This is a genomic window from Enterococcus sp. AZ077 (assembly GCF_051714965.1).
Lineage (GTDB): Bacteria > Bacillota > Bacilli > Lactobacillales > Enterococcaceae > Enterococcus_B > Enterococcus_B hirae.
Genome location: NZ_JBIOSX010000001.1, coordinates 2,667,501 through 2,725,171, shown reverse-complemented (window position 1 = coordinate 2,725,171; position 57,671 = coordinate 2,667,501). Strand labels below are relative to the sequence as shown.

Annotated in this window: 48 protein-coding genes, 1 tRNA gene, 2 rRNA genes and 1 riboswitch (2 of these 52 cut by a window edge); of the genes, 45 read left to right on the top strand and 6 right to left on the bottom strand. The window is 38.7% G+C overall.

Annotated elements, in window-relative coordinates:
- Together lanM and IGL28_RS12640 are read left to right on the top strand one after the other, a co-directional pair.
- Positions 1 to 534, top strand: partial view of a type 2 lanthipeptide synthetase LanM gene (lanM, locus tag IGL28_RS12645; protein WP_179133715.1) — the final stretch only. 2,370 nt of this gene lie to the left of the window's left edge; 534 of the gene's 2,904 nt are visible here — the last part of the coding sequence; the start codon falls outside the window, past its left edge; it ends in the stop codon at positions 532 to 534.
- 124 nt (positions 535 to 658) lie between these two features.
- A complete protein-coding gene (locus IGL28_RS12640) occupies positions 659 to 820 on the top strand; it encodes a hypothetical protein (protein ID WP_010720618.1) in 162 nt (53 codons plus the stop codon).
- A 153-nt stretch (positions 821 to 973) separates the two neighbouring features.
- On the opposite strand, the gene proC is transcribed toward IGL28_RS12640, so the two are convergent.
- Entirely contained in the window at positions 974 to 1,780 is an 807-nt protein-coding gene (gene proC / locus IGL28_RS12635; RefSeq protein WP_010720617.1) for a pyrroline-5-carboxylate reductase, read from the bottom strand.
- Positions 1,781 to 2,014: 234 nt separating this feature from the next.
- Here proC and mprF point away from each other — a divergent pair, with 234 nt between their 5' ends.
- From mprF to thiT, 9 genes are all read left to right on the top strand, one after another.
- Entirely contained in the window at positions 2,015 to 4,528 is a 2,514-nt protein-coding gene (mprF, locus tag IGL28_RS12630; RefSeq protein ID WP_232088608.1) for a bifunctional lysylphosphatidylglycerol flippase/synthetase MprF, read from the top strand.
- A gap of 241 nt (positions 4,529 to 4,769) precedes the next feature.
- Complete coding sequence (gene ispE / locus IGL28_RS12625; protein ID WP_081128934.1) at positions 4,770 to 5,618, top strand: 4-(cytidine 5'-diphospho)-2-C-methyl-D-erythritol kinase; 849 nt, start codon at positions 4,770 to 4,772, stop codon at positions 5,616 to 5,618.
- A gap of 324 nt (positions 5,619 to 5,942) precedes the next feature.
- Entirely contained in the window at positions 5,943 to 6,893 is a 951-nt protein-coding gene (locus IGL28_RS12620; RefSeq protein WP_010720614.1) for a metal ABC transporter substrate-binding protein, read from the top strand.
- Between the two features lie 17 nt (positions 6,894 to 6,910).
- Entirely contained in the window at positions 6,911 to 7,591 is a 681-nt protein-coding gene (locus IGL28_RS12615) for a metal ABC transporter ATP-binding protein (RefSeq protein ID WP_081128932.1), read from the top strand.
- Positions 7,564 to 8,388 (top strand): metal ABC transporter permease, encoded by an 825-nt coding sequence (locus IGL28_RS12610; protein ID WP_081128930.1) that lies wholly within the window; start codon positions 7,564 to 7,566, stop codon positions 8,386 to 8,388. Before IGL28_RS12615 ends, IGL28_RS12610 begins: the two co-directional genes overlap by 28 nt.
- A 165-nt stretch (positions 8,389 to 8,553) precedes the next feature.
- Positions 8,554 to 9,372: a pur operon repressor gene (gene purR / locus IGL28_RS12605; RefSeq protein ID WP_010720611.1), complete on the top strand. Its 819-nt coding sequence runs from the start codon at positions 8,554 to 8,556 to the stop codon at positions 9,370 to 9,372.
- Positions 9,373 to 9,748: 376 nt separating this feature from the next.
- Entirely contained in the window at positions 9,749 to 11,122 is a 1,374-nt protein-coding gene (glmU, locus tag IGL28_RS12600; protein ID WP_010737273.1) for a bifunctional UDP-N-acetylglucosamine diphosphorylase/glucosamine-1-phosphate N-acetyltransferase GlmU, read from the top strand.
- 93 nt (positions 11,123 to 11,215) lie between these two features.
- Positions 11,216 to 12,184: a ribose-phosphate diphosphokinase gene (locus tag IGL28_RS12595; protein WP_010737274.1), complete on the top strand. Its 969-nt coding sequence runs from the start codon at positions 11,216 to 11,218 to the stop codon at positions 12,182 to 12,184.
- Between the two features lie 17 nt (positions 12,185 to 12,201).
- Positions 12,202 to 12,303, top strand: a riboswitch (TPP riboswitch).
- An 84-nt stretch (positions 12,304 to 12,387) separates the two neighbouring features.
- Positions 12,388 to 12,948, top strand: a complete 561-nt coding sequence (gene thiT / locus IGL28_RS12590) for an energy-coupled thiamine transporter ThiT (RefSeq protein WP_081128928.1) — start codon at positions 12,388 to 12,390, stop codon at positions 12,946 to 12,948.
- A 76-nt stretch (positions 12,949 to 13,024) separates the two neighbouring features.
- Here thiT and IGL28_RS12585 read toward each other — a convergent pair whose 3' ends face one another.
- Positions 13,025 to 13,801, bottom strand: a complete 777-nt coding sequence (locus IGL28_RS12585; protein ID WP_010720607.1) for a hypothetical protein — start codon at positions 13,799 to 13,801, stop codon at positions 13,025 to 13,027.
- Positions 13,802 to 14,062: 261 nt separating this feature from the next.
- On the opposite strand from IGL28_RS12585, the gene IGL28_RS12580 reads away from it, so the two are divergent.
- From IGL28_RS12580 to IGL28_RS12495, 18 genes are all read left to right on the top strand, one after another.
- A complete protein-coding gene (locus IGL28_RS12580) occupies positions 14,063 to 15,778 on the top strand; it encodes a patatin-like phospholipase family protein (protein ID WP_081128926.1) in 1,716 nt (571 codons plus the stop codon).
- Complete coding sequence (locus IGL28_RS12575; protein ID WP_010720605.1) at positions 15,748 to 15,966, top strand: YdbC family protein; 219 nt, start codon at positions 15,748 to 15,750, stop codon at positions 15,964 to 15,966. The genes IGL28_RS12580 and IGL28_RS12575 overlap by 31 nt, the downstream gene beginning before the upstream one ends.
- An 18-nt stretch (positions 15,967 to 15,984) precedes the next feature.
- Positions 15,985 to 16,875 (top strand): YicC/YloC family endoribonuclease, encoded by an 891-nt coding sequence (locus IGL28_RS12570; protein WP_010737276.1) that lies wholly within the window; start codon positions 15,985 to 15,987, stop codon positions 16,873 to 16,875.
- A gap of 16 nt (positions 16,876 to 16,891) precedes the next feature.
- Complete coding sequence (locus IGL28_RS12565; protein WP_010720603.1) at positions 16,892 to 17,176, top strand: hypothetical protein; 285 nt, start codon at positions 16,892 to 16,894, stop codon at positions 17,174 to 17,176.
- Between the two features lie 303 nt (positions 17,177 to 17,479).
- Positions 17,480 to 18,094 carry a guanylate kinase gene (gene gmk / locus IGL28_RS12560; protein WP_010720602.1) on the top strand — a complete coding sequence of 205 codons (615 nt, stop codon included), beginning with the start codon at positions 17,480 to 17,482 and terminating at the stop codon, positions 18,092 to 18,094.
- A gap of 4 nt (positions 18,095 to 18,098) precedes the next feature.
- The gene (gene rpoZ / locus IGL28_RS12555) at positions 18,099 to 18,404 is read left to right on the top strand and encodes a DNA-directed RNA polymerase subunit omega (protein WP_010720601.1); all 306 of its coding nucleotides are present in this window, start codon (positions 18,099 to 18,101) and stop codon (positions 18,402 to 18,404) included.
- A gap of 245 nt (positions 18,405 to 18,649) precedes the next feature.
- Entirely contained in the window at positions 18,650 to 21,058 is a 2,409-nt protein-coding gene (priA, locus tag IGL28_RS12550; protein ID WP_081128924.1) for a primosomal protein N', read from the top strand.
- A 13-nt stretch (positions 21,059 to 21,071) separates the two neighbouring features.
- Positions 21,072 to 21,563: a peptide deformylase gene (gene def / locus IGL28_RS12545; protein WP_010720599.1), complete on the top strand. Its 492-nt coding sequence runs from the start codon at positions 21,072 to 21,074 to the stop codon at positions 21,561 to 21,563.
- Complete coding sequence (fmt, locus tag IGL28_RS12540; protein ID WP_010737278.1) at positions 21,556 to 22,497, top strand: methionyl-tRNA formyltransferase; 942 nt, start codon at positions 21,556 to 21,558, stop codon at positions 22,495 to 22,497. Before def ends, fmt begins: the two co-directional genes overlap by 8 nt.
- Positions 22,497 to 23,855: a 16S rRNA (cytosine(967)-C(5))-methyltransferase RsmB gene (gene rsmB / locus IGL28_RS12535; protein WP_010720597.1), complete on the top strand. Its 1,359-nt coding sequence runs from the start codon at positions 22,497 to 22,499 to the stop codon at positions 23,853 to 23,855. The genes fmt and rsmB overlap by 1 nt, the downstream gene beginning before the upstream one ends.
- A 12-nt stretch (positions 23,856 to 23,867) precedes the next feature.
- Positions 23,868 to 24,608: a Stp1/IreP family PP2C-type Ser/Thr phosphatase gene (locus IGL28_RS12530; protein WP_438843965.1), complete on the top strand. Its 741-nt coding sequence runs from the start codon at positions 23,868 to 23,870 to the stop codon at positions 24,606 to 24,608.
- Positions 24,605 to 26,638 (top strand): Stk1 family PASTA domain-containing Ser/Thr kinase, encoded by a 2,034-nt coding sequence (gene pknB / locus IGL28_RS12525; RefSeq protein ID WP_081128922.1) that lies wholly within the window; start codon positions 24,605 to 24,607, stop codon positions 26,636 to 26,638. Before IGL28_RS12530 ends, pknB begins: the two co-directional genes overlap by 4 nt.
- A gap of 128 nt (positions 26,639 to 26,766) precedes the next feature.
- Positions 26,767 to 27,666 carry a ribosome small subunit-dependent GTPase A gene (gene rsgA, locus IGL28_RS12520; RefSeq protein WP_010737282.1) on the top strand — a complete coding sequence of 300 codons (900 nt, stop codon included), beginning with the start codon at positions 26,767 to 26,769 and terminating at the stop codon, positions 27,664 to 27,666.
- A 12-nt stretch (positions 27,667 to 27,678) separates the two neighbouring features.
- Positions 27,679 to 28,329, top strand: coding sequence for a ribulose-phosphate 3-epimerase (rpe, locus tag IGL28_RS12515; protein ID WP_010720593.1), 651 nt, complete (start codon positions 27,679 to 27,681; stop codon positions 28,327 to 28,329).
- Entirely contained in the window at positions 28,330 to 28,965 is a 636-nt protein-coding gene (locus IGL28_RS12510; protein WP_081128920.1) for a thiamine diphosphokinase, read from the top strand.
- Between the two features lie 155 nt (positions 28,966 to 29,120).
- A complete protein-coding gene (mreC, locus tag IGL28_RS12505) occupies positions 29,121 to 29,975 on the top strand; it encodes a rod shape-determining protein MreC (protein WP_010720591.1) in 855 nt (284 codons plus the stop codon).
- Between the two features lie 3 nt (positions 29,976 to 29,978).
- The gene (mreD, locus tag IGL28_RS12500) at positions 29,979 to 30,488 is read left to right on the top strand and encodes a rod shape-determining protein MreD (RefSeq protein ID WP_081128918.1); all 510 of its coding nucleotides are present in this window, start codon (positions 29,979 to 29,981) and stop codon (positions 30,486 to 30,488) included.
- A gap of 217 nt (positions 30,489 to 30,705) precedes the next feature.
- Positions 30,706 to 32,256, top strand: a complete 1,551-nt coding sequence (locus tag IGL28_RS12495) for a C40 family peptidase (protein ID WP_081128916.1) — start codon at positions 30,706 to 30,708, stop codon at positions 32,254 to 32,256.
- A 463-nt stretch (positions 32,257 to 32,719) separates the two neighbouring features.
- Here the strand turns inward: IGL28_RS12495 and IGL28_RS12490 are convergent, their stop codons facing one another.
- Positions 32,720 to 34,522 carry a M3 family oligoendopeptidase gene (locus tag IGL28_RS12490; RefSeq protein ID WP_081128914.1) on the bottom strand — a complete coding sequence of 601 codons (1,803 nt, stop codon included), beginning with the start codon at positions 34,520 to 34,522 and terminating at the stop codon, positions 32,720 to 32,722.
- 118 nt (positions 34,523 to 34,640) lie between these two features.
- Here IGL28_RS12490 and IGL28_RS12485 point away from each other — a divergent pair, with 118 nt between their 5' ends.
- Complete coding sequence (locus tag IGL28_RS12485; RefSeq protein WP_010720587.1) at positions 34,641 to 35,147, top strand: VanZ family protein; 507 nt, start codon at positions 34,641 to 34,643, stop codon at positions 35,145 to 35,147.
- 238 nt (positions 35,148 to 35,385) lie between these two features.
- Here IGL28_RS12485 and IGL28_RS12480 read toward each other — a convergent pair whose 3' ends face one another.
- From IGL28_RS12480 to IGL28_RS12470, 3 genes are all read right to left on the bottom strand, one after another.
- Positions 35,386 to 35,829 carry a hypothetical protein gene (locus tag IGL28_RS12480; protein WP_081128912.1) on the bottom strand — a complete coding sequence of 148 codons (444 nt, stop codon included), beginning with the start codon at positions 35,827 to 35,829 and terminating at the stop codon, positions 35,386 to 35,388.
- A 110-nt stretch (positions 35,830 to 35,939) separates the two neighbouring features.
- A complete protein-coding gene (locus IGL28_RS12475; protein WP_010720585.1) occupies positions 35,940 to 37,346 on the bottom strand; it encodes a L,D-transpeptidase family protein in 1,407 nt (468 codons plus the stop codon).
- Positions 37,347 to 37,516: 170 nt separating this feature from the next.
- Positions 37,517 to 38,491 (bottom strand): L-lactate dehydrogenase, encoded by a 975-nt coding sequence (locus IGL28_RS12470; RefSeq protein ID WP_005875171.1) that lies wholly within the window; start codon positions 38,489 to 38,491, stop codon positions 37,517 to 37,519.
- A 353-nt stretch (positions 38,492 to 38,844) separates the two neighbouring features.
- On the opposite strand from IGL28_RS12470, the gene pth reads away from it, so the two are divergent.
- The 15 genes from pth to IGL28_RS12395 all read left to right on the top strand — a co-directional run.
- On the top strand, positions 38,845 to 39,405 hold the full coding sequence (gene pth, locus IGL28_RS12465) for an aminoacyl-tRNA hydrolase (protein WP_010720584.1): 561 nt from the start codon (positions 38,845 to 38,847) through the stop codon (positions 39,403 to 39,405).
- A gap of 15 nt (positions 39,406 to 39,420) precedes the next feature.
- A complete protein-coding gene (mfd, locus tag IGL28_RS12460; protein WP_010720583.1) occupies positions 39,421 to 42,942 on the top strand; it encodes a transcription-repair coupling factor in 3,522 nt (1,173 codons plus the stop codon).
- A 15-nt stretch (positions 42,943 to 42,957) separates the two neighbouring features.
- Positions 42,958 to 44,568, top strand: a complete 1,611-nt coding sequence (locus IGL28_RS12455; protein WP_081128910.1) for a putative polysaccharide biosynthesis protein — start codon at positions 42,958 to 42,960, stop codon at positions 44,566 to 44,568.
- Complete coding sequence (locus IGL28_RS12450; RefSeq protein WP_010720581.1) at positions 44,568 to 44,843, top strand: RNA-binding S4 domain-containing protein; 276 nt, start codon at positions 44,568 to 44,570, stop codon at positions 44,841 to 44,843. Before IGL28_RS12455 ends, IGL28_RS12450 begins: the two co-directional genes overlap by 1 nt.
- 62 nt (positions 44,844 to 44,905) lie before the next feature.
- Entirely contained in the window at positions 44,906 to 45,319 is a 414-nt protein-coding gene (locus IGL28_RS12445; RefSeq protein WP_010737290.1) for an FtsB family cell division protein, read from the top strand.
- Positions 45,320 to 45,363: 44 nt separating this feature from the next.
- Positions 45,364 to 45,846: a S1 domain-containing RNA-binding protein gene (locus IGL28_RS12440; RefSeq protein ID WP_010720579.1), complete on the top strand. Its 483-nt coding sequence runs from the start codon at positions 45,364 to 45,366 to the stop codon at positions 45,844 to 45,846.
- Positions 45,847 to 45,956: 110 nt separating this feature from the next.
- Positions 45,957 to 47,399, top strand: a complete 1,443-nt coding sequence (gene tilS, locus IGL28_RS12435) for a tRNA lysidine(34) synthetase TilS (protein WP_034700014.1) — start codon at positions 45,957 to 45,959, stop codon at positions 47,397 to 47,399.
- On the top strand, positions 47,399 to 47,944 hold the full coding sequence (gene hpt, locus IGL28_RS12430; RefSeq protein ID WP_010737292.1) for a hypoxanthine phosphoribosyltransferase: 546 nt from the start codon (positions 47,399 to 47,401) through the stop codon (positions 47,942 to 47,944). Before tilS ends, hpt begins: the two co-directional genes overlap by 1 nt.
- A 90-nt stretch (positions 47,945 to 48,034) precedes the next feature.
- Positions 48,035 to 50,146, top strand: a complete 2,112-nt coding sequence (ftsH, locus tag IGL28_RS12425; protein ID WP_010720576.1) for an ATP-dependent zinc metalloprotease FtsH — start codon at positions 48,035 to 48,037, stop codon at positions 50,144 to 50,146.
- Between the two features lie 175 nt (positions 50,147 to 50,321).
- On the top strand, positions 50,322 to 51,209 hold the full coding sequence (gene hslO, locus IGL28_RS12420; RefSeq protein WP_010720575.1) for an Hsp33 family molecular chaperone HslO: 888 nt from the start codon (positions 50,322 to 50,324) through the stop codon (positions 51,207 to 51,209).
- Complete coding sequence (dusB, locus tag IGL28_RS12415) at positions 51,210 to 52,205, top strand: tRNA dihydrouridine synthase DusB (protein WP_034700012.1); 996 nt, start codon at positions 51,210 to 51,212, stop codon at positions 52,203 to 52,205.
- A gap of 118 nt (positions 52,206 to 52,323) precedes the next feature.
- Positions 52,324 to 53,820 (top strand): lysine--tRNA ligase, encoded by a 1,497-nt coding sequence (gene lysS / locus IGL28_RS12410; RefSeq protein WP_010720573.1) that lies wholly within the window; start codon positions 52,324 to 52,326, stop codon positions 53,818 to 53,820.
- An 885-nt stretch (positions 53,821 to 54,705) separates the two neighbouring features.
- Positions 54,706 to 56,265 (top strand): 16S ribosomal RNA (locus IGL28_RS12405).
- A gap of 78 nt (positions 56,266 to 56,343) precedes the next feature.
- Positions 56,344 to 56,416 (top strand) — tRNA-Ala (locus tag IGL28_RS12400).
- A gap of 179 nt (positions 56,417 to 56,595) precedes the next feature.
- A 23S ribosomal RNA gene (locus tag IGL28_RS12395) occupies positions 56,596 to 57,671 on the top strand; it runs 1,838 nt beyond the window's last position.
- Together the 16S and 23S rRNA genes with 1 tRNA gene alongside form the textbook arrangement of a ribosomal RNA operon.

The following is a 57,671-nucleotide window of genomic DNA, read 5'->3' as shown; positions in this document are numbered from 1 at the left end:
GGAACATCAGGTATTCTTTATGCTTTAGCGATTTATGAAGAGTTATTTTCGGTAACCAAAATAAAAGAAACGATTGGCGCAGTTACCTTATTTGAAAACCAACATCGTAAAAACGGTGTGTGGTTTGATACAAGAGGAGAAAAATGGATTGAGCAAAATACTTTTTATTGTAATGGTCTTGTAGGAATGCTTACTCATCGATATCTTATGGAAGGAGAAAGCCCAGAGGAGCTATTATATTTTGCTCGATTAAAAGAAGAATTAAACAAAGAACGTGTAGATAGTTGCTTATGTCATGGCTTTTTAGGAAATATGTGGCTTTACCGTCATTTCTTCATTCATCATAATATAAAGTCATATGCGTTCTTACTCGATGATTGGAATGCATACTTAGACAAACGAACAATTAATGAAAGTTGTTTAGAAGACGAGTTTCTAGATGTTGGTTTGATGACCGGTCTTTCCGGGGTGATTTTGGGATTGTTAGCGTTGGAGAACCCTAACATACCAAACATACTTTTATTCGATTTATAGATAAATCCTTCAATCGAAAATACGAATGAAGAGATAGGATCTGATTGAATAATAGATTGATAAGTGTAACAAACAGTTGATGACAATAAAAAATGATTGATCAACTTGAAAGGAGGTGAAGAAAATGGCAGTAGGACTATTAATGAAAGCAGGCAATGTTTCTGAAGAATTAGCAGTATTAAACAACGAACATAGTTTGAATGCTTCGCTAGATACCATCTGCGGAACAATGGGTAGCCTTGGTTGTGGTAGTTTTGGTTGTGGCTCTTTATCTAGCTGTTGCTAAAATATATACGGATGAAAGGTTTCAGAGGTTTTATTGTGAATATTGAAAAATAATAATTCAGAATGAAGAGTCTGAATCTGGGACATTAATCAGAAAAAATCTGATTAATGTCCTACTTTTTTTAGTAAAAAGATTCCTTCAGACTCATTCGTTTTATTTCTTATCCAGCATTTCTCGATCTTTTTCGATCGTTGTATTGATCCCTTTGATAATAGCAGGAATGAAGCCAGCTTCTTCTAAAGCCACAACACCTGCAACGGTTGTTCCGCCAGGGGAAGAAACCTGGTCAACCAGCTCCCAAGGGTTTTCATCACTTGCTAGGAATTTTTGACAAGATCCCATAATAGCTTTGGCAGCGATCTCGGTTGCCATTTTTTTAGGTAAGCCATTAAAGACACCCGCACGACCCATGGCATCGATCAACATATAAATAAATGCTGGTGAACTACCGGCTAACCCAATAAACGTACTGAAATCACCTTCTGCCAGTGGATAGACACTGCCGATCGCTTCAAAGATTTGCGTTGCTTCTTTGAATTCCTCATATGTGACATGATGATTTTTACAGATAGCAGAGACACCTGCACCCACACTAACGTTTACGTTTGGCATGACACGAATGATTTTCGCTTCGGGGTCATTTAGGGCTTTTTCCAGATCATGTAATGATTTTCCTGAAGCAATTGAAATAAAGAGACATTTCTGACTATATTTTCTTAAATCCTTCAGTACTTGGTCAATGATTTTAGGTTTGACTGCCAGTAAAATGACATCTACTTGTTTTGCGACTTCTTGATTTGTTTGACAGGCGGTTACACCAGTTGCTTCTGCAAAACGTTGTGCATTTTCGAAATGACCACTTGAGACAAAAATATCTTCTTTAGCCACTGTTTCGTGTTCAATCAAGCCGTTAATGATTGCTTGCGCCATATTACCTGTTCCAATGAATCCAATTTTCATGTTATCCTCTCCTTTTGTTTTAGCATAGCTTTCTTTTCAATGAAGGGCAAGCAAAGAATAAAGCGTGTGGATAGATACATAAACAGGTGAAACTAGTGCATAAGTGGTAAAAATAAGGTAAATAAGCTAACATTGATTTATAAATTGAAAGTTTTCAAGTAAGGATGGTAAAGTGTGAAAAATAAAAGTCATACGGCATTTCAGTGGTTGAAAAATCATAGCTTGATTTTAAAAATGATTTTTTTTGGATCTATTATAGTTTTCGTTGCCAATCAAGTCGTAAATATTGCAAATGGAATGAGTTGGCAAGATATTTGGCAAACTATGCGACAACAAAGTTATGTTACGCTGTGTTTAATGGTTTTAGTGGGGTTGATCGGTGTTTTGCCAATGTTGTTGTATGACTGGGTGACGATTCGCGTGTTGGAAAAACAAGGGAAAACTAAAATGAAGCGTCACGATTTTTTCTTAGCTGCTTTTATTACGAATACAATTAATAACTTAGCGGGCTTTGGAGGAATTGTTGGAGCTAGTCTTAGAGCAAATTTTTATGGAAAAGAAACAAATCGGAAAATGGTACTTGCTACCGTTTCTAAAGTTGCATTATTTATGTTGACTGGTTTATCATTATGGTCATTTCTAACATTCATTGATGTTTTTTTTCTACAAACTACTAGTATTTTTAGAAGTTATTGGATTTGGTTACTTGGCGGTAGTGTGATAGCACCGGCTATTTTTTTCTTTGCTTATTTAAAAAGAAGAACATTATTTGCGGAATTCTATCCTAAGGGTCTAGTCGGGTTACTGTTAGCTTCTGTGGGGCAATGGACTGGAGCATTGGTCGTTTTTTTAGCGATTGGTTATTTGATGGATGTAGATATTTCCTTATTTTCGATTTATCCAATGTTTATTATCGCTACGTTAATCGGTATGTTGACAATGGTTCCTGGGGGTGTCGGGACATTTGATGTGTTGATGATCTTAGGTATGAGTCAGTTAGCTGTTCGACAAGATATTGCAGTGGTTTGGTTACTTTATTACCGTTTGTTTTATTATGTGGTTCCTTTTGCGGTTGGCTTATTTTTATTTCTGTCACATACTGGAGTAAAAGTGAATCGTTTTTTAGACAATATACCACGACTGCTCTTTCAAAAAATCGCGCATTTTATTTTGGTCACAGCCGTTTATTTTGCAGGGATCATGATGGTGTTACTATCTACGATTACGAATCTTTCTGCGATCAGTCGATTGTTTCAGATTTTATTACCTTTCTCGTTTAATTTTTTAGACCAAACGTTGAATCTATTGATTGGATTCTTATTGCTTGGATTGGGAAGAGCGTTAGCAATGAAAGTGAAGAAGGCTTTTTTACCAACTATTGCTTTATTAGCTTTTGGAATCATTAACACAGTTACTCGAACATTATCTTGGCAATTGATTTTAGTGTATATCTTGATTCTTCTGGCTGTCTGGCTAGCTCGGAAAGAATTTTACCGTAAGAAATTTGTTTATTCATGGGGTGCCATTCTTTTTGATCTATGTTTGTTTGGGTTTCTATTTATCGTCTATGCAATTGCAGGGTATCATAGTGGACGTTTTTGGGTAAATCGATTGACAGCTGATCGCTTTCTCCTGTTCCCATCCGATGAAGTTTGGTTTTCAGGCTTGATTGGTCTAGGGATCTCGCTGTTGGCATTAGTAGCATTGTATCAGTACCTTGCTTCTGAAACGAATGAGTTAGGGTCAGATTTACAAATCGAAAGATTCAAACAGATGTTGACCGTCTATCAGGGGACATCTGCTAGTCATTATCTTCGTTTACCAGGATATAAATATTATTACTATCAACAAAATGGAGAGGATCAAGTCGTCTTTGGTTACCAGATCAAAGGAAATAAATGCTTTGTTTTGGGAGACCCGATTGGCAATCCTAAAATGATTCGTCCTGCTATTACAGAATTTATGCAAAAAGCTGATTGCTTAGGGTATCAAATTGCTTTTTACAAGATCTCAGAAAAATATGTGGTAATGTTGCATGAATTAGGTTTTCATTTTACAAAAGTCGGCGAGGTGGGAATGGCAGATTTGACTACAGAAGAAATGCCTTGGGTCAATCAACAGCTAGAGTACCAGCGTCTAACTAATGAAGGCTATCATTTCACTTGGTACGAACAATTACCTGAGGAATTATTAGCTGCGGTGAGCGAGGTTTCGGATCAGTGGTTACATGGTGCGAGAGAAAAGCATTTTTCTGTTGGGCGTTTTGACGAATCTTATCTGTTAGCCAGCGGTGTTGGAGTGGTACGCAAAGAACAAAAAGTGGTCGGATTTATTACAGAGCAACCAATATCTGAAAGCCAAGCAGGCTATGATCTATTACGTGTATTGCCAGATGAACCTGCTGAACTATCCGATTATTTATTAGTCAATCTATTTGTTGTCTACCAAGAAAAGGGCTATCTTGAGACAAATCTTGGTTTAGCTCCGTTAGCAAATGTGGGAGAAACAGACTTTGCATTCTTTCAAGAGCGCATCATGCATATTGTTTATAATTATGGTAGTTTCTTTTACTCCTTTCAATCGACCTATGAAGAAAAACTGCGCTATGTCACTCGCTGGGAAGGTCGCTATTTTGCTTACATGAAGGGAAGCAGTTTTACATTTGCCACATTACAGTTGTTTATACTAATTGGGAAGGGAAAAGAAAAAAGTATCAGTTTTGCAGAAGAAGTATTAACGGAATTGTAAATTGCGTAAATAGAGGAATAACTGGTGACGTGTTTTAGCTACCCATAGTTTAAAACGTGAAAAAGCGATTGACGGTAGCTAGAGAAAATGAATGTGGTCGAAGGATGGTTTGTTTTATCTGTAGACAGAAAAGGTCTGAGAAAACCGCTAAGATCGTAAACACGTCACTCGTATGAGCTATACTTTTATTTTTCTCTGTGATAGAATACTTGCGACTTAGACTTTTTGAATGGGTGAGAGGATGGAACTGATAGTAAAAGCACCAGCTAAGATCAATTTGGGATTAGATGTCTTGTACAAGCGTCCCGATGAGTATCACGAGCTGGAAATGGTAATGTCGAGTGTAGATTTAGCAGATCACTTATTCTTTGAAGAGATACCTGAGGATCGAATCATCGTAGAAACGAATAAGGCATTTTTGCCAGTAGATCAACGAAATAACGTTTATCAAGCAGCAACATTGCTTAAGAATAAGTATCATATCAAAAAAGGCGTAAAAATATTTGTGAAAAAAAATATTCCAGTTGCAGCTGGACTGGGTGGGGGCAGCACAGATTGTGCAGCTGCACTGAGAGGGATCAATCAACTATGGAATCTCGGTTGTTCTCTGGAAGAATTAGCTGAGATTGGTTTGGAAGTTGGTACGGATGTGCCTTATTGTGTTTATGGTAATACTGCGTTTGTTGGCGGCAAAGGAGAAGTGGTCCAAGTTCTCCCTTCAATGCCTCAGTGTTGGGTAATCTTGGTGAAACCTAAAATGAGTGTTTCGACTAGGACCGTCTTCAAAGAAGTAGATGCGCAAAAAATCCAGCATCAGAACATTCCTAGACTAGTGGAGGCAATCCAGCAACAAGATTACCATACGATGATTCAATACATGGGAAATAGTTTAGAAGATGTTACCGGCAAACGTCATCCAATTATCCATCAAATCAAAGAACGCATGTTAAAGTATGGGGCAGATGCCGCTTTGATGAGCGGAAGCGGACCGACAGTCTTTGCCTTATGTCAACATTATTCAAGAGCACAAAGAGTCTATAACGGGCTGAAAGGTTTCTGTGATGAAGTATATTTAGTACGCACGTTGTAAAATAGGCCAGAACTAGTTGTTGCTAAGAGATGAAGAATAAAAAATCTCAAAACAGAAGAAGCTGTTTTGAGATTTTTTTGAGTTGGTTGCAGCTTAGCTGCTCTAAACGTTATTTATTCTATTTAGAAATTGGAAAAAATGGACTAGATAGCTTGTTGGGCTCTCAGTAACATGAACAAACTATCATTCATTTTACGGTTTACATTGAATTTGTTCGTATAAATCAGAAATTGAAGGATTTCTATTGACTCTATTTTTTTATTCTGATACATTAAGTTCCGTTGATAAATCGTAATTTTACGATTTGTTCGAAAGGAGAGTCTTATGAAAAAATATATGATTGGTTTAACACTAGCTGTAGGGATGTTTTTATTAGCGGCTTGTGGTGGTACGAACCAAAAGGATTCAAAGAAAAATGAGTTAACGATTGTTACGACCTTTTATCCGATGTATGAATTTACGAAAGAAGTAGTTGGAAATGAAGGAAACGTCAAGTTGTTGATCCCGTCTGGGACGGAACCGCATGATTTTGAACCTAGTGCAAAACAACAAGCAGAAATCGCTGATGCGGATGTGTTTGTTTATAATAGTCCAGATATGGAATTTTTTGTTGACTCATTGAAAGATTCTGTCGATACGAATAAAACATTGATGATTGAAGCAGCTAAAGGAATTGATCGTCTGAAATCAGCAGAAGAAGACCATGACCATGATCATGAACATGAAGAAGCTTCTTCTGAAAGTCATTCGCATGAGTATGATCCACATATTTGGTTAGATCCTGTGTTAGCAATCAAAGAGGTCAAAACAATTGCTTCAGAGCTTGGGAAAAAGTATCCTGATAAAAAGGCAACTTTTGATAAAAATGCGGATGCTTATATCAAAAAATTAGAAAACCTGAACCAAAAATATACGGATGCACTCAAAGATGCCAAAAACCGCACGTTTGTGACGCAACATGCCGCATTTGCGTATTTAGCGAATCAGTATGATTTACACCAACAAGCGATTGCAGGGGTAACGCCTGATCAAGAACCCACACCAAGCCGCTTAGCTGAACTAAAAGATTTTGTGAACAAAAATAAGATCAAAGTGATTTACTTTGAAGAAAATGCATCATCCAAAGTGGCGGAAACATTGTCGAAAGAAACGGGTGTTAAATTAGAAGTATTGAATCCATTAGAGAGTTTGACAAGCGAACAAATCAAAGCTGGTGAAAATTATATTTCGGTAATGGAAGAGAACTTAAAAGCGTTAAAAGAAAGTATTAATTAAGAACGGAGGCATTTCGCGTGCATTATATCGAAATATCCGATTTGACTTTTTATTATGATGAAGAACCTGTATTAGAAGATGTGTCTTATCACGTTGATGCAGGAGAGTTCGTTATTCTAACAGGAGAAAACGGTGCAGCAAAATCAACATTGATCAAAGCTTCCTTAGGCTTGTTAAAACCTTCTAAGGGAACAGTGAAAATCGCCCCAAAAAATCAAGAAGGACAAAAATTAAGTATTGGTTATATTCCCCAACAAGTGGCATCTTTTAATGCTGGCTTTCCAAGTACAGTCTTAGAATTGGTTCGTTCCGGTCGCTATCCGAGAGGACGTTGGTTCAAACGACTTTCTGAAAAAGATCATCAGCATGTTAAACGAGCTTTAGAATCTGTTGGAATGTGGGAGATGCGTCATCGACGGATCGGAGAATTATCCGGTGGACAGAAACAACGGATTAGCTTAGCCCGTATTTTTGCGACTGACCCAGATTTATTTATATTGGATGAACCGACAACGGGGATGGATGAAGAATCTCGTAATGAATTTTATCGATTATTGCGTCATAGTGCCCATGAACATGGCAAGGCAATTTTGATGATTACTCATGATCATGAGGATATCAAGCAATATGCAGATCGACAAATTCGTTTGGTAAGAAAGGAGGGTTCTCCATGGCGTTGCTTTCATATGAATTCATGAGACGAGCTTTTTTAGCAGCCATTTTTATTGCGGGGATTGCTCCAATGTTAGGTGTCTTTTTAGTGATCCGAAGACAATCATTGATGGCAGATACACTGTCACACGTTTCACTGGCAGGGGTGGCATTGGGTTTCTTTTTGAATATCAATCCAACGTTGACTACGATGTTCGTAGTAATATTAGCTGCGGTGATTTTAGAATATTTACGTACGATTTATCGTACTTACTCAGAAATTTCAATTGCGATCTTAATGGCTGGCGGACTGGCGCTGGCATTAGTTTTGATGAATCTTAGTGGTGGAAACTCAGCCACAAGTATCCAATCGTACCTCTTTGGATCGATTGTGACGATTACTTGGGATCAAGTTATCTTTTTGGGTGTATTATTTGTTAATATTGGTTTCTTATTCTTTTTGTTCAAGCGACCAATGTACGTGCTGACTTTTGATGAAGATACCGCCCATGTTGATGGTCTGCCTGTTCACCGTATGTCAATGCTGTTCAACGTGATCACGGGTGTTGCGATTGCTGTCATGATCCCAATTGCCGGGGCATTATTGATTTCAGCAATTATGGTCCTGCCTGCAGCGATCGGTATGCGCTTAGGCAAAAGTTTCAATGTGGTGATTGCCATTAGTATCGGTGTTGGCTTTATCGGCATGTTATCGGGACTAACAAGTTCCTTTTATCTAGATACGCCACCGGGTGCGACGATCACGCTAGTCTTTATCGTGTTGTTTCTTGTGGTCAATTTGTTCAAGCGGGTGCTTGTTTCCATTAAGCGAAAAAATAAATAAAAAATCAAAAAGAAAAGCGATGAAAACGAAAAATTTTCATTGCTTTTTCTTATATTTAGATAAATACCGAACTATTTAACTTATTTTCTTACAAAATGCTCGAATTTTTAAATGAAAACTTATATAATGTAAAACGATATAATTTCTTAAAAGGAGCTGAAATATGTGAAAGTACGTCGCAGTGAACGTCTTGTTGATATGACTCAGTATTTATTAGATCATCCTCACGAATTAATTTCATTGACAAGTTTTGCCGAACGTTATGAATCTGCTAAATCTTCGATCAGTGAAGACTTGGCAATTATCAAAAAAACATTTAAGGAACGAGGGTATGGTACCCTAGAAACGATTCCAGGTGCCGCTGGTGGGGTTTTATTTATACCAGAGATTTCTTACGAAGAAGCCAAAAAATACATTGAGTCGTTAGCTGAACGATTGTCTGAACAAGATCGTTTGTTGCCTGGAGGTTATGTTTATCTATCCGATTTACTAGGTGAGCCCGAATTATTGCGCCAAGTTGGAAAAATCATTGCTTCTAAGTATTTAGGTGAAAAAATCGATGCAGTGATGACAGTTGCTACGAAAGGCGTGCCGATCGCGCAAGCTGTGTCCTATTATTTAAATGCACCGTTTGTTATCGTACGCCGTGATTCAAAGATCACAGAAGGATCGACAGTTAGTGTGAATTATGTTTCTGGTTCTTCTGAACGAATCGAAAAGATGGAATTATCAAAAAGAAGTCTTAAACGTGGTTCTCGTGTCCTAGTCGTTGATGATTTTATGAAAGGCGGCGGCACAGTCAATGGAATGAAGAGCTTGATCGAAGAGTTTGAATCTGAACTTGTAGGAATCACCGTTTTTGCAGAATCCAAATTTAATGGTCATCGTGCAATTGACGATTATACTTCATTACTATATGTGAAAGATGTCGACACGAAGACCAAAAACATTACAGTTGTACCAGGAAATTATTTCAAAGATTAGAGATTGAAAATTTATCTATTTGCCGATCAATAATAGCTGGAAGAGATTGTGTCAGAAGTGTCCAGCTCTGAGAAATAAGCCGGAGAATCCGAAAATAGTTTCACCTATTTTGGGAATTCTTTGGCTTATTTTCGATAGAAACACTACAGCAATCAGCAACAACAAATCAGATATCCAGCTGTTATCTGTTAGATGAGAGAAATTCGTTCTCCTTTTTCATATAACCCTATTTTTCTCTCACTATTATTGATTGACTAATTGATTTTTTAACCCCCAAGATAAAAATGGTCTAGTTACAAATATAGTCTGCTTGGTTGAAAAATTGAGTAGAGTGGGCTAAACTTAAAACCATCAAATACAATTAGGAGTGACGCAGTTGGACGCACGTTATGCAATCATTTTGGCAGCGGGAAAAGGAACTCGCATGAAGTCAAAATTATATAAAGTTTTACATCCAGTTTCAGGACAACCGATGGTGGAGCATATTATCAATCGAGTAAGTGAAACCAATCCAGATCAAATCATCACGATCGTCGGGCATGGCGCTGAGCAAGTAAAGGCACAGTTGGGTGAACGTAGTGAATACGCTCTGCAAGCAGAACAACTTGGTACAGGTCATGCAGTATTACAAGCCGCATCTTTTTTACAAGGGAAAGAAGGCACGACACTGGTGATCAGTGGCGACACACCGCTTTTAACCACTGAAACATTGAACAATTTATTTGAGTATCACCAAGGAAAAAATGCGAGTGCCACGATTCTAACCGCACAAGCCGAAGATCCAACTGGATATGGTCGTATCATTCGTGACCATATTGGGATCGTTGAAAAAATCGTTGAGCAAAAAGATACTACACCAGAAGAAGCATTGGTCCAAGAAATCAATACAGGAACTTATTGTTTTGACAATCAAGCTCTGTTTGAAGCATTGAACAAAGTAGGAACAGACAATGCGCAAGGGGAGTACTACTTGACCGATATCATTGAAATCCTCAAAGATGCTGGAAAAACAGTAGCAGCTTATCAGACAGAAGACTTTGACGAATCAATGGGAGTCAATGATCGTATTGCATTAGCTAAAGCTAATGAATTGATGCGCCAAAGAATCAACAAAATGCATATGGTCAATGGTGTAAGTTTTGTTGATCCAGCAACGACTTATATTGATGCCGGGGTAGAGATTGGTTCTGATACAGTGATCGAAGCAGGCGTCCAACTTCAAGGTAAAACCGTCATTGGATCAGATTGCGTGATCGGTGCCCATTCTCGAATCGTAGATAGTGTGATTGAAGATCATGTGGTAGTTGAACATTCTGTGATCGAAAAAAGTCTTGTGAAAAGTCATGCGGACGTGGGACCATTTGCTCATTTACGACCAAAAGCAGAAATTGGTGAAGGTGTCCATATTGGTAATTTTGTGGAAGTCAAAAATGCTGAAATTGGTAAAAATACCAAAGTTGGTCATTTGACTTATGTCGGTGATGCCACATTAGGTGAAGAAATCAATGTTGGTTGTGGCGTGGTCTTTGTGAATTACGATGGGAAAAACAAGCACCGCACGACAATTGGTGATCATAGTTTTATCGGTTCTAATGCAAATATCATTGCCCCAGTGGAAATTGCTAAAAATACATCAGTAGCTGCAGGGTCAACAATCACAGAAGATATCCCTGAATATGCTATGGCAATTGCCCGTGCAAGACAGGTCAATAAAGAAGAGTATGCTAAAAAACTCCCTTATTTAAACTAAGACTTTTGTAAAACCCCTTGATTTATTCAGAAAATATGACTAGTATTTAATAGGTAGAATTCTAGAGTTGTGAAAAAGAAAGTGGAGGTCCCCATGTCAAAACATTACTTTGACCCAAGATTAAAAATTTTTGCGTTAAATTCAAATCGCCCGTTAGCAGAAAAAATTGCTGCAGCTGTCGGTGTCGAATTGGGTAAATCATCGGTTACTCAATTTAGTGATGGAGAAATCCAAGTGAATATTGAAGAAAGTATTCGCGGATCACATGTTTATGTTATTCAGTCAACGAGTAGTCCTGTAAATGATAATTTAATGGAATTGCTGATCATGATTGATGCCTTGAAACGTGCCAGTGCAAAAACGATTAACGTAGTAATGCCTTACTATGGATATGCACGTCAAGATCGTAAAGCTCGTGCCAGAGAACCAATCACTGCAAAACTTGTGGCGAACATGATTCAAAAAGCTGGAGCAACTAGAATGTTGACGCTTGATTTGCATGCTGTCCAAATCCAAGGATTCTTTGATATTCCTGTTGATCACTTGATGGGTGCACCATTGATTGCAAATTATTTCTTAGAAAAAGGGATTAAAGGGGACGATGTAGTAGTTGTATCACCTGACCATGGTGGTGTAACTCGTGCGCGTAAATTGGCTGAATTTTTAAAAGCACCAATTGCGATCATTGATAAACGCCGTCCAAAAGCAAACGTAGCAGAAGTAATGAATATTATTGGGCAAGTAGAAGGAAAAACTTGTGTATTGATTGATGATATGATCGATACAGCAGGGACGATTACCTTAGCGGCTAATGCACTAAAAGAAGCAGGCGCAGTAAGTGTCTACGCATCATGTACACATCCAGTATTATCTGGACCAGCTTTACAGCGTATTGAAGATTCTGCGATTGAACGCTTAGTTGTAACAGATTCGATCTATCTGCCAGATGATCGTAAGATCGAAAAAATCGATGAAGTAAGTGTCGGTGGTTTGATGGGTGATGCAATTAAACGTATCCACGAAAACAAACCTGTTAGTCCATTGTTTGAAACAAAAAAATAAGAATTAAAAAATTGAATAGTATCACAAAGGGGAGCCTTATGAGGCTGAGATTGAAGTTTTTCTAAACCCTTCGTACCTGTATCGGTTATGCGAGCGTAGGAATTGTGACGATCAATTGACGTTAGTCATGTAACGTTAGTTGTAGAAGTATGTTGTATTTACTTCCTCCTTTGTGATTTCAAATGAACGGAGGAAGTTTTTTTATGGAGAAAAAATATAAAGTATGGATTGAGGGGACACTTGTAGCTGCACTAGCGATGGTGTTATCCTTTATTCCTCTTCAAATAGGTAGTAGCTTTGAGATTTCATTAGGACAGATTCCACTGACATTGTTTGCGTTAAGAAGAGGCTGGAAGGCAGGGATTTTATCAGGATTTATTTGGGGGATTTTACATTTTCCAACAGGACAAGTGTATTATCTCAGTGTCATTCAAGTATTGATTGAGTATCCGATTGCTTTTACCTTTGCAGGATTTGCAGGAGTGTTCGCTAAAAGGCTGCAAAACAGTCTAACGATGGGCAATAAAAAAGGGATGACAACCCCTATTATATTAGGAACTTTAGTTGGTGTTGGTGCTAGATATTTCTGGCATTTTGTCGCAGGCGTCGTTTTTTGGGGAAGTTATGCTTTGTGGGGAATGAATCCATGGCTCTTTTCTTTAGTCATGAATGGTGCAAGTGCCTTGGCTACAGGAATTGTTACAATGGTTGTTTTGCTTGGGATCGGGCGGACAGTTCCAGCTTTGTTCATTGGGAAAAAATAAACGAAAAGAGCCTCAGTCACTATAAAAGTGTCTAGGCTCTTTTTGTATAAGTATAAAATGATGGAACATCCAAGCATCAGCTTAAAGGAGTATAGTTGAGTTCCGCAGCTTCTCCTACAAGCTCCCAGCGTTTTTCTTCTGCATGATAAACTAAGGTGCCAATTGCTTCTTCATCAAGGTATCTTGTTCCTTTTAGCTTCCAAATATAATCTTCAATGACGTAGATCGGGATATGATAATCGTTATCGATCAATCCACCTTGTTCAAAAGAAAAAATGATTCCTTCTTGCATCAAATTACGCATATTCTTCAGTAATTCCACACTAATTTTTTCGACAGGAATATCTCGTTTGAAAAACGATTTTTTCTCATTGATTTTTTTTGACAAGATGATACTTAGTTTATTGGCAAAGATCCGATAAAATTCATCTAAATAGCGATAATAGATTCGTTCTAATTGATCGTTAAGATCGAAGTAGACGAAATTATTTTGTAATTTATAAAAAAATGGTGAGTGAAGATGGGTCTTCATGTGTCCAAAATATAACAATTCTGAAATTTCTAATGGCGTTAATTCTTTCAGCATCGTTAAGTCGTTAAAATCGATCCATTTTAAATCACTCGAATGATTACGATTACGTGCAGAAGAGAAAAAGCGTTGGATATTTTCTGTTCCACGAATCACTTTCAACCCAGTATGGGATTCGTATTCACCAGCATTTTCTGAAGGATCTAATAACAATAAATTTTGTGGGAAATGCACGATGTTGTTTGAAAAATCACTAATAGTCAGCCCCTTAGTCACAACCGCATTGCTAGTAGTATCAATATGTACATAAACTGACTCAGACATCATGCTCCTCCTCTCACTCATTATCACTTTCATTTTACAACATTTATTAAAAAAAAGCTTGTTTCTTTTATTTTAAAATTCCATTACAAAATCACTTTTTTTGTGATAAACATGGACATTTTCATTGTTTTTGTATAAATGGATGGAATGGATTTTGTTATAGCTTTTACAAGAACAATGTATTCATTTTAGTATTTCTCAAAAAAATAGTATACTTTAAAAGAATATATTTGTCTTGTTATAATAAAAAAGGAGAAGATTATGCTGATTCAACAAGTGTACGGTTCAGAAAAAACAGTCCTCTACTCTACACTTCAACGAGCCAAACAATTGCTACCCTTTTATGCTACCCATCAGGAAAGCCGTGATGCCTTTTGGTTGGCAACAAAGAAAAGGCAAGCTTGGCGGATGATCGGTAACAAACATACCCTTTATTTTATTGCCGAACGAACCAGTGAACAATGGCTGATTAAAAATGTGCTAGTGGTGGGTGACATGCCTGGTTGGACGCTTTTTTTTAAAGAGATAGAGTGGTGTTCCCGTTTTTATTTCAAAAAATATTGTTCTTTTCAATGGATTGAACCACTGTCGACATATTGGCAGACACTCCTATCTCATCATGGTTATACGCAAGACAATCAGTTGGCTCAGACAATCTGGCAAAAAAAACTGACCTATCATATTGGTTTAGTATTAGGTGGCGGTGGCGCTCATGGTGCCTATCAAATCGGTGTTTGGCAAACGTTAAAAGAACATCAGATTCATTTTGAAGTAATTACGGGAACTTCAGTTGGTGCGTTAAACGGTGTATTGATTTTGCAAGATGATTTATCGCAAGCTCTTTCTTTATGGCAATCCCTCGCAACGAATCAAGTATTACAGCTACCAGAAACTGCATTATCAGAAGATCTACGGAAAGGGTTTATCCAAGAAACACGGCAAATGACGAGAGCAGCAATTATCAAGGGGGGAGCCTCAATCACCCCTTTGGAAAAGTTACTCAAAAGTAAATTAGATGCTGAGAAGATTTTAAAAATGAAAAGTCCTCGTTTATTTACCGTTTCGACTCGACTTCCTGATTTTAAAGAAGTGGTGACACCGATCCAGCAATTGGCAAGCAATGAAATTGCTGATTGGATCCTAGCTTCGGCCTCGTTTTATCCCGCTATGAGTTATCGAAACATTGCTGGACAAAAATATATTGATGGTGGTTATCGAAATAATTTGCCTGTGGATGTAGCAATTAAAGAAGGGGCAACGGAGTGCTTAATAGTAGATGTGGATGGTCCCGGAGTGACTAAGAAGATTACGATACCAGAAGAGACTGTTCCATGGCTCTGCCGCTCTAATTGGTCATTGGGAACCTTCTTGATTTTTGATCGGCAGAGAAACCAATTCAATCTCCAATTAGGCTATCTGGAAATGAAAAAAAAGTTAGGTGATTTTGAGGGGAATTGGTATACGTTCTATTCAACGAAACTTGCAGAACAATATTGGCGTAAATTTTTAAGCTATCTAGTGAATGATCTTCAGCTAGAAACAACTTTTGTTCAACAACCAAAATTTTGGCAAACTCTGCGTAATATATATAAAGACAGGGTAGTAATTGAAACATGCGGGGTGGCGATGCTTGAACTATTAGCCAAAAAAAAGCTCGTTTTACCGAATAAAGTTTATGATGTAGATGAATTGATCGAACAGATCATTCAAAAAGAATCAAGTTCATTTTTCGATCAAATGATTCGAGAGGTCGGACAATTAAATAGTAATGAGTGGCGCAGAGTCCAAAAATACCAAAAAAAGCAAAAGAGTGAACAGGAACAAATCAATGAAATTGCTCATTTAGTTAAACAAAAAAAGAACGAGCAACTTCAATCTAAGCTTCATACGCAGTTATTTGACACCCTATTGAATTTATATTTACTTTATCTAAAGGAGGAACAACCATGGCACAAGAATTTTCCTACGAAATCATAGAAGAGATCGCTGTTTTATCTGAAAATAATAAAGGATGGCGAAAAGAGCTGAACCTAGTCAGCTGGAATGGCCGCCCACCTAAATTCGATCTTCGTGACTGGGCGCCCGAACATGAGAAAATGGGTAAAGGGCTTACTCTAACCAATGAAGAATTTGAGGCATTACAAAAAGCTATCGAAAATATGTAACAGAAAGGACCCTGTTGAATGAAAAGTATGACTGGTTTTGGTAAAGCCACCCGTGAAACCGCAGAGTATCAATTAGAAGTTGAGATCAAAAGTGTCAATCAACGCTTTTTAGATATGCAAATACGTAGTCCTAAATTGTTAAATTATCTCGAAAATGATATTCGCCAATTGATGAAACAACATTTAAGTCGAGGTCGAGTCGAAGTTTTTATCAATCTGACGTATTTGGGACAAAATCAAAAACAAGTTTTTGTTGATTGGAATTTGATTGACGAGCTGATGACGAACTTAACTGAAGGAATAACCCAACGTTATGGAGAGAAACAGCAATTACAGATTGGACGTCTATTAGAAACTTTGACAACGAATGAATCTTTTGTCGTGATTGAAGAAAAAAATGAAAACAATATGGATGAACTGACAGCTTTGGTTTTAGAAACGGTCCATGAAGCACTAGCTGAAATTGAAAAAAGTCGCCAAAAAGAAGGGACAGCCTTAGAGGCGATCATTCAGAAAAACAGTGATGAACTGAAACAAGTATTAAATGACTTACAACAATTTGTTGAGTTATACGAACAAGAGTATCAGGAAAAATATCAAAAGAAACTAGAAGATTACTTGGGAGCAACGGTCGATCAACAAAGATTGCTGACTGAACTCGCTATTTTATTAGAGCGAGGAGATATTCATGAAGAATTGGATCGCTTAGTGATCCATATCGGCAAATTGGATGAATTACTTCAAGTAAAACAGCCAGTTGGCAGAGAACTTGACTTTTTGATCCAAGAAATGAATCGAGAAATCAATACGATTGGTTCAAAATCAAGTGCGATTGAAATCAAAAACCAAGTGATCCAGTTAAAAACGATTTTAGAAAAAATCCGAGAACAGATCCAAAATATTGAATAGCAAGGAGACGAAAAAAATGAACTATTATGATATCACGTTTCATGAATTAAGTGGGAAAACGGTCATCAAAAGAAATGTTCCTTCTGAAAAAGCAGGATTTGAAGCTTGGCAAGATGCCTGTGCGCAAGTGACGGAGAAAGAAATCCAATTGTTAGTTAACGATGGGACTTATGTGACGATGAATCGTCAATTTATTGTGAGAATCGATGCAGAAGAAGTGAAAGACCCAACTGAAAAAGCACTCTCTCGAAAAGATGAGATCATGGGTGTTGTCAATACCTTGTCAAACATGGGTTTTTAAAAACGACGGTAATCGGCATGTTAGTGAGAAGAGATGCAACCATATGTTGCGCTTCTCACTATTTTTTTGAAAAAGAATGCTGCTCAGTTAGAACCTGTAAGGTGAGAGGGACCTTTTTTTGAACTTTTGAATGAAGGATGAACTTGATAGTTAATCACTATCATCAAAAGCCCGAGTGAAAAGCAAAGGTTTTGCCAGTCAAAGGCGCTTTTTTTTGCTATAATCAAAGATGCCCTTGAAAGTTGTCGAAAAAAAGTGCAAAATAAACGTTAGTATAAAAAGACTAGTTGAAAGGACGTCGTCATGTCAGAGCGTGGATTATTAATCGTGTTGTCTGGACCATCAGGTGTAGGAAAAGGCACAGTGCGAAAAGCAATTTTTGAGAGTGAGGATAATGATTTCCAATATTCGATTTCAATGACTACTCGTAAGATGCGTGAAGGAGAAGTCGAAGGAGTCGATTACTACTTTAGAAGCAAAGAAGAATTCGAAGCAATGATCGAAGCCGGAGAAATGCTGGAATATGCTGAATATGTAGGGAATTATTATGGAACACCTTTGTCTTATGTCAATAAAACATTGGACGAAGGAAAAGATGTATTTTTAGAAATCGAAGTCCAAGGTGCTCAACAAGTCAAAGAAAAAGTACCAGATGGCGTATTTATCTTCCTAACTCCTCCCGATTTAGCCGAATTAAAATCAAGAATCGTTGGCCGTGGGACAGATGCAGATGAAGTAATCGAAGAACGAATGAAAGTTGCCAAAGAAGAAATTGAAATGATGGCACTATATGATTATGCCGTAGTCAATGACCAGGTACCCCTGGCGGTAGAACGAATCAAAAATATCATTGCCAGTGAACACTTTCGTGTCGACCGTGTGATCGGCAAATATATCAAAATGTTAAAGGAGATGTAGTCTTATGATGTTAAAACCTTCAATCGACTCATTGTTAGATCGCGTAAATTCAAAATATTCTCTAGTTATCTTAGCAAGCAAACGTGCACACGAGCTAGATGCAAAAGCACAACCTACGATGGATTCATTTGAATCAGTAAAAAGTGTTGGACAGGCATTAGAAGAAATCGAAGCAGGAAATGTGATCAATGATCCTCATCCTGAATTAAAACGGGAACGCTTGAGAATGGAAGATGAAGAGCGTAAAGCCAAAAAAGATCGTGAACAACAAGAGTTAGAGTCACGTATCCGTGAAGAGCAAAACCAATAAAAAGTGCTAGATTCTTTGGATAAGCCGAAATTTCCGAAATTTGTATTCTCAAATTTTTGTGGAATTTCGGCTTCTTTTTAGGATCACGTTTTAGCATATAAGAATGACTTTTCTGCGGAATGCTGCTGCGCCGTTAATTTTTTGTAAGGATTCATCAGAAAATAAGACAAACCAAGCAATCTCTAGTAAAATAGGCAAGAACGATTTTGTCTATTTGATAGAGTAACTAAAGGAGGAAGGAAACCATGCCAATCACAGCTGATGTTATCGTCGATGTACCCACTATGCAAACCGATCAGCCTTTCACCTATCTGGTTCCTTCTGAAGTAGAAACGGCGATTCAAGTCGGGATGCGAGTAGAAGTTCCTTTTGGTAACGGCAACCGTCATGTTCAAGGGTTCGTTGTAGGTTTGCGAGTACAAGATAGCATCGAACAAAAAAATTTAAAAGCGATTGTCCAAGTATTAGATTTAGCACCTGTGGTTAATCAAGAACTACTTCAATTGGCTGATTATATGAAGACGATCACTTATGCGTTTAAGATCACTTGCTTACAAACGATGCTTCCTGCTGTCATGAAAGCATCCTATGACAAACAAATCTATCCTGTAAGTGAAGCGGCGGACGTCCAGGCATTCTTTAAAGGACGAACAGAAATCTCCTGGAAAGAAGCGCAAGAAGAGGGCATTTTATCCCAATTGATCCGTTGGCGTCAAGACAAGTTAGTAGATATCAGATATGAAGTACACACTAAGAACAAAGTCAAAACGATTCGTTTGATCCGCTCAAATTTGAATAGTGTCCAGCTTGAGGAAGAGTGGGGAAAGTTAAGAGCGAATGCGAAGAAACAAAAAGAACTTCTGCTTTGCTTATCTGAGCAAAAAAAGGCTGAACCAATTAGTTATTACAAAGAAAAAGGTATCAGCACGGCAACTTTGAATCAAGGAAAAGACAAAGGCTGGTTAACTTTTGAAGAAGTAGAAAGTTATCGTGATCCTTATAAAAATCGCACGTTTGAACAAACACAAGCATTCCAGCTAAATAAAGAACAACAACATGCAGTAGAACGTATCGTTGAAGCAGGGCAACAAGAGAAGAGTCACACTTTTTTATTAGAAGGAATTACTGGAAGTGGAAAAACAGAAGTTTATCTACAGGCCATTGCTGAGGTATTAGCTCAAAATAAAACAGCGATTATGCTTGTTCCTGAAATTGCTTTGACACCACAAATGGTAGAGCGTTTTAAAGGGCGTTTTGGAGAGGCGGTAGCTGTCTTACATAGCGGGCTATCTCAGGGAGAAAAATACGATGAGTGGCGTAAAATCGAAAGAAATGAAGCCCAGGTTGTTGTTGGCGCCCGCTCGGCAATTTTTGCCCCTTTAGAAAATATCGGATTGATCATCATTGATGAAGAACATGAATCAAGCTATAAACAAGATGAAACGCCACGTTATCATGCCAGAGATCTAGCGATTTGGCGTGGAAATTATCATCATTGTCCAGTAGTACTAGGAAGTGCGACACCATCTCTTGAATCACGTGCTCGAGCACAAAAAGGGCTGTATGAATTACTCCATTTGAGTCAAAGAGCCAACTTGTCTGCTCAACTTCCAACAATTGAAGTTGTTGACATGCGACAAGAATTGCAACAACATAATACGTCCACATTTTCCAAACAGTTACAAGCAAAAATCCAAGACCGTTTGGCGAAAAAAGAACAGATTGTGCTGTTACTAAATCGGCGAGGATATTCTTCCTTTGTGATGTGTCGGGATTGTGGTTTTGTTTTACCTTGTCCCAATTGTGATATTTCTCTGACCCTTCATATGGACACCCACTCCATGCGTTGTCATTACTGTGGACATGAAGAACCAATCCCACACCGTTGTCCTAACTGTGGAGGGAATAAAATTCGTTACTATGGAACAGGGACCCAAAAAGTCGAAGAAGAATTAAAGACCCTTTTCCCAGAAGCTGGTGTTTTACGTATGGATGTTGATACGACCAGAAAGAAAGGTGCGCATGAACGTATCTTGCAACAATTCGGTCAAAAAAAGGCGAATATCTTACTGGGGACGCAAATGATTGCCAAAGGGTTGGATTTTCCTGATGTGACGTTGGTCGGCGTTTTGAATGCTGATACTTCCCTTAACTTGCCTGATTTTCGTTCAAGCGAGCATACGTTCCAATTGCTTACGCAAGTTTCGGGAAGGGCAGGCCGAGCCGAAAAAGCAGGCGAAGTGATTATCCAAACCTTTAATCCGCAACATTATGCAATTGAATTAGCAAAAGAACAAAATTATGAGCGATTCTATCAACAAGAAATGGCCGTCCGACATCGTAGTGGATACCCACCTTATTATTTTACTGTCAAAATCACGACCAGCCATGAGGAAGAACAAGTTGCTGCTAAGAAGATTTTTGAGGTTGCGAATCAGTTACGGCAAGTGTTAGGAAATCAAAGCTTGTTATTAGGACCGACCCCTAGTACAGTGAATCGGGTGAAAAATCGGTACTATTACCAGTTGATCATTAAATATAAACAGGAGCCTAATTTAGCGAATATCTTAAAAAATATTTTAGACCAGAGCCAAAAAGAACAACGACAAGGATTATTTGTCGCGATTGATAATGAACCATTACACTTTATTTAAGAAGGGAATTTACATGCGCTATCCTATATTGATCCACCCCAATGATAAATTGAAACGTGTCGCACAACCAATCGATGTGATCACAGATGAAACAATTACTTTACTAGATAACCTATATGAAACGATGGTTGCTAACGACGGTATTGGCATTGCCGCTCCACAAGTTGGTCAAAACAAGCGAGTTGCAATCGTAGAAGTAGATGAAGGTGAAAAGTTTGAATTAATCAATCCAGAAATTATTGATGCAAAGGGAGAAAGCATTGATGTAGAAGGTTGCTTAAGCATCCCTCATGTTTATGGGACCGTCAAACGGTTTGACGAAGTAACGGTTCGCTATTATGATCGTGAAGGCGAAGAAATCGAAGTAGTAGCCTTTGGTTACTTAGCTCGTGCCTTTCAGCATGAGATCGACCATTTAGACGGTATATTATTCGTTGAAAAAATGATCGAGCAAATTCCAGAAGCCGAATTAGAAGAGTATATGGAGGAACATCTTGATGACTAAATTAGTATTTATGGGAACGCCAGCTTTTTCAGTACCGATCCTTGAAGGCTTATTAGAAGAAGGGTATGAAGTAGTCGCAGTCGTGACACAACCTGATCGCCCTGTGGGACGTAAAAAAATCATCACCCCTACTCCAGTAAAAGAAGCAGCCGTGAAACACGGTTTATTGGTTTTACAACCTGAAAAAATCTCTGGTTCAGAAGAAATGGAAAAAATCATTGCCCTACAACCAGATGTGATTATCACAGCTGCATTTGGTCAATTTTTACCAGAAAAATTATTACAGGCACCTGTTCACGGAGCTATAAATGTACATGCATCTTTATTGCCAAAATATCGAGGAGGGGCGCCAGTTCATTACTCGATTATCAACGGGGAAAAAGAAACCGGTGTAACGATCATGGAAATGATCAAAAAGATGGATGCAGGGGGCATTTATGCTCAAGAAAGTTTACCAATCACTAAACAAGACGATGTGGGAACCATGTTTGAAAAGTTAAGTGCATTAGGGAAACAACTATTACTTAAAACATTACCTGATATTTTGAATGGAAATTTGAGTCCACGTCCACAAGATGAATCAAAAGTAACTTTTTCGCCAAATATCACACGGGAGCAAGAAGCAATTGATTGGAACAAGACAGCAGAAGAGATCGACAACCAAGTCCGTGGGATGCGACCATGGCCGATTGCATTTACGACATACGAACAAACCCGTTGGAAACTTTTAAATGTAGAAGCGTTAGCTGAGAAAACTACGGCGGAGCCAGGGACCATCATCAAAAAAGATAAGAAAAATCTGTGGATTGCTTGTGGTAAACAAACGGTGTTGGCAATCAAAGAATTACAGCCAGCAGGTAAAGGAAAACAAGCGATCAATGAGTTTTTGAATGGTAGTGGACAACAGGTAATGATTGGGCAGCAGGTGAAATAATGGCAAAAATACCAAAAAAAATGAAAAAATCTGTTCGTTATATGGCACTGATCACCCTTGAAAGAGTAAACAAGGGCGGTGCTTATTCTAATTTATTATTGAACGAAATGATCAATCAAGGGGATTTAAATCAAAAAGATGTTGGCTTGTTTACTGAATTGGTTTATGGAACGATCAGTCGTCAACTTTTACTGGAATTTTATGTCGCTCCATTGATAGCAAAAGCAAAAAAAGTGGATGATTGGGTTAAAACATTACTTTATTTGTCAGTTTATCAGTTGGAATTTCTAGATAAAGTTCCAGCTCATGCGATTTTAAATGAAGCGGTCGAAATTGCTAAGATCAAGGGAAATCCTGGTACTGGGAAATTTGTAAATGGTGTTTTAAGAAATTATCAACGACAAGGTAAACCAGATGTTGAACAAATCAGTGATCCGATTGAACGCTTATCCGTAAAAATCAGTTTACCGATCTGGTTAACCAAGCGATTGACTGATCAAATCGGTTATGAAGAAACGGAAAAATTAGGACTTTCCCTCTACCAGCCAAGTCACGTCAGTGGTCGAGTAGATATCAGAAAATACCCTAGAGAACAAGCAATCGAGACACTCCAAGCAGAAGAAATTTCAGCGACAGCAAGTAAACTTAGTCCTTATGGGGTAATTGCTGAAAAAGGACATTTAGCATCTAGTTCCTTATTCCATGACGGGGTCATGACGATCCAAGATGAAAGTTCGATGCTGGTCGCACCCGCTATGCAAATCGAGCCAGAACATCATGTTTTAGATGCTTGTGCGGCACCAGGAGGAAAAACAACGCATATTGCCACGTTTTTAGATCCAACATGTGGTGGTGAAGTTACAGCACTGGATGTTCATGAACATAAAGTAAAACTCATCGAAGAAAATGCGGAACGCTTAGGTGTTTTTACAACTGTTTATGCACAAAAAATGGATGCACGTGAAGTGAAAGAGGAATTTTCAGCTGAAACATTTGATCGTATCTTAGTTGATGCCCCTTGCTCAGGATTAGGACTATTGAGAAGAAAACCGGATATTCGTTATAAAAAAAATGCCAGCGAGTTAGCTAATTTACCAGCGATCCAATTGGCGATTTTGGAAAGTTGTGCATCTGTGTTAAAATCTTCTGGAATATTAACTTATAGTACTTGTACGATTCTTAAAGAGGAAAACCAAGAAGTCATTGAAACATTTTTACAGCGACATACTGATTTTGAAAGGATTGATGTTTTAGTTGATCCTGTGCTACAATCATCAATCGAAGATAAAATGTTGACTTTATACCCACATCAGTTCTATACAGATGGGTTTTTCATTTGTTGTTTGCGTAAAAAGTAATGAGGTGAAAGAATGCAGATTGAATATCAATCAGATGTAGGAAGACGACGTAATACAAATCAAGACTATGCGAGTGTTTTTACGAATCAAGCTGGAATTAAACTAGCAGTATTGGCAGATGGAATGGGCGGTCATCGTGCAGGTGATATCGCGAGCCAGATGGCAGTGACAAACTTAGGAACTGCTTGGGAAAATCTAAGTTTAAGTGATGACGAAAAAGTAGCGCAATGGTTCATCCAAACGATCCAAGAAGAAAATACTCGTATTTATCAACGTGGCCAAGAGCAACCAGAATACAATGGGATGGGAACGACGATCGTAGCAGCAGCTTTATCAGAAGATCAGTTTACTATTGCTCATGTGGGGGATAGCCGTGCCTACTTGATCCGTGAAGATAAAATCATTCAACTGACAGAAGATCATTCTTTAGTGAATGAACTAGTAAAATCTGGAGAAATCAGTGAAGAAATGGCAGCGAACCACCCACGAAAAAATATTTTAACTCGTTCTGTAGGAATGCCAGGATCTGTAGAAGTCGATGTATCGACTTATATTTGGCAATTAAAAGATCGTTTGTTGTTGTGTTCGGATGGGTTAACGAACATGTTATCTGAAGAAACGATTGGAACGATTATCAATCAAGAAGGGGCTTTGTTCGACAAGGTAACAGAATTAATCGAACTTGCAAATGAAGCAGGCGGAGCAGATAATATTACCGTTCTTCTGATCGAATACAAGGAGGACGTAGCATGATTGAGTTAGGCAAAAAGTTGAATGGTCGTTATCAAATCACTGGAAATATTGGTAGTGGGGGCATGGCAAATGTTTTTCTAGCCCATGACCTTATTTTAGATCGTGATGTCGCAGTCAAAGTGTTACGATTCGATTTCCAAAATGATCAAACGGCAATTAGACGATTCCAACGAGAAGCACTAGCTGCGACTGAACTAGTTCATCCTAATATTGTTAGTGTGTATGATGTTGGAGAAGAAGACAACATGCAGTATCTCGTGATGGAATATGTAAAAGGAATGGACCTGAAACGCTATATTCAAACCCATTATCCTGTTCCTTATGATACAGCAGTCAATATTATGCAACAAATTTTATCAGCTATTTCTTTAGCACATACGCACCAAATCATTCATCGTGATTTGAAACCACAAAATGTCTTGATCGATAATGAGGGCGTGGTCAAAATCACTGATTTTGGTATAGCAATCGCATTATCTGAAACATCGATCACACAAACGAATACGATGTTAGGCTCTGTCCATTACTTATCTCCTGAACAAGCTAGAGGAAGTATGGCTACGAAACAATCAGATATCTATGCCTTAGGGATCATTCTTTACGAATTATTAACTGGCAGTGTTCCTTTTGATGGTGAGTCTGCAGTGACGATTGCCTTGAAGCATTTCCAAGATGAGTTACCTTCAATCAAGGATCTAGACCCAACAACGCCGCAAGCTTTAGAAAATGTGGTATTGAAAGCTACTGCAAAAGAACCGGCAGATCGATATAAAACAGCAGAAGAAATGTCAGAAGACTTAGCAACAGCGCTGTCTCCTGCTCGGGCAAATGAAGCCAAATGGGTGCCACAAGCAATGACCAAAGAAACTCAAGTGATCACACCATTAGAAGAAGATACACCAATGCCAGAGTCATTTAAATCCATGCCATTACCTAAAGAAAAATCAGAAGAAACTCCTGTGATGGCAGAAGAGACAGTTCCTGATCCAAAGAGTAAAAAGCATAAAAAATGGTGGATTATTTTATTGGTGATCTTAGCCTTATTAGGAATCGGAACAGCCGTCTTTTTTGCTTCTGGAGGTCGTGGAGAAGTCGAAATTCCTGACGTTTCGGGATTATCAGAAGCGTCTGCCAGAGATACTTTAGCAAAAGCTAAATTAGAAGTAGCAACAAAAACCGAAGAGATCCCTGATGAACAAATCGAAGAAGGAGACGTTGTCAAAACGGACCCAGCAGCGGGAACTACAGTGAAACAAAACCGTGAAGTTACCCTTTACGTCAGCACAGGTAAGAAAAAAGTCAAGTTAGATGATTATACTGGGATGAATTTTGACGAAGTAAGTAGCCGATTGAAGAAGCTTGGTTTTCCAGCTGATAGTATCGAGAAAAAAGACGAGTTCAGTGATGAAGTAGAAAATGGACGAATCATTTCCCAGTCGGATGAAGAAGGAACGGAAGTCGATCCAACGACAGATAAGATCACATTTGTTGTGAGCCAAGGTGCGCAACCAACGATGGGGGATTATACTGGTCAAAATTATGACACCGTTCGTGGGATATTGAGCTCAAATGGTTATAAAAGGATCAGTGAGACGTATGATTACAGCGATACGGTTCCAGCTGGTTCAATCATTAGCCAATTACCTAGTTACGGTGAACCATTGACTGAAAATAGCTATATCAGTTTTGTCGTTAGTCAAGGACCAAATGCGAAAACATTAAATGATATTTCAGGCTATACGAAAAGTGATGCACAAAGTTATTTATCAAGTATTGGCGCAGAATACATCGGACATGAGTCTTATGAATATTCTGATACCGTAGAAAAAGATAAAGTGATCCGAACAGCTCCTGGCGTGGGGGCATCGATCACTCCAGGAACGATCGTCAATGTCATTTATTCAAAAGGACCAGAACCAACCAAAGAATCAAAAGAATCATCAAGTTCAACCAAAGAATCGTCAAGCAGCAAAGAAAGTTCAAGTACTACTACGTCTAAAGAAGAAAGCACGTCGTCTTCATCCAAATAGTAATAACAATAAAAAATAGCAGAGCGTTTCTAAACGTGCTCTGCTATTTTTTATTGAGTTTCGCTAAGTTTCTTGTCAGGAACGCCACATGATTTTTCTTTCCTGTGGTAAAATAAGGAAAACTGGAGGTGGCATACATCAAAGGACAAATCAGAAAAGCAATTAGTGGGTTTTATTATGTACACGCAGACGGTGAGACCTATCAAACGAGAGGACGAGGAAATTTTCGTAATCGAAAAATCACTCCGTTAGTGGGTGACCAAGTACTATTTGAAAGCGAAAACAAGACGGATGGTTATTTGTTAGAAGTGATGCCTCGTAAAAATCAACTGGTGCGTCCACCGGTAGCAAATGTCGATTTAGGTGTCGTAGTTACAAGCTTGGTAGAACCAAATTTTTCTTATAATTTATTGGATCGCTTTCTAGTGACTTTAGAATATGAATCCATTGAACCTGTCATATTTTTGACAAAAACAGATCTCGCTTCAAACGAACAGCAAATCGATGAGATCAAGCAAACGTATGAAACGATCGGTTATCCAGTGATTGTTCCGAAATATCCTGGAGATACTGCAGAATTAATTCGTTACTTCCCAGAACGATTGACCGTTTTTATGGGCCAATCTGGTGCTGGAAAATCTACACTCTTAAACCAAATTTCGCCAGATCTAAACTTAGAAACGGGGGAAATCTCTGATTCTTTAGGACGTGGGAGACATACAACGAGACATGTGGAATTACTCCCATTGTATGATGGTTTAGTAGCAGATACACCAGGATTCAGCTCGATCGATTTTTTGACGATCGAAACGACTGAATTACCAAAACAATTTCCTGAATTTGTCAGTGCATCGAACCATTGCCGTTTTAGAGAATGCATGCATGCTAAAGAGCCTGGGTGCGAGGTGAAACGCCAGGTCGAAACAGGTGAGATTGCCCAAACACGTTATGAGAACTATTTGCAATTTTTACAGGAAGTCGAAAATCGAAAACCAATCTATTCTAAAAAAGAAGGTAAACGAAAATAGGAGGAAGCATTAATGAAAATAGCACCATCTATCTTAAGCGCAGATTTTTCTAATTTACAAAGAGACATCGAACTAGTAGAAAAAGGAGGGGCAGATTACATCCATGTAGATGTAATGGATGGACAATTTGTTCCAAATATTACATTTGGTCCCAATATCGTACAAGCTATTCGACCAATTACTAAGTTACCACTAGACGTGCATTTGATGATTGTTGACCCGGAAAAATATATTCCGGCGTTTGCGAAGGCTGGAGCAGATATCATCACGGTGCATGTGGAAGCCACTCCACACATTCATCGAGCATTGCAAATGATGAAAGATCTAGGCGTGAAATCAGGAGTCGTGATTAATCCAGGCACACCTATAACGATGATCAAACATGTTTTACCGATAGCAGATCAGGTCTTAGTGATGACTGTTAACCCAGGATTTGGCGGACAAAGTTTCATTGAAGAAACGGTAGAGAAAATTGCTGAATTATCAGAATTACGCGAGCAAAATAATTGGCATTATTCCATTGAAGTAGATGGCGGTATCGTTCCTGAAACCGCACAAATTTGTCAAAAAGCTGGAGCAGATGTTTTCGTTGCCGGTTCTTATATCTATAACTCAGAAGATCCAGTGGGTCAAATCAACCAGTTAAAAGAGGCATTGAAATAAATGCAGGTTTTATTAGTGGCAGGAGGTTCTCCTGAAAATTGGCCAGAACTACAAAACAGTTATGACTGTTATATAGGCATTGATCGTGGTGCATGGTATCTTCTTCAAAACAATTTCCCTTTGGATGTAGCAATCGGTGACTTTGATTCGTTATCGGTAGATGAAAAAAAACAAGTTGAACAAGCAACGAATGAACTGATCCAAGCACCAGCAGAAAAAGATGATACAGATACGCAGTTGGGGTTGTGTCAAGCCATTGAACGATATCCAGAAGCAACAATCACGATCATTGGCGCAACTGGTGGTCGATTGGATCACCTGCTTGCTAACCTTTGGCTACCGTTAGAACCAAGATTTAAACCACATGCTCAAAAGATCATTATTTGGGATCGTCAAAATCATGTCACCTACTATTTACCTGGCAAACATGTGATTACCAAAATGGATAAAATGCGTTATTTGGCCTATTGTTGTTTGACGCCTGTAACAGAGCTGTCCATCCAAAAGAGCAAGTATGAACTGGAAACAACTGATGTGAGCCAAGCAACTTCTTATGCAAGCAATGAATTTGTTTCAGATACGGCTGATTTTTCCTTTTCAACTGGGATGGTCGCAGTGATTCAAAGTAAAGATTAAGTTTGCTCTAACCGAGTAAATACAACAGAAATAGTTAAAAATGACAAGTCAAATTATTTACTAAAAAAAAGCTTAAGAGAGGTGTCATACCTTTTGTTTCGCCTCAATTAGTGATAAAATTGACCATAAGAGTCTAATTAATTCGAGGTGTCTTTGTGAAGAAGTTCAATCCTAATAAAAATATTATTATTACCTTAATCATTGTTATCATTGTGGTGACAATCTTAAGTGTGACTGCCGCGCAACGAGCGAATGAAGGAAAACCTAATTTCTTCCAGTCTTTTGTCAATGACAGTGTTTCATTTGTTGACCGTGCAATCTCTGCGCCCGTAAGATGGGTCGAAAATGGAGTGGATTCAGTCCATAATCTTTTCACGACTTATTCTGAAAATGAGCGATTAAAAGAGAAAATCGATAGTTATGATGAATTAGCATTAAAAAATAAAAATGACCAAAAAGAAATCGAAGCATTAAAGAAAGAACTTAACTTAAATCAAACATTGACTAACTATGAAAAAGTAACGGCGAATGTGATTACACGCTCACCAGATACTTGGCAAGATATGTTGATCGTTGATAAAGGATCAAAAGATGGCATTGAAGTGAACATGGCGGTAATGGCACAAAAAGGATTAATTGGTCGAGTAGTTGAAGTCAATCGTACTTCTTCTAAGATCGAGCTGCTGACTTCGTCAAATGAAAGTTCGAATCATTTCCCAGTTCGGGTATCTTCTTCTAGTGGAGAAGCATTTGGATTATTGAAAAACTATGACGAAAAACTGCAAGCGTTAGTCGTGACACAATTAACTGGAGATACGAATATCAAAGAAGGCGACGTCGTTCAAACTTCTGGCTTAGGTGGGAACTCACCAGCAGATCTGCCGATCGGAACAGTCATCAAGACCAAACCAGATAGTTATGGCTTGGATCGTGAAGTATATGTGAAGCCTTACGCTGGAATGTATGATCTGCCAGTTGTGACGATCGTGCAACGACTGGTGGAGGATTAACCTATGCTGAAAAAAGATACAATGAAATATTACTTGCCAGTTGTATTGTTCTTATTGATGTTGATTGATGGGCATTTGACTAGAATGTTTGTCGAGTGGTCAAATGGGCAATACATGGCTAGTGCCCATTTTCTCATTTTGGCTTTGCTGTTTTGCAGTATGAAATTTCCTAAAAGGTATTTATTGATTACAACGGTCGTCCTTGGAGCACTCTTTGATACCTACTATATCGGTGTAATCGGGATCTATGCGGTGGCATTACCACTGATGGTCTTTATTATGTATTCGATGAGTTCTTATATCCACTTTAATATCTTTACAGAATTTTTTAGTATGATTATTTTTGTTACGGGGTATGAGTTGTTCACTTTAGCTGTACAATTGATTTTCAAATTAGTATCTGTAAATAACACTTACTTTATTACTAGATATCTTGGGCCAACTTTATTATTAACGATGATTCTATTCGCAGTTTTTGTTTTTCCATTCAAGAAATTATTCAGTGATGAATAATTTCTTTTTTTTGTACTGATTTCTGAAATAAATGTCATATTTTGTGAATAATCATTGAAACTTACATGTTTGTCATTTTAAGATTTTATTTTGAAATGTTTTTGTAACATAACTATTATATCGTTGACATACTGCTATGGTACAATTTTTATATCGTTAAGAAAGACTTAAATATATTTAGATATTTATTAAATTAAGCCAGTCGGAGGAATGAAGAGTGAAAAAGAGTTTATTATCAGCGGTAATGCTAAGTTCAATCGCTTTAACTGCCGTAGGATCACCGATCGCTGCCGCGGCGGACGATTTTGATTCTCAGATACAACAACAAGACAAAAAAATTGCAGACTTACAAAACCAACAAGCAAGTGCACAATCACAAATTGAAGCATTAGAAGGTCAAGTTTCTGCTATTAACACAAAAGCGCAAGATTTATTAACTAAACAAGATACATTGCGTAAAGAATCTGCTCAATTAAAACAAGAAATCAAAGATTTACAAGAACGTATTGAAAAACGTGAAGCAACAATCCAAAAACAAGCACGTGAAACACAAGTAAAAAATACTAGTTCAAACTATATTGACGCTGTGTTAAATGCAGATTCATTAGCAGATGCTGTTGGTCGTATCCAAGCAATGTCTACAATCGTTAAAGCAAACCAAGACTTAGTACAACAACAAAAAGAAGACAAACAAGCAGTAGAAGCGAAAAAAGCTGAAAATGAAGCAAAACAAAAAGAACTTGCTGACAACCAAGCTGCTTTAGAGTCACAAAAAGGCGATTTATTAGCAAAACAAGCTGACTTAAATGTCTTGAAAACTTCATTGGCTGCTGAACAAGCAACAGCAGAAGATAAGAAAGCTGACTTGAACCGTAAGAAAGCTGAAGCTGAAGCAGAGCAAGCACGTATCCGTGAACAAGCTCGCTTAGCAGAACAAGCTCGTCAACAAGCAGCTCAAGAAAAAGCTGAAAAAGAAGCACGTGAACAAGCTGCACAAACACAAGCTTCATCATCAGCATCAACTACAACAGAAAGCTCATCAGCTGCACAATCTTCAAGTGAAGAATCAAAAGCTCCTGAGTCTTCAACAACAGAAGAATCAACATCTACTGAATCTTCTACAACAACAGAAAATTCATCAACTGGCTCTTCTTCTACTGAATCATCTTCAACAGAAGAATCAACAGTTCCTGAATCTTCTACACAAGAGTCAACACCTGCGAATACAGAAAGCAGTTCAAGCAGCTCTAATACAAATGTAAATAATAATACAAACAATAGTACTAATAACAGCACTAATAATAGCACTAATAACAGTACAACAAATAACAACAATAACAATAATACTGTAACACCAGCTCCAACACCTACACCAACGCCTGCTCCAACACCAGCACCAAATCCTTCTGGTAGTGTGAACGGCGCTGCGATTGTAGCAGAAGCTTACAAATATATTGGTACTCCATATGTATGGGGTGGTAAAGATCCAAGTGGCTTTGACTGTTCTGGATTTACACGCTATGTATATTTACAAGTAACTGGCCGTGACATCGGTGGTTGGACAGTACCTCAAGAATCAGCTGGAACAAAAATTTCAGTTTCTCAAGCAAAAGCTGGAGACTTGTTATTCTGGGGTTCTGCTGGCGGAACTTATCACGTAGCTATTTCATTAGGTGGCGGACAATATATCCATGCACCTCAACCAGGTGAAAATGTTAAAGTTGGTTCAGTTCAATGGTACACACCTGATTTTGCAGTAAGTATGTAATAATAAATAGAATGAACAGGAGGAGAAACCTTCCTGTTCATTTTTTTGTGGCTCTATTCTTTTTGATGTTGGTGAAATTCACCAACATCTTTTTTATGGTTTAAAAAGTATAAAAATGACATCCTATGTTTCTAAGATTTCTTTTTACCAATATCCTTTGACAACGTGTCTTTTTTTAGTCTGTAATGCAATCAGTGAGTAAAGAATGAAGTTTATATGTAGCTATAAAATAATAGAAGACATTGGTGATTTTCACAAAAAATGATCATGGATGTTTGGAATGAGAGACGAAGCGACCAAAATAAATGAGCTAGAGTGAAGAAGGTTGGTATAAACCAATCACTATTCTCTCTAGCTCATTTGGACTTATTAGTCAAAATAGGATTTCCAATGAATGAAAAAACTGCTATTTTTACTGTTTATGAATCGATCATTTTATCTAGTAATGATTTAGCTTGATCAATTAATGTACATATTCTTCAGAAAGTGTCATGAAACTATTGATATCCTCTAAAACCATATCGATGCCAGCTTGCCAGAAATCTGGTTTCGTTAAGTCAACACCTAAATGTTTTTGAGCAAGTTCTTCGGTTGTCATTGAAGCTGTATCTCTTAATAACTCAATGTATTCTTGCTCAAAACTTGTCCCTTTTTTGTTTGCATAAGCATAAATACCTAAACTAAACAAATAGCCAAACGTGTAAGGGAAGTTATAAAAAGGAACATCATCAATAAAGAAATGCAATTTAGCTGCCCAGAAGTGTGGGTGGTAAGTAGCTAAGGCATCATGATAACCTTCTTTTTGAGCTTCAACCATCATTTGAGTGATTTCTTCTTCTGAAACAAGTCCTTCTTGTCGCGCAGAATAGAAACGATTTTCGAAAATGAAACGAGAATGGATATTCATAAACATGGCCAAAGCATTTTGTAATTTAGTATCTAATAAATTGATTTTTTCTTCTTTCGTTTTGGCTGCTTTTAAGGTAGCATCAGCGACAATCAATTCAGCAAACGTGCTAGCAGTTTCTGCAACATTCATTGCGTAATCACGGTTCAATGCTGGCAGATCCCACATGACACTACTATGAAAGGCATGACCTAATTCGTGGGCTAGCGTAGCTACTTCATTGACTGAGTTACTATAGGTCATAAAAATTCTGGATTCTTGGGTTTCTGGCAGCTCAGTACAATACCCGCCAGGTCGTTTTCCCGGACGATCCTCTGCTTCAATCCAACTTTTTTCAAATGCAGATTGTGCAAAGGTTGCCATTTTGGGACTGAATTTTTGGAAATTCTCAATGATAAAAGAGGCAGCTTCGTCAAAGGTAAACGTCTTTTCCTTTAGATCTCCTAAAATAATTGGTGCATCTTGATCTTGCCACTCCATTTTTTCTTTACCGAAAAGATTGGCTTTTCTTGTTAAGTAATCAACTAACGGTTGTTTATTTTTTTGGATAGTTGCCCACATCACATCAAGTGTTTCTTTTTTCAAACGATTGTATTCTAATGGTTTTTGTAAATAGTCGTTCATACCATGTAGTTTATAGGTTGATAAACGGAAACCATCTAAGTGATTTAATGTGTCCGATAGTAAAGACGTTTTTTCTTGCCAAGCTTTTTCCCAGGCAATAAATAACTTTTCACGTACGAGTGGATCTGGATCACCCATCATTTTATTGAAGGCTTGACCTGCTGACAAGTCAGTTACCTTGCCATTTTCTTCAAATGGAATCACGATTGTTCCCACAATTGTGTCGTAATGACTGCTCCACGCGTTCAGCCCGTCTAATGAGAGTGTATTGATGATGTTTTCTTCTGCTTCGGACAATAAACGATGACCGTCTCTGCGAATCTCATTCATACGAAAAGCAATCAAAGAAAATTCATCTGTTTGGAGCAATGTTTGCCAATTATTGTCAGATATTTCTGCAAATTTTTTCGATAAAATCGTATCGGCTGATTGCCAACGTGGTAATAGTGCATATAATTTTCCTGATAAAAGCTTTGCTTGGGTATCTTTGACATTCGCAGATAACAAAGCCGTAATATAACTATTACATTGAGAAAAACCTTCTGTAATTGTTTCTTGTTGTTTGATCAGTGTCGTAAGTTCGTCATTTGTACTGATTGAATGATCCCATTGATTAACGGATTGATAATAGGTATTGATTTGTTTTTCTAATTGTTCTAAGCGTTCATTTAAGGCTGGGGAATCACTTCCACCTGAAAAAATTGAATCAAGATCCCAATTTAGTGAATATGTCATGAAAAAGCTCCCTTCAATTTATAATACAATTAGTATAGCATTATTTTCTTATTTAAGTCTCTAAGAAAAGTTTGTTGTTTCGCAAAAAAAGAGCTATTATAAATGGCAGAGGTGACTTATGAATTCAATAAAAAAACAAATGAAAAATGGCAACTTTTATTTAGTTATTGCAGTACTCATCATGGCTCTCTTATTTTACAGTTCATCGCAAACTTACGGACAACAATCCCAAGTCTCCAGGATCGAAGAGTGGTTTCCCAATCATCCGTTTAAACAAGTATTTGATAATATTCGTTTTACTTATGGCGATGGTGTAGTGAGTGTAGATCATTTAGGTTATGGTAAATTCGTTGAATTTTTCTTACGAAAAGGTGCTCATTTTGGGTCTTATTTTATTTTAGGTGGTAGTTTGTTTTTAGGGGTCTTTCCTAAAATGAAAATCTGGTGGTTAACAAGTGTCTTAGCTTGGTTATCGGCGACCGGTTATGCTGGGTTAGATGAATTTCATCAGATGCTTACAGGGGATCGAACACCGTCTTTCCAAGATGTCATGCTCGATTCAATGGGGGCATTGACAGCGATTGTCTTATGCTTGATCGTTGGTTTTGTGAGAAAAAAATTTTAGGTAGAAGGATCAATTAGTGTACATGAAAAAATGAGTTATAGAAGTAATTAAAATTGAGTATGAAGCCGAAAAATCCTAAAATAGTTTTCTATTTTAGGATTTTTCGGCTTCATTTCGTAGTATACTTGTGATTCATTTTTATAAAATAGAACTTGTGGATCAAAGCCAGCTGTTGTTTATTTATGGATAGATTGGATTGTAATTTATTTTAGGAGTGGTTGATTTTATCCTTGAATCATTATCTGTACCTCTCTTTGGGCACTAGTTTTTTATACGGTGACGCCTTTTGTGTATCGCTGTATAATCCTTTCATTATTTCTTCAAACAGAAGTTCATATGTATGTAATAATTTCTGGCGATTAGCCAACTCATTGGATGATGAGCGAAAAAACCTATTCCATAGCGAATTATTTTGATCTTGATTCGCGATCGTAGTATGAATATTATCCAGTTGCTGAAGGATTGAACAGAGGAGGCCCTTACCATTTAAAAATGATTGCATTTTTCTCTTGTCACTAGCTAGTTTTTTGACTAAAATCTTTTGTTCAAATTCATTATTCTCTGGTTTGACGAGTAGTTTTTGCTGGTCTGCGATACTGGCGGATAATTCTAAGATCTGTTGCTCAGTGTAACCAAGAAACTGTTGATAATAAGTTTTTTTAGCTTGTAACTTATCGTCCATTTTATTCCCCCTTTGATAGTGATAGACGTAAAAAAACTGGTCTCTCTAAAGTTTAAGATAAACTTTGTTGAGAAACCAGTTTTTTATGAATTCATTTTTTATTGAAGCTATCAGAAAATGATTACTGGTGTACCTTTTTCTACCATGCCAAACAATTCTTTCATGACACTTGGCGGCGTATTGACACATCCATGAGATCCACGAGTTTTCCAAAGATCGCCACCATATTCAGGTTGCCAGTCGGAATCATGGATACCAACACCGGTCCAGTCAACTGGCATCCAGTAGTTTACAGGACTTGCATAAGGGGTTCCATCATCATTCGTTCCTTTTAATGTAGCATTTTCCTCTTTGTTCCAAACATAGAAAACACCAGCTGGAGTAGGGGTCTTAGGTTTTCCAGACACGATGTCAGTTTCTAGCGCAACTTTACCATCTTTGTAATACCACATATGCTGGTTTTTTAAATCAACTTCGATATAGGTATCTTCTATTAAAGGATGATCAGCTGTTGTGGCACCTTGAACAATTGGTGATCGGGTAAAGTCTTTACCTGCTAAAATGGCTGACTTCAAAGCTTCTGTTTCTGCATCAGTTTTGATTGACCAACTATAGGTACCCACAGGAACCGTTACTTCACCACGTTTTGTACTTTTAAATTTTGTGTCATTCGTACTTGTGTTATATTTTTCTCCTAAACCTGTTACATAGTTTTTAACTTGTGTTGTATCTAAATCAACTTTACCATCTGTGTAAGTTAGCCAGTTAGCAATTTCAGAACGAGGTATCTGGAAAGTATTGCCGTTGATACTATAGGTTCCTTTGATATTAGCAATGGCATTCATTTCATCGACTTGTTTTGTTAAATTTTTATCGGTCGCTGTCACTTTTGGTTTTGTTTGAAATTTAGTTAAATCAATTTTGTTTTTGCCATCCTTCACACTGGTTTTCAGCGCGTTGATAGCTGCTGTCACATCAATCGTATCGCCAGTTACTTCTGGTTTTATTTTGAAAGAGTCACCAGATTTTTCAATCGTCGCATCTTGTGTCTGTGTCCGATCTTTATTTAATTCGGTTAGCTTATTCGTCGTGGAAGCCAGCGTTTCATCTAGTTTTTGATGATCAGTATCTTGTGGATCAATTTCTTGTTTTTCACTAGCGGAAACATAGTTCATGCCCCATGACCAAGCATTTTGTTGGTTTAACAATCGAGATAAATCTGCTGAAAAGTCATCTTTATAACCAAGCTCAGATTTTGCGATCTCTTCCCAAACTTTCCCATTTTCTTCAATCGTCAGCTTTTTATTGGAAAAGGTGTCTTTTAATTTGTCATTTGCCTGTTGCACGGTCAGGTTACTTACATTGATGGAATTAATTTCCGTGTTAGGTAAAAAATGATTGGTGTAATATGTACTGCGGTAAGCGTAAAAGCCGATTAATGCGAGGAATACGCCTAGCGTAGTTAATAGACCAATGTGTAGCGATTTCGATTTTTTATGATGAGAAGATCTTGTCATGCGGGCAGCTCCTTATTTGATAGTTTAGCGTATAACGAACTAATCATAGCATATTTTGAGAAAAAAGACGAAGGGGACAAATGATTTAGCAAAAATTTAACGATCGTTAAGTAAAAAAATCAAGCAGAATGCTGACATTCTGCTTGATTAAGTGGTTAAATTTATTCTAATTATTCAGCGTCTAATTTAGAAAAAGCTTCATCTAAGATTTCTTTTAATTGTTTAGCTGAAGCAGCCATACGATCTTGTTCGCTGTCACTTAGAGGGATTTCGATAACTTTTTGGATACCTTGACGGTTGATTACTGCAGGGGCACCAATGTAGATATCGTTCAAGCCGTATTCACCATTCATAAATACAGATAGTGGAAGTACAGCATTTTCATCATCTAAGATGGCACGAGTGATACGTGCTAAGGCTACAGCGATACCATAGAAAGTAGCGCCTTTCTTTTCAATGATTGTGTAAGCAGCATCACGTACACCAAAGAATAAGTTAACCATTGCTTCTTCATCAACGTCTGGATTGTTTTTAACCCATTCATAAATTTGTAAACCAGCAACGTTAGCATGTGACCAAACAGGAAATTCTGAGTCACCATGTTCACCTAAGATATAAGCATGGACGTTACGTGCATCAACATCAACTAATTCTGCAAGTGCTTGACGGAAGCGAGCTGAGTCAAGTGAAGTACCTGAACCGATTACGCGTTCTTTAGGGAAGCCTGAGAATTTCCAAGTTGAGTAAGTTAAAATATCTACTGGGTTAGCAGCAACTAAGAAAATACCATTGAATCCTGATTCAACAATTTGTGTTACTACATCGCGGTTGATTTTTAAGTTTTTATTTACTAAGTCTAAACGAGTTTCACCTGGTTTTTGTGGTGCACCAGCAGTGATAACTACTAAGTCAGCATCATGTGCATCTGCATAAGTAGCAGAGTAGATTTTTTTAGGTGAAGTAAATGCTAGAGCATGTGATAAATCAATAGCATCTCCTTCAGTTTTTGCTGTGTTGATATCTACGATACCTACTTCTTGTGCAATGTTTTGAGTAACTAGAGCAAAGGCATAGCTAGAACCTACGGCGCCATCTCCAACAAGAATTACTTTTTGATGATCTTTTTTTTCTGCAGCTGCAGTCATTATATATCAATCCTTCCATTGATTTTGTTTTTTCCCATGCCTATGCTAACATTTATCAAGCCCGCTGTCACGCTATTTGGCTATAAAATATAACAGATAACAAGGTTGTATTATATGTAAAAGCTTACATGTGCGTGATTTCACTATTTTTAAAAGGTTATTAATTTATTAGACTTTGAAGAAAATTTTAATTTCTTTATCATTTGTTAAACATTCTCTTTTTGTTGAAACAGGTACTTGTGTGTTATACTTAATAGTAGAAAGTAAAAAAATGAAAAAATGAGTCAAAGACTGGATTGCTTTAGGGCACTCCAGCCTTTTGTGCTGCTTTTTTCAATTAGGTGGTAGAACAAATGAAAATGATCGTAGGGCTTGGAAACCCAGGAACCAAATATGCACAAACCAAACATAATATCGGCTTTATGGTCGTTGATCGCATGGCTGAAAAGCAACAAGCTGTGTTTAAAAAAAATACATTTGAAGCGGAAGTTGCAGAGTTTTTCTATCAAGGAGAAAAAATCTTATTAGTGAAGCCGCAAACTTTTATGAACGAATCTGGTCGTGCTGTAGGACCATTAATGACTTATTTCGGTATTTATCCGGAAGAATTAGTTGTTGTTTATGATGATTTAGATCTTGTAACTGGCAAGATCCGCTTGCGCCAAAAAGGGAGTGCTGGTGGACATAATGGAATAAAAAGTATCATTTCTCACTTGAATACGAATGTATTTGACCGTATCAAAGTAGGCATTGGTCGACCAGAAGGAAACAAAACTGTTGTTCAACACGTGCTAAGCCCATTTAGTAAAGAAGTTCAACCATTGATTGAAGCAAGTATCGATCAGTCAGTGGCAGCACTCGAGTTTATGCTGGATGGTCATTCGTTTATCGATACGATGAACAAATTCAATTAGCGAAGGAGGAAAAAAATGGATATCGTTCAATTAATTGGTAAAGATCCACAGGTAAAGGAATGGCTCAACCAGATAGAAGAAAAATCACCAAGACAATTGATCACTGGTTTAGCTGGTTCAGCCAAAACTCTTCTCTTTGCTCGAGCGTTCAAAAAAACAAAGAAAAACTTAGTCGTATTAATGCCTAATCTGTATTATGCGAATCAACTAGCAGAAGATTTGCAACATGTTTTGCCAGCAGAACAAATACATTCTTTTCCAGTAGATGAAGTTCTTTCTGCGGAAATGGCTTTTTCTTCCCCAGAAGCAAGAAGAGAACGAGTTGCTACACTAAATGCCCTGCAACAAAAACAACCAGGGGTCTATTTATTACCAGTAGCAGCATTGCATAAACGATTACCCAGTCCAAAAGTTTGGAAACAAGCCCAATTGACTTGGCGAACGGGAGAGGAAATAGCCGTTGACGATCTGCCTCGTCTATTGACTTTATTAGGCTACGAACGAGTTGAGATGGTGGCAAAAACAGGAGAGTATAGTATTCGTGGCAGCATCATTGATATCTATCCGATCAATCTCGAACATCCCGTACGTATCGAATTATTTGATGTAGAGATTGACTCCATGCGATATTTTGAAGTAGAAACTCAACGCTCGATCGAAAAAGTAACAGAAATTTGGATCGCACCGACAAGTGAACAGGTCTACGACCAAGCTGATTTACTTCATGGGATCGACCGACTGGAAAAGTTGTTAGAAAAGAAACTAGCGACGATTTCAGAAGAAACAGACCGCCAATTCGTGCAGGATTATTTTGGACAAGTGATCGCGCAATGGCAAGCAGGAAATCCGACAGAAGACGCGAAACTTTATGCTGATCTTCTTTATCAAGAAGAAACGACGATCCTTGATTATTTTCCAACAAGTAGTTTATTCATTGTGGATGATTATCAACGAATCATGGAAACAAATCGGGAGATCGAAAGAGAAGCAGCTGAATGGCAAACACAAAAAATTAGTGAATTACGTGTCTTCTCAGAGCAAGTCTTTGTCAATGATGTGCATAAATTAGTTCAAAAAGAAAAATTTGTGACGACTTTTTTTGCGCTTTTTCAAAAGGGCATGGGGAATTTACGTTTTCAAGCGATTCACAATTTTCAATATCGTACGATGCAACAATTTTTCGGTCAAATGCCATTATTGAAAACAGAAATGGACCGATGGCGTAAGCAAGAACAAACAGTAGTCATCTTTATTCCTACGAAAGAACGGATTAGAAAAGCGGAGCAGATGTTACGTGATGAAGAGATCCTAGTCGTGGAAACCGAAAAAGAAAAACTGATCAGAGGACAAGTGCAACTAGTGGAAGGGGCGCTGCAAACAGGGTTCGAACTTCCTCAAGAGAAAATAGTCGCAATTACGGAAAAAGAAATTTTCCAAAAAACGACGAAGAAACAAACACGGCGACAAACCGTAACTAATGCGGAACGTTTAAAAAGCTATAATGAACTAAAAGCAGGCGACTATGTCGTTCACGCAAATCACGGGATCGGTAAATATATTGGGATGGAAACGTTAGAAGTGGATGGTGTCCATCAAGACTACATGACGATCCTTTATCAAAATGACGATAAATTATTTATTCCGGTTACCCAGCTGAATTTGATCCAAAAATATGTTGCTTCTGAATCAAAAGCACCTCGTATCAATAAATTAGGCAGTAGTGAATGGACGAAAACCAAAAGAAAGGTTTCGTCTAAAATTGAAGATATCGCAGATGATCTGATCAAACTATATGCTGCCAGAGAATCAGAAAAAGGGTATGCGTTTGGACCGGATGATGGGTATCAAAAAGAATTTGAAAATGCCTTCCCATACTCTGAAACGGATGACCAATTACGGAGTGCCGCAGAGATCAAACGAGATATGGAAAAAGAAAAACCGATGGATCGTTTGCTCGTTGGTGATGTTGGCTACGGTAAAACGGAAGTGGCTTTACGAGCTGCTTTTAAAGCCGTCAAGGAAAGTAAACAAGTTGCCTTTTTAGTTCCTACGACCATTCTCGCCCAACAACATTATGAAACGATGTTGGAACGTTTTGAAGGATTTCCAGTAAATGTAGGTCTATTGAGTCGTTTCCGAACGAAAAAACAACAAAAAGAAACGATTGAACAATTACGTACTGGACAAATCGATATCGTAGTCGGAACGCATCGTATCTTATCTAAAGACATTGAATTTAGTGACTTAGGGTTATTGATCGTTGACGAAGAACAGCGTTTTGGTGTAAAACATAAAGAACGTTTGAAACAACTACGTGCCCAAGTGGATGTCTTGACGTTGACAGCGACACCGATCCCACGGACACTCCACATGTCAATGCTCGGGGTTCGTGATTTATCAGTGATCGAAACACCGCCTGCCAATCGTTATCCGATTCAAACTTACGTGATGGAAAAAAATCCTGGAGCGATTCGTGAAGCTATCCATCGAGAAATGGGGCGTGGCGGTCAAGTGTTCTATCTCTATAATCGAGTAGAGACGATCGAACAAAAAGTGGAAGAAATCCAAGAACTTGTACCAGAAGCACGAATCGGTTATGCGCATGGTCAAATGACTGAAGCACAATTAGAAAATACATTGTTTGATTTTATTGAAGGACAATATGATGTGTTAGTCACAACGACGATCATTGAAACGGGTGTCGATATTCCAAATGCGAATACGCTCTTCGTTGAAAATGCTGATTACATGGGGCTATCGACTCTTTATCAATTACGTGGTCGTGTGGGACGAAGCAACCGAGTGGCGTACGCCTACTTCATGTATGAACAACAAAAAATCTTGAATGAAGTCAGCGAAAAACGTCTTCAAGCCATTAAAGATTTCACCGAACTAGGCTCTGGTTTTAAAATCGCTATGCGGGATTTATCGATCCGAGGAGCAGGAAATCTGCTAGGTGCGCAGCAGCACGGCTTTATTGATGCTGTCGGATTCGACATGTATTCGCAAATGTTAAGTGATGCTGTTTTACGTAAACAAGGAAAGAACAACCAAGTGGAAAAAACAGCAGTTGAAATCGATCTTGGGGTCGATGCTTACTTGCCAGAAGAATATGTTTCGGACCAAAGACAGAAAATTGAAATTTATAAACGGATCAGGGAACTTGATTCACAAGAAATGCTTGATGAATTAGAAGATGATCTTTTAGACCGTTTTGGGGAATACCCTGAAGAGGTGGCACATCTCTTAACGATTGGCCAAATCAAAATGGATGGCGATCGCGCCTTGATTGAAACAATTCGCAAGCAACAGCAGACTATCGTCTTTAATCTAAGTAAAGCAGGAACAAAACGCTATACTGTAGAACAGTTATTTGAAGCTTTGACTGCAACAAAACTAAAAGCAAGTTTAGGTGTAGAAAAAGAAAAAATGGTGATTCGGCTAACGGTTCCTAACAAGACCGATGAAGCAGTTTGGTTGCAAGAAATCCAACGTTTTGTCAAAGCTTTACGTGAACAAAAATATCTGTCTGCTTAGGAAGGAGCGAATACTTTGGACCATAAAGAGATGCGTCGCGTGATGCATGGCGCATTTATATTGACGATTGCTTCTTTCATAGCAAAAGTCCTAAGTGCGCTGTACCGCATTCCGCTCCAAAACTTAGTTGGTGATGAAGGATTTTATGTATACCAACAAGTATACCCAATCTATGGGATTGCCATGACTTTAGCGTTGTCTGGTTTACCGCAATTCATTTCAAAATATGTCGCTGAACGAAAAGATCCAATTCAGCGAAAAGAAGCACTGCAACGGCTTTATCCATTAGTTTTTTGGACAGGGATTGTTCTGTGGCTGTTTACTTTTCTCTTTAGCCGTTGGATTGCTTGGATGATGGGGGATCAGCAATTACGACCGCTGATCCAAATCGTTTCATTTACTTTCTTACTGATGCCAGGACTATCTTTTTATCGAGGAAATTTCCAAGGCAGATTTTTGATGGAACCGACAGCTGTTTCACAAGTCGTCGAACAATTTGTGAGAGTGGCGATCATCGTTTTCAGTGCCTTTGCTTTTCGACTATTTAGCTGGTCAGTTTACCAAACAGGAACTGCGGCTATGAGTGGTGCAGTCATCGGGGGACTTTGTGCCTATGGTGTGTTGCGCTATTATGAACAAAAGATCCATGGTGGGGCGTTAAGTTTTCGACATTTTTCGGTCACGAAACGACCTGACAAACGATTGATCCGGCGTTTTTTAGTTGAAGGGGGCTTAGTGTCAATCTATAGTGGTCTGCTGATTTTCTTTCAGCTGATCGACTCATTTTTTGTAAAAAATGCGCTTCAAGTTTATGGACTATCTGAACAAAGCGCAAAAATTGCAAAAGGGGTCTATGATCGTGGGCAACCGTTAGTTCAATTAGGACTAGTGATTGCAACTGCATTAAGTGCGACTTTCTTACCTGCATTGACGAAATACTTGATAACGGCTGTGCATAGTCAATTTCTAAAGACTGCCAAGATCTATTTACGGTTAACAACGACTTTAGCATTAGCTGCTTCTGTAGGACTAGCTATGCTTTTACCGTATATCAACTATGCGCTATTTAAAGATTACGCTGGGAATGCAGCGTTGGTGCTATTCGTCTTTGCAATTGCTTTAACAGCAATCATCCAAACCTATCAAAGTATTGCCCAAAGTAAAAATTCTTTTCGTCCCTCTTTGAAAGGTGCAGGCTGGGGGCTGTTAGCCAAAGCTTTGGCAACCCCGTTTCTAACTGGTTATCTAGGGACAGTAGGAGCTAGTTTGTCGACCTTGCTAGGATTGGCTGTCACTCTATGGTATTTTGTCCACACGGAGACTAGTGAAATCAATCAGTTCTGGAAAGAACGTCGCTTTGGAAGTAAATTGCTTCAATGTTTGGGATGGATGATCTTAGCCTTACTGATTTATTATGGCGGACTGACGATGATTTTTGGCCCGGTTGCTCATCGGTCTTCTGCGTTCTTTGCCAGTTTAGCAGGTGTAGGAATCGGGGCGTTCGTCTTTGTGAATGCTGTGATCTGGACAAAATTATTTACGGTTAGAGAATGGTTGATGTTACCGTTTGGAAAAAAGATTTTACGATTTAATAAACTTATAAAAAATAAAAGTGAGGAATCCTAATGCGATTAGATAAATTTCTTAAAATTTCTCGAATTATCAAACGCCGCTCTGTAGCAAAAGAAGTGGCAGATAAAGGAAGAATTCAAATCAACGGAAAATTGGCTAAATCTTCTAGTGATGTCAAGGTAGGCGATCAATTGAAGATCCAATTTGGAAACAAAACAATGGAAGTAAAAGTCAATGAATTACATGAGTCAACGAAAAAAGAAGATGCTCAAAAAATGTATGAGATCATTTCGGAGATTCGCAAGCAAAACACTGACGAAATAGATTAGACAACCCTCAATGATATTGGTATAATGAAAACGACAATCAAAAAAGATTGGAGCGAAGAGAAGTGACAAAAAAAAGCAACAAAATTGCTGCTTTAGATACAGAGTATGCAAAGAAAAAATATGTCGAATTTCAAGAACAACAACGCCAGTTGATTTTTCGTAGACGTCGATTAGCAGTTATTTTTATAGGTGCTTTGGTCATTTTCGCAATTTTAGGTTTTCAAATTTTTCGTGATATGCAAAGAATGAATCAATTAAACGAATTGAAAGTTGAAGCAAATACGGAATTAAGCCAAGTCAATGCTGATGTGGATCAGCTAACACAGGATGTCTCATTATTGAAAGATGATGACTATGTGGCGAAACTTGCGAGAAGCAAATACTTTTATTCAAAAGAAGGCGAGCAGGTTTATCCAGTATTAGAATCAAATACGGATGACACAGACCAAACAACTAGTTCAACAACTGCAAAATAAGCAGTATTATAAATAGGTTAATAATTAGGAGGAACATTTTTTTTATGTCAATCGAGGTAGGAGCAAAACTGCAAGGGAAAGTATCAGGAATTACAAATTTTGGCGCGTTTATTGATTTAGGAGCTGGAAAAACTGGTCTAGTTCATATCAGTGAAGTCTCAAATGGCTATATCAAAGATATTCATGATGTTTTAAGTGTCAGTGATGAAGTAACTGTTAAAGTTATCTCAGTTAATGATGATGGTAAAATTGGATTATCAATCCGTCAAACACAACCAAAACCAGCGGAATCAACAGAATCAGATGATGATAAGCGTCCAAAAAAATACCAACAAAGAGATCCTCGCGATAATCGAGGTCGTTCAACACAGAAAAAACCTTTTTCTCGCAGTCAATCTTCTAATAACCATAAAGAAGACTTCGATTCATTAATGAGTTCATTTTTAAAGGATAGTGATGATCGATTGACTTCCTTGAAGCGCAATACAGAAGGTAAACGTGGCGGACGCGGCGGACGTCGCAGCTAACCAAAAACTTAAGAGCAGGCAATTGTCGCAGACTTTTGTCCGCTCTTTTTTTCATTGGAATCTTTGATGGTAGGTTGATCGAAGCCGAGAAGGAACAAGGAAGTGATTCGATGGAAGAAGAACAAGACGCAAGGAAGATCAGACAACGTTTTTTGACAAATTGTGAAATCAATGGTTATTTGAATGAAAAAACAAGAGCGCTACTGGCGGTTTCTGGGGGAGTAGATTCTATGGTTCTTCTGGATTTAATGATGGAAGCGCAAAAAAAATGGGGTTTCTTTTTGGCAGTGACCCATATCAATCATCAATTAAGAGAAGAATCTGTTCATGAAGTTGCGTATTTAAAGAAGTATTGTCAACAACATCAACTCCCGTTACAAGTGGAAGTTTGGGAAAAGCCAACAAAAAAGGGCATTGAAACAGCGGCTCGAGAGTTTCGTTATCAAGTGTTTGCGAAGCAGATGCAAAGCGGCAGCTATGACTGCCTAATGACGGCACATCATGGGGATGACCAAATGGAAACGGTTTTAATGAAGTTGTTGCGTGGGGGGCAACTTAGTACCTATGCTGGGATCAAAGAAGCCCAACCCTTCTCCAATGGTCGATTGATTCGTCCGTTACTAGGATTTAGTAAGGCGCAATTATATCAATATGCTTCAGAGCGAGAGCTGGTTTATTTTGAAGACCATACGAATCAAGAGTTGGATGTTCAACGTAATCGCCTTCGTCATTTGGTTCTGCCTCAACTAAAACAAGAAAATCCACAAGCAATGGTTCATTTTCAACGTTTTTCGCAGCAGATCCAATGGGCAGATCGATTGATTCAAACACACATGAAGAAAGTCTTGATGGAAAATGTCGTAGAAGAAAACGAACGGGTGCATTTTCCTTGGAAACTATTAGCGGAGATGCCAGAAGAAGAAAGCTATTATTTCTTATACGCATTCTTTGATCATTTTTTTGAAAAAACAGCGATCGTGATCAAAGAAAAACAAATCCAACTGATTTTACAACAGTGTCAACAGAAAAAAGGTCAATGGAAAATTACTCTTGAACGAGGGTGGGTTCTGCAACGTAGCTATGAAAAAATCTATCTTATCCAAGAGAAAGCTGATCCCTCAAAAACCATACAAGAACGAACAGAGGCGTATAAGTTGGAGTTGAATCAACGCATCAGGTTAGATGAAAGCTGCTGGATCGGCTTGTTTACACCTGAAGCAGCCGAAGAAGCTAGAAAAGCAGATGATTGGGACGAGTTTTCTCATGATCTTTGGCTATCTTCACATCAAGAACTGTTTGTAGGAAAGAGACAAGCAGGAGAGCGTATCCAGCTAAATAGCAAACTAAAAAAGAAAATATCCAGATATTTGATTGATAACAAAGTACCTGATTCACAAAGAAAAGAGGCATGGGTCGTGAGGGATCAAAATGAAAATATTTATAGTTTGGTCCCATTTACCTATTCCTATTTGAGTATTGGTGTAGAAACTGATAAAATACACTACATACTTCTTTACAAATATCACAAAGAAGCAATTGGAAGGAGAACCTGATGTTAGAAAAGGATATTGAAAAAGTTTTGATTACAAGAGAAGAAATACAAGTTCGTTGTGAAGAACTAGGCAAAGAATTGGCAGAAACTTATAAGCATAATAATCCACTCGTTGTTGGTGTTCTAAAAGGCGCTGTTCCATTCATGGCAGATATCATACGTTCGATTGATGCTCACTTGGAAATAGACTTTATGGATGTTTCAAGTTATGGAAATGCAACGGTTTCATCAGGAGAAGTCAAAATCGTCAAAGATTTAGATACCAATGTTGAAGGTCGTGACTTACTGATCGTTGAAGATATCATCGATAGTGGAAGAACACTCGCTTATTTGGTTGATCTATTTAAATACCGTAAAGCAAAATCAGTGAAAATTGTCACATTGCTTGATAAACCAGAAGGTAGAGTAGTTGATATTGAAGCAGACTATGTTGGATTCAATGTTCCTAATGAATTTGTAGTGGGTTACGGATTAGATTATGCAGAAGCTTACCGTAATTTACCATACATCGGTGTATTGAAGCCTAGCGTTTATCAATCAAATTAGTGCTGTATCTACTATAAATTGTGTTACAATAGAATGGTCAGGATTGATAAAAAAAATGCTAAATTAAAATAACGCATAGGGAGGGCAACTATGAACAAAAAAAACAATGGCATGATGAAAAATGCCTTGTATTATGTCCTCGTAATCTTAGCGATGGTTATGGTCGTATATTTTATCTTTGGTAATAACGGCCAACGATCGTCAGATATCGAGTACACAAAATTTACAGAACAATTACAAGCAGGTAAAATCAAAGAATTTGAAGTGCAACCTGCAAATGGTGTATATAAAATTTCTGGAGAGTATAAAGAACAGCAAACCGTCTCTAACAGTGGTGGACTTGCTATCTTAGGATCGACAGATACAAAAACGACACACTTTACAACGATTATTTTGCCAAACGATACCACACTTAGCCAAGTGACTGATTTAGCGAAAGAACATAACGTAGCTACAACAGTCAAAGAAGAATCAAGCAGTGGCGTATGGGTATCCTTATTGCTAAGCTTCTTACCAATTATCATCCTTGTGTTCTTCTTCTATATGATGATGGGGCAACAAGGTGGTGGCGGAGGCGGCGGTGGCCGTGTCATGAACTTTGGTAAATCAAAAGCCAAAGAAGCCGACAAAAAAGCGAACCGTGTACGCTTCTCAGATGTCGCTGGTGCAGAAGAAGAGAAACAAGAGTTGGTTGAAGTTGTTGAATTCTTAAGAGATCCGCGACGTTTTGTTGAGTTAGGCGCACGTATCCCAGCTGGTGTTCTTTTAGAAGGACCTCCAGGAACTGGTAAAACATTGTTAGCAAAAGCTGTAGCTGGAGAAGCGGGTGTACCGTTTTACTCTATTTCAGGTTCTGACTTTGTAGAAATGTTTGTGGGTGTTGGGGCAAGTCGTGTTCGTGACTTATTTGAAACAGCGAAGAAAAATGCTCCAGCAATCATCTTCATCGATGAAATTGATGCTGTTGGTCGTCAACGTGGCGCAGGCATGGGCGGTGGACATGATGAACGTGAACAAACACTGAACCAATTGCTAGTTGAAATGGACGGATTTGATGGGAATGAAGGTGTTATCGTCATTGCTGCAACAAACCGTTCAGATGTACTTGACCCTGCACTTTTACGTCCAGGACGTTTTGACCGTCAAATTTTAGTTGGTCGTCCAGATGTGAAAGGCCGTGAAGCAATCTTACGTGTTCACGCACGAAACAAACCGATGGCAGATGACGTTGATTTGAAAGTCGTGGCACAACAAACACCAGGTTTTGCTGGTGCAGATTTAGAAAATGTCTTAAACGAAGCAGCTTTAGTTGCGGCTCGTCGTAACAAGAAGAAAATCGATGCTTCAGATATTGATGAAGCAGAAGATCGCGTGATTGCAGGTCCAGCTAAGAAAGATCGCGTAATCAGCAAAAAAGAACGAGAAATGGTGGCTTACCACGAAGCAGGTCATACGATCGTTGGTTTAGTCTTGAGTCGGGCACGTGTGGTTCATAAAGTAACCATTATTCCACGTGGACGTGCAGGTGGTTATATGATCGCCTTACCAAAAGAAGATCAATTCTTGATGACAAAAGAAGATATGTTTGAACAAATCGTTGGTTTGCTTGGTGGTCGAACAGCAGAAGAAATCATCTTCAACGTTCAATCAACTGGGGCTTCTAATGACTTTGAACAAGCAACAGCTTTAGCACGAAGCATGGTAACTGAATATGGAATGAGTGATCGTTTAGGTCCAGTTCAATATGAAGGAAATCATCAAGTATTCGTTGGTCGTGACTATGGTCAAACGAAAGCTTACTCTGAACAAGTGGCCTTTGAAATTGACCAAGAAGTGCGTAAGATTTTGATGGAAGCTCATCAAAAAGCGCATGAGATCATCGAAGCACATCGAGCACAACATAAATTGATCGCTGAAAAACTATTAGAATTTGAAACACTCGATGCGAAAGCAATCAAATCTTTATTTGAAAAAGGTGTTATGCCTGAAGGTTCAGAATCTGCTAACTATCCTAGTGAAAAAGAAGCGCAAACTTTTGAAGAAGCAAAACGTGCTTTGGAAGAAAAAGACGCAGAAAAACAAGCGGAAGAAAAGCAAGATTTTGAGCACGATAAGAAAGAATTTGAAGAAGAGAAAAAAGAATTAAATGAAGAAGAACATCAAACTTCTTCAACAGATGATTCGGATGATCAACCGAAATAATCGCTAAAAAATGAGAGCTACGACAAAAGTCGTGGCTCTTTTTTAGTAGTTGTTTTATTTTTTATTATAGAATAGGCAAATAAAAGAAAAGATAACATTCATAAGTTGAAAATTATCAGCGTAACTAGTATGATTCACTATGAATTTAAAAATCGGAAAAGAGGTACATAAATAAATGGAAGATTATTTGATCAAGGCACTGGCCTATGATGGCTATGTACGTGCTTATGCAGTTCAAGCAACAAACACTGTTGCAGAAGCCCAAAAGCGACACGACACTTGGCATACATCATCGGCTGCATTAGGTCGTACGCTTGTTGGCGGACTTTTACTAGGTTCGACGCTAAAAGGCGAAGACAAGTTAACTGTGCGGATTCAAGGGAATGGTCCGGCTAATGGGATTGTGGTAGATGCGAATGGCAAAGGAGAAGTCAAAGGCTATATCCAAAACCCTCATTTGAGCCTACCTTTGAATGAAGCAGGAAAAATTGATGTGCGTGGTGCTGTGGGAACGCAAGGGATGTTCAGTGTTACTAAAGACCTCGGTTTGAAAGAACCATTTTCGGGACAAACACCTATTGTTTCTGGAGAAATTGCGGAAGACTTTACCTATTATCTTGCAATCTCAGAACAGATTCCTTCAGCAGTTGGATTGAGCGTATTAGTTAACACGGATGACAGTATCAAAACAGCTGGTGGATTTATGATCCAAATCATGCCTGGTGCAGATGAAGAAACTATCAGTAAAATCGAAGAACAATTAAAAACGACACCACGTATTTCTACTTTATTAGACGAAGGATTAACACCTGAAAAAATTCTTGAAGGTTTACTAGGAACTAGTGAGTTGAATATTTTAGAGAAAATGCCGGTACAATTCAAATGTGATTGCTCAAAAGAAAAATTTGGGGAAGCAATTATTGCTTTAGGGGCAGAAGAAATCCAAGCGATGATTGATGAAGATCACGGAGCAGAAGCCGTTTGTTCATTCTGCAACAACAAGTATGAATACAGTGAAGCAGAATTATCCGAGCTAAAAGCAGAAGCGCTGGGAGGAAAATAAGTGGAACATACATGGAAAATCGGACATGTTGAAATTCCCAATCGAGTAGTTGTCGCACCGATGGCTGGAATCACTAATTCAGCTTTTCGTGTGACCGTCAAAGAGTTCGGTGCTGGATTAGTCGTCTGTGAGATGATCAGTGACCAAGGAATCCATTTTAGAAACAAGAAAACATTAGAGATGCTGCATATCGAAGAAACAGAACATCCACTAAGCTTGCAAATTTTTGGTGGAAACAAAGATACTTTGGTCGAGGCTGCCCAATTCGTTCAAGAAAATACAGCGGCTGACATCATTGATATCAATATGGGTTGCCCAGTGAACAAAATCATCAAAGCAGAAGCAGGCGCTAAATGGTTATTGGATCCAGATAAAGTTTATGAGATGGTACAAGCTGTCTCTTCTGCTGTTGATGTACCAGTTACTGTGAAAATGAGAATCGGTTGGGATGAACAACATGTCTTTGCTGTGCAAAATGCTTTAGCGGCTGAAGCAGCTGGCGCCAGTGCAATCGCCATGCACGGACGTACGAGAGTGCAAATGTATGAAGGTAAAGCAAACTGGGAAGTATTGAAAGAAGTTAAAAGTCAGCTCAAGATCCCATTTATGGGCAATGGAGATGTCAAAACTCCGGAAGATGCTAAAAGAATGTTAGAATACGTAGGAGCGGATGGTGTGATGATTGGGCGTGCAGCGTTAGGCAATCCTTGGATGATCCATCGCACCCAGCATTACTTAGAAACCGGCGAGTTAATCCCTGAACCAACACCAAGAGAAAAAATCGAGACCGCTAAATTACATTTGAAACGTTTAGTCGATTTAAAAGGGGAGGTTGTTGCGTGCCGAGAATTTCGGACACATGCTTCCTATTATTTAAAAGGAATCTCTCGAGCAGCAAAAGTAAAAGTTGCAATCAATCAAGCAGAAAAACAAGTAGAAATCAATGAACTGCTTGACCGCTTTTTAGAGAAAACAGAAAAAGTATCTGTGAAATAATCTAGTGATTTTCTAAGTTTTTCGTGAATTTTCAAGTCGAACTTTAAGTTCGGCTTGCTTTTTTTGTGTTTCATTGGCATTATAGGAAAGAGAATAACATGAGAATGGAGGAACTTTTGTGACACAGGAACAACAACATCAAGTAGAAGATTTAAACGATCAAATGCTTGTTCGCCGTCAAAAAATGGAGCAATTAAGAGAAAATGGGATTGATCCTTTTGGTAAACGATTTGAACGTACGCACAATTCAGAAGAATTACATGAATTGTTTGATCCAAGAACAAAAGAAGAATTAGCAGAGATGGGGCTAACTGCAAGTGTAGCCGGTCGAATGATCACTCGTCGTGGTAAAGGAAAAGCTGGATTTGCTCACTTACAAGATCGTGAAGGCCAAATCCAAATTTATGTACGTAAAGATCAAGTAGGTGATGAAGCCTATGATGTATTCAAACATGCTGATTTAGGCGACTTCTTTGGCGTAACAGGTGAAATCATGAAGACTGATACTGGCGAAGTTTCAATCAAGGCATCAGAAATCACTATTTTATCAAAAGCTTTACGTCCGTTGCCAGATAAATACCATGGATTGACTAATATCGAACAACGTTATCGTCAACGTTATCTTGATTTGATCAGTAACCGTGAAAGTTTTGATCGCTTCATGAAACGTAGCCAAATTATTAGCGAAATCCGTCGTTACTTAGATGGTAACGGCTATATTGAAGTAGAAACACCAGTCTTACACAATGAAGCCGGTGGTGCTGCAGCTCGTCCATTTATTACACACCATAACGCACTAGATATTGATTTATACTTACGTATTGCGTTAGAACTTCATTTAAAACGCCTAATTGTGGGTGGAATGGAAAAAGTTTACGAAATCGGTCGCGTTTTCCGTAATGAAGGAATCGATACAACTCATAATCCAGAATTTACGATGTTAGAAGCTTACACCGCTTATACAGATTTCCAGGATGTCATGAACTTGACTGAAGGAATCATTCGTAATGCAGCCCAAAAAGTTCTTGGTACAGCAGAAATCACTTATGATGGCCAAGCAGTTGATTTGGAAAGTGACTTTAAACGTATCCATATGGTAGATGCGATCAAAGAGCAAACAGGTGTCGATTTCTGGAAAGAAATGACATTAGAAGAAGCATTAGCACTTGCTGAAGAGCATCACGTAGAAGTGACCGAAGCAATGGGCGTAGGACATGTCATCAATGAGTTCTTTGAAACTTTTGTGGAAGAAACATTGACACAACCAACTTTTGTTTACGGACATCCAGTAGAAGTATCTCCATTGGCGAAAAAGAATCCAGAAGATCCACGCTTTACCGATCGTTTTGAATTGTTTATCGTTGGTCGGGAATTTGCGAATGCCTTTACCGAATTAAATGATCCAATTGATCAAAGAGAACGTTTTGAAGCCCAAGAAAAAGAACGTGAGCTAGGAAACGATGAAGCACACGGTGTCGATGAAGACTTCTTGGAAGCTTTAGAATATGGTATGCCACCAACTGGCGGTCTAGGTATCGGAATTGATCGTTTAGTTATGTTATTGACGGATGCACAGTCGATCCGTGATGTTTTACTATTCCCAACGATGCGTTAGATATGGTGAATATGAATAAAAAAAGAAGCCAAGAACTGTTGGCTTCTTTTTTTATAATCTAGTAAAAGAGAGAAGTCAAAGGATCACTCTATTTTTAGTAGATAGCGTAAAACTTACACCACTTTTTGTCAGTTTCTTTTTTGAAATAATGAGGTACGGTAAAAAAATGCAAGGCGGGGATAATCGAGAAATTTATTATGTGGAGGCATAGATAAAGGAATTGCTTGCTTGTATTTGAGTGGATTGATTAAACGATCTTCTTATTTATAACGAATATTAAAGAATAAGGGATGAGTAATATCGCAGGAAAACTATTAAAATACGAATGATTATTTTTAAAATTACAGGAATGATCGTCCAATGAAAAAAACTTGAAAAAATACAAAAAATTCGTTGACCGTTAAAGGTTTAGTTGGTATATTATTATTTGTTCAAAAGTTATCACTAAATAACTTCTGACAAAAATAAAAAATAACTTCAAAAAGTTCTTGACGTGTGAGAGATCACATGATAAGATAACTGAGTCGTTAAAAAACAACAGCTTACGAAGCTTGATTCTATCGAAAAAAACTTTAAAAAAGTTGTTGACAAATAACAAACGATGAGTTATGATGAATGAGTTGCTGAAACACTTCTAAAAAACGAAGTCAAAAAAACTTTTAAAAAAGAGTTGACAAATAAACGTCACTCTGATATGATATAAAAGTTGCTACGGCAATCTCAACTGATTAGCTTTTAATCAAGTAGACCTTTGAAAACTGAACAAAGCAAAGACAAACCAAATGTGTAGGGCGTCTTGATTGATTCAAGACAACAAACATTTTTAACAAGCAAGCAATATGCTAGCAAACAATTGAGCTTAACAATCGTAAGATTGTTCGAACTTTTTATGAGAGTTTGATCCTGGCTCAGGACGAACGCTGGCGGCGTGCCTAATACATGCAAGTCGAACGCTTCTTTTTCCACCGGAGCTTGCTCCACCGGAAAAAGAGGAGTGGCGAACGGGTGAGTAACACGTGGGTAACCTGCCCATCAGAAGGGGATAACACTTGGAAACAGGTGCTAATACCGTATAACAATCGAAACCGCATGGTTTTGATTTGAAAGGCGCTTTCGGGTGTCGCTGATGGATGGACCCGCGGTGCATTAGCTAGTTGGTGAGGTAACGGCTCACCAAGGCGACGATGCATAGCCGACCTGAGAGGGTGATCGGCCACATTGGGACTGAGACACGGCCCAAACTCCTACGGGAGGCAGCAGTAGGGAATCTTCGGCAATGGACGAAAGTCTGACCGAGCAACGCCGCGTGAGTGAAGAAGGTTTTCGGATCGTAAAACTCTGTTGTTAGAGAAGAACAAGGATGAGAGTAACTGTTCATCCCTTGACGGTATCTAACCAGAAAGCCACGGCTAACTACGTGCCAGCAGCCGCGGTAATACGTAGGTGGCAAGCGTTGTCCGGATTTATTGGGCGTAAAGCGAGCGCAGGCGGTTTCTTAAGTCTGATGTGAAAGCCCCCGGCTCAACCGGGGAGGGTCATTGGAAACTGGGAAACTTGAGTGCAGAAGAGGAGAGTGGAATTCCATGTGTAGCGGTGAAATGCGTAGATATATGGAGGAACACCAGTGGCGAAGGCGGCTCTCTGGTCTGTAACTGACGCTGAGGCTCGAAAGCGTGGGGAGCAAACAGGATTAGATACCCTGGTAGTCCACGCCGTAAACGATGAGTGCTAAGTGTTGGAGGGTTTCCGCCCTTCAGTGCTGCAGCTAACGCATTAAGCACTCCGCCTGGGGAGTACGACCGCAAGGTTGAAACTCAAAGGAATTGACGGGGGCCCGCACAAGCGGTGGAGCATGTGGTTTAATTCGAAGCAACGCGAAGAACCTTACCAGGTCTTGACATCCTTTGACCACTCTAGAGATAGAGCTTCCCCTTCGGGGGCAAAGTGACAGGTGGTGCATGGTTGTCGTCAGCTCGTGTCGTGAGATGTTGGGTTAAGTCCCGCAACGAGCGCAACCCTTATTGTTAGTTGCCATCATTTAGTTGGGCACTCTAGCAAGACTGCCGGTGACAAACCGGAGGAAGGTGGGGATGACGTCAAATCATCATGCCCCTTATGACCTGGGCTACACACGTGCTACAATGGGAAGTACAACGAGTCGCAAAGTCGCGAGGCTAAGCTAATCTCTTAAAGCTTCTCTCAGTTCGGATTGTAGGCTGCAACTCGCCTACATGAAGCCGGAATCGCTAGTAATCGCGGATCAGCACGCCGCGGTGAATACGTTCCCGGGCCTTGTACACACCGCCCGTCACACCACGAGAGTTTGTAACACCCGAAGTCGGTGAGGTAACCTTTTGGAGCCAGCCGCCTAAGGTGGGATAGATGATTGGGGTGAAGTCGTAACAAGGTAGCCGTATCGGAAGGTGCGGCTGGATCACCTCCTTTCTAAGGAATATTACGGAGACTACACTGTTTGTTTTATACTTTGTTCAGTTTTGAGAGGTCTACTCTCAAAAATAAATCGGGGCCTTAGCTCAGCTGGGAGAGCGCCTGCTTTGCACGCAGGAGGTCAGCGGTTCGATCCCGCTAGGCTCCATTAACAACATTAGTTGTTAAAATATTTTGTTCATTGAAAACTGGATATTTGAAGTAAATTAGTAATACAAACCGAGAACACCGCGTTGAATGAGTTTTTTAATAAGTTCAATTGCTTATTTTCTTGATCGGACTTCTATCGCTAGAAGAAAGATCAAAACCCAACCGCAAGGTTGATAAGGTTAAGTGAATAAGGGCGCACGGTGGATGCCTTGGCACTAGGAGCCGATGAAGGACGGGACTAACACCGATATGCTTTGGGGAGCTGTACGTAAGCTATGATCCAGAGATTTCCGAATGGGGGAACCCAGCATCTTTTATAGGATGTTACGTTTGCGTGAATACATAGCGCATTCGAGGTAGACGCAGAGAACTGAAACATCTAAGTACCTGCAGGAAGAGAAAGAAAATTCGATTCCCTGAGTAGCGGCGAGCGAAACGGGAAAAGCCCAAACCAATGAGCTTGCTCATTGGGGTTGTAGGACTCCAATATGGTAGTTCTTTCAGATAGTCGAATGACTTGGAAAAGTCAGTCAAAGAGGGTAAAAACCCCGTAGATGAAATTTGGAAGGCACCTAGGAGGATCCTGAGTACGGCGGAACACGAGGAATTCCGTCGGAATCCGGGAGGACCATCTCCCAAGGCTAAATACTCCCTAGTGACCGATAGTGAACCAGTACCGTGAGGGAAAGGTGAAAAGCACCCCGGAAGGGGAGTGAAATAGAACCTGAAACCGTGTGCCTACAACAAGTCAAAGCCCGTTAATGGGTGATGGCGTGCCTTTTGTAGAATGAACCGGCGAGTTACGATTGCATGCGAGGTTAAGTTGAAGAGACGGAGCCGCAGCGAAAGCGAGTCTGAATAGGGCGTTTGAGTATGTAGTCGTAGACCCGAAACCATGTGATCTACCCATGTCCAGGTTGAAGGTGCGGTAAAACGCACTGGAGGACCGAACCCACGTACGTTGAAAAGTGCGGGGATGAGGTGTGGGTAGCGGAGAAATTCCAAACGAACTTGGAGATAGCTGGTTCTCTCCGAAATAGCTTTAGGGCTAGCCTCGGAATTGAGAATGATGGAGGTAGAGCACTGTTTGGACTAGGGGCCCATCTCGGGTTACCGAATTCAGATAAACTCCGAATGCCATTCATTCATATCCGGGAGTCAGACTGTGAGTGATAAGATCCATAGTCGAAAGGGAAACAGCCCAGACCACCAGCTAAGGTCCCAAAATATATGTTAAGTGGAAAAGGATGTGG

What these genes read in the sequence shown, in the direction of transcription:
- ispE (WP_081128934.1), top strand. Translation starts at nt 4,770, where the DNA reads ATGGAACTGATAGTAAAAGCACCAGCTAAGATCAATTTGGGATTAGAT.
- IGL28_RS12595 (WP_010737274.1), top strand. Translation starts at nt 11,216, where the DNA reads ATGTCAAAACATTACTTTGACCCAAGATTAAAAATTTTTGCGTTAAAT.
- IGL28_RS12470 (WP_005875171.1), bottom strand. Translation starts at nt 38,491, where the DNA reads ATGACTGCAGCTGCAGAAAAAAAAGATCATCAAAAAGTAATTCTTGTT.
- hpt (WP_010737292.1), top strand. Translation starts at nt 47,399, where the DNA reads ATGTTAGAAAAGGATATTGAAAAAGTTTTGATTACAAGAGAAGAAATA.
- mprF (WP_232088608.1), top strand. Translation starts at nt 2,015, where the DNA reads ATGATTTTTTTTGGATCTATTATAGTTTTCGTTGCCAATCAAGTCGTA.
- IGL28_RS12485 (WP_010720587.1), top strand. Translation starts at nt 34,641, where the DNA reads ATGAATTCAATAAAAAAACAAATGAAAAATGGCAACTTTTATTTAGTT.
- IGL28_RS12475 (WP_010720585.1), bottom strand. Translation starts at nt 37,346, where the DNA reads ATGACAAGATCTTCTCATCATAAAAAATCGAAATCGCTACACATTGGT.
- IGL28_RS12530 (WP_438843965.1), top strand. Translation starts at nt 23,868, where the DNA reads ATGCAGATTGAATATCAATCAGATGTAGGAAGACGACGTAATACAAAT.
- IGL28_RS12585 (WP_010720607.1), bottom strand. Translation starts at nt 13,801, where the DNA reads ATGTCTGAGTCAGTTTATGTACATATTGATACTACTAGCAATGCGGTT.
- ftsH (WP_010720576.1), top strand. Translation starts at nt 48,035, where the DNA reads ATGAACAAAAAAAACAATGGCATGATGAAAAATGCCTTGTATTATGTC.
- def (WP_010720599.1), top strand. Translation starts at nt 21,072, where the DNA reads ATGCGCTATCCTATATTGATCCACCCCAATGATAAATTGAAACGTGTC.
- rpoZ (WP_010720601.1), top strand. Translation starts at nt 18,099, where the DNA reads ATGATGTTAAAACCTTCAATCGACTCATTGTTAGATCGCGTAAATTCA.
- gmk (WP_010720602.1), top strand. Translation starts at nt 17,480, where the DNA reads ATGTCAGAGCGTGGATTATTAATCGTGTTGTCTGGACCATCAGGTGTA.
- IGL28_RS12480 (WP_081128912.1), bottom strand. Translation starts at nt 35,829, where the DNA reads ATGGACGATAAGTTACAAGCTAAAAAAACTTATTATCAACAGTTTCTT.
- IGL28_RS12620 (WP_010720614.1), top strand. Translation starts at nt 5,943, where the DNA reads ATGAAAAAATATATGATTGGTTTAACACTAGCTGTAGGGATGTTTTTA.
- rsmB (WP_010720597.1), top strand. Translation starts at nt 22,497, where the DNA reads ATGGCAAAAATACCAAAAAAAATGAAAAAATCTGTTCGTTATATGGCA.
- IGL28_RS12450 (WP_010720581.1), top strand. Translation starts at nt 44,568, where the DNA reads ATGCGATTAGATAAATTTCTTAAAATTTCTCGAATTATCAAACGCCGC.
- IGL28_RS12570 (WP_010737276.1), top strand. Translation starts at nt 15,985, where the DNA reads ATGAAAAGTATGACTGGTTTTGGTAAAGCCACCCGTGAAACCGCAGAG.
- tilS (WP_034700014.1), top strand. Translation starts at nt 45,957, where the DNA reads ATGGAAGAAGAACAAGACGCAAGGAAGATCAGACAACGTTTTTTGACA.
- fmt (WP_010737278.1), top strand. Translation starts at nt 21,556, where the DNA reads ATGACTAAATTAGTATTTATGGGAACGCCAGCTTTTTCAGTACCGATC.
- thiT (WP_081128928.1), top strand. Translation starts at nt 12,388, where the DNA reads ATGGAGAAAAAATATAAAGTATGGATTGAGGGGACACTTGTAGCTGCA.
- mreD (WP_081128918.1), top strand. Translation starts at nt 29,979, where the DNA reads ATGCTGAAAAAAGATACAATGAAATATTACTTGCCAGTTGTATTGTTC.
- IGL28_RS12440 (WP_010720579.1), top strand. Translation starts at nt 45,364, where the DNA reads ATGTCAATCGAGGTAGGAGCAAAACTGCAAGGGAAAGTATCAGGAATT.
- IGL28_RS12510 (WP_081128920.1), top strand. Translation starts at nt 28,330, where the DNA reads ATGCAGGTTTTATTAGTGGCAGGAGGTTCTCCTGAAAATTGGCCAGAA.
- IGL28_RS12580 (WP_081128926.1), top strand. Translation starts at nt 14,063, where the DNA reads ATGCTGATTCAACAAGTGTACGGTTCAGAAAAAACAGTCCTCTACTCT.
- IGL28_RS12640 (WP_010720618.1), top strand. Translation starts at nt 659, where the DNA reads ATGGCAGTAGGACTATTAATGAAAGCAGGCAATGTTTCTGAAGAATTA.
- IGL28_RS12490 (WP_081128914.1), bottom strand. Translation starts at nt 34,522, where the DNA reads ATGACATATTCACTAAATTGGGATCTTGATTCAATTTTTTCAGGTGGA.
- IGL28_RS12610 (WP_081128930.1), top strand. Translation starts at nt 7,564, where the DNA reads ATGGCGTTGCTTTCATATGAATTCATGAGACGAGCTTTTTTAGCAGCC.
- IGL28_RS12565 (WP_010720603.1), top strand. Translation starts at nt 16,892, where the DNA reads ATGAACTATTATGATATCACGTTTCATGAATTAAGTGGGAAAACGGTC.
- pth (WP_010720584.1), top strand. Translation starts at nt 38,845, where the DNA reads ATGAAAATGATCGTAGGGCTTGGAAACCCAGGAACCAAATATGCACAA.
- hslO (WP_010720575.1), top strand. Translation starts at nt 50,322, where the DNA reads ATGGAAGATTATTTGATCAAGGCACTGGCCTATGATGGCTATGTACGT.
- IGL28_RS12575 (WP_010720605.1), top strand. Translation starts at nt 15,748, where the DNA reads ATGGCACAAGAATTTTCCTACGAAATCATAGAAGAGATCGCTGTTTTA.
- proC (WP_010720617.1), bottom strand. Translation starts at nt 1,780, where the DNA reads ATGAAAATTGGATTCATTGGAACAGGTAATATGGCGCAAGCAATCATT.
- mfd (WP_010720583.1), top strand. Translation starts at nt 39,421, where the DNA reads ATGGATATCGTTCAATTAATTGGTAAAGATCCACAGGTAAAGGAATGG.
- priA (WP_081128924.1), top strand. Translation starts at nt 18,650, where the DNA reads ATGCCAATCACAGCTGATGTTATCGTCGATGTACCCACTATGCAAACC.
- pknB (WP_081128922.1), top strand. Translation starts at nt 24,605, where the DNA reads ATGATTGAGTTAGGCAAAAAGTTGAATGGTCGTTATCAAATCACTGGA.
- rpe (WP_010720593.1), top strand. Translation starts at nt 27,679, where the DNA reads ATGAAAATAGCACCATCTATCTTAAGCGCAGATTTTTCTAATTTACAA.